This window comes from Streptomyces sp. NPDC006339 (genome assembly GCF_040612775.1).
Lineage (GTDB): Bacteria > Actinomycetota > Actinomycetes > Streptomycetales > Streptomycetaceae > Streptomyces.
Genome location: NZ_JBEXQW010000002.1, coordinates 111,365 through 167,050 on the forward strand (window position 1 = coordinate 111,365; position 55,686 = coordinate 167,050).

56 protein-coding genes, 4 tRNA genes and 1 pseudogene (2 of these 61 only partly in view) are annotated in these 55,686 nt (G+C 70.0%); 30 read left to right on the plus strand and 31 right to left on the minus strand.

Annotation, left to right across the window (positions count from 1 at the left end):
• Window positions 1-132, plus strand: partial view of a zinc metalloprotease HtpX gene (gene htpX / locus ABZ135_RS01985; protein WP_356690823.1) — the 3' end only. 732 nt of this gene lie to the left of the window's left edge; only the last 132 of its 864 coding nucleotides appear in the window; its start codon lies off the left edge, out of view; the stop codon is at window positions 130-132.
• Complete coding sequence (locus tag ABZ135_RS01990; protein ID WP_356690825.1) at window positions 129-572, plus strand: YccF domain-containing protein; 444 nt, start codon at window positions 129-131, stop codon at window positions 570-572. Before htpX ends, ABZ135_RS01990 begins: the two co-directional genes overlap by 4 nt.
• A 159-nt stretch (window positions 573-731) precedes the next feature.
• Here ABZ135_RS01990 and ABZ135_RS01995 read toward each other — a convergent pair whose 3' ends face one another.
• Window positions 732-1,964, minus strand: coding sequence for an amino acid permease (locus ABZ135_RS01995; RefSeq protein ID WP_356690827.1), 1,233 nt, complete (start codon window positions 1,962-1,964; stop codon window positions 732-734).
• Between the two features lie 57 nt (window positions 1,965-2,021).
• On the opposite strand from ABZ135_RS01995, the gene ABZ135_RS02000 reads away from it, so the two are divergent.
• A complete protein-coding gene (locus ABZ135_RS02000) occupies window positions 2,022-2,291 on the plus strand; it encodes a GlsB/YeaQ/YmgE family stress response membrane protein (RefSeq protein WP_356690829.1) in 270 nt (89 codons plus the stop codon).
• 19 nt (window positions 2,292-2,310) lie between these two features.
• Here the strand turns inward: ABZ135_RS02000 and ABZ135_RS02005 are convergent, their stop codons facing one another.
• The 3 genes from ABZ135_RS02005 to ABZ135_RS02015 form a co-directional block, all read right to left on the minus strand.
• Complete coding sequence (locus tag ABZ135_RS02005) at window positions 2,311-2,940, minus strand: alpha-ketoglutarate-dependent dioxygenase AlkB (protein WP_356691092.1); 630 nt, start codon at window positions 2,938-2,940, stop codon at window positions 2,311-2,313.
• A complete protein-coding gene (locus ABZ135_RS02010) occupies window positions 2,937-3,455 on the minus strand; it encodes a methylated-DNA--[protein]-cysteine S-methyltransferase (protein ID WP_356690831.1) in 519 nt (172 codons plus the stop codon). Before ABZ135_RS02010 ends, ABZ135_RS02005 begins: the two co-directional genes overlap by 4 nt.
• A gap of 79 nt (window positions 3,456-3,534) precedes the next feature.
• On the minus strand, window positions 3,535-4,026 hold the full coding sequence (locus tag ABZ135_RS02015; protein ID WP_356690832.1) for a YajQ family cyclic di-GMP-binding protein: 492 nt from the start codon (window positions 4,024-4,026) through the stop codon (window positions 3,535-3,537).
• Window positions 4,027-4,196: 170 nt separating this feature from the next.
• On the opposite strand from ABZ135_RS02015, the gene ABZ135_RS02020 reads away from it, so the two are divergent.
• A tRNA-Tyr gene (locus ABZ135_RS02020) sits at window positions 4,197-4,278 on the plus strand.
• An 82-nt stretch (window positions 4,279-4,360) separates the two neighbouring features.
• On the opposite strand, the gene ABZ135_RS02025 is transcribed toward ABZ135_RS02020, so the two are convergent.
• A complete protein-coding gene (locus tag ABZ135_RS02025) occupies window positions 4,361-5,017 on the minus strand; it encodes an SDR family oxidoreductase (RefSeq protein ID WP_356690834.1) in 657 nt (218 codons plus the stop codon).
• 2 nt (window positions 5,018-5,019) lie between these two features.
• Entirely contained in the window at window positions 5,020-6,309 is a 1,290-nt protein-coding gene (locus ABZ135_RS02030; protein ID WP_356690836.1) for an amidohydrolase family protein, read from the minus strand.
• A gap of 217 nt (window positions 6,310-6,526) precedes the next feature.
• Between ABZ135_RS02030 and ABZ135_RS02035 the strand changes: the two genes are divergently transcribed.
• From ABZ135_RS02035 to ABZ135_RS02060, 6 genes are all read left to right on the plus strand, one after another.
• A tRNA-Thr gene (locus ABZ135_RS02035) sits at window positions 6,527-6,599 on the plus strand.
• A gap of 42 nt (window positions 6,600-6,641) precedes the next feature.
• Window positions 6,642-6,714, plus strand: a tRNA-Met gene (locus ABZ135_RS02040).
• Window positions 6,715-6,802: 88 nt separating this feature from the next.
• Window positions 6,803-6,967: a 50S ribosomal protein L33 gene (gene rpmG / locus ABZ135_RS02045; RefSeq protein ID WP_003956487.1), complete on the plus strand. Its 165-nt coding sequence runs from the start codon at window positions 6,803-6,805 to the stop codon at window positions 6,965-6,967.
• 113 nt (window positions 6,968-7,080) lie between these two features.
• The gene (locus ABZ135_RS02050; protein WP_356690838.1) at window positions 7,081-7,533 is read left to right on the plus strand and encodes a MaoC family dehydratase N-terminal domain-containing protein; all 453 of its coding nucleotides are present in this window, start codon (window positions 7,081-7,083) and stop codon (window positions 7,531-7,533) included.
• Between the two features lie 2 nt (window positions 7,534-7,535).
• Complete coding sequence (locus ABZ135_RS02055) at window positions 7,536-7,964, plus strand: MaoC family dehydratase (protein ID WP_356690840.1); 429 nt, start codon at window positions 7,536-7,538, stop codon at window positions 7,962-7,964.
• Between the two features lie 45 nt (window positions 7,965-8,009).
• Window positions 8,010-9,107, plus strand: a complete 1,098-nt coding sequence (locus tag ABZ135_RS02060; protein WP_356691094.1) for a UDP-N-acetylmuramate dehydrogenase — start codon at window positions 8,010-8,012, stop codon at window positions 9,105-9,107.
• 65 nt (window positions 9,108-9,172) lie between these two features.
• On the opposite strand, the gene ABZ135_RS02065 is transcribed toward ABZ135_RS02060, so the two are convergent.
• Window positions 9,173-10,213, minus strand: a complete 1,041-nt coding sequence (locus ABZ135_RS02065; RefSeq protein ID WP_356690842.1) for an adenosine deaminase — start codon at window positions 10,211-10,213, stop codon at window positions 9,173-9,175.
• 132 nt (window positions 10,214-10,345) lie between these two features.
• Window positions 10,346-11,572: a pyridoxal phosphate-dependent aminotransferase gene (locus tag ABZ135_RS02070; RefSeq protein ID WP_356690844.1), complete on the minus strand. Its 1,227-nt coding sequence runs from the start codon at window positions 11,570-11,572 to the stop codon at window positions 10,346-10,348.
• 237 nt (window positions 11,573-11,809) lie between these two features.
• Between ABZ135_RS02070 and ABZ135_RS02075 the strand changes: the two genes are divergently transcribed.
• The 10 genes from ABZ135_RS02075 to ABZ135_RS02120 all read left to right on the plus strand — a co-directional run bounded on the left by ABZ135_RS02075 (window position 11,810) and on the right by ABZ135_RS02120 (window position 25,046).
• A tRNA-Trp gene (locus ABZ135_RS02075) sits at window positions 11,810-11,882 on the plus strand.
• A gap of 106 nt (window positions 11,883-11,988) precedes the next feature.
• The gene (secE, locus tag ABZ135_RS02080; RefSeq protein WP_356690846.1) at window positions 11,989-12,276 is read left to right on the plus strand and encodes a preprotein translocase subunit SecE; all 288 of its coding nucleotides are present in this window, start codon (window positions 11,989-11,991) and stop codon (window positions 12,274-12,276) included.
• 44 nt (window positions 12,277-12,320) lie between these two features.
• The gene (nusG, locus tag ABZ135_RS02085) at window positions 12,321-13,223 is read left to right on the plus strand and encodes a transcription termination/antitermination protein NusG (RefSeq protein WP_356690848.1); all 903 of its coding nucleotides are present in this window, start codon (window positions 12,321-12,323) and stop codon (window positions 13,221-13,223) included.
• Window positions 13,224-13,382: 159 nt separating this feature from the next.
• The gene (gene rplK / locus ABZ135_RS02090; protein WP_345486284.1) at window positions 13,383-13,817 is read left to right on the plus strand and encodes a 50S ribosomal protein L11; all 435 of its coding nucleotides are present in this window, start codon (window positions 13,383-13,385) and stop codon (window positions 13,815-13,817) included.
• Between the two features lie 83 nt (window positions 13,818-13,900).
• Window positions 13,901-14,629: a 50S ribosomal protein L1 gene (gene rplA / locus ABZ135_RS02095; RefSeq protein WP_356690850.1), complete on the plus strand. Its 729-nt coding sequence runs from the start codon at window positions 13,901-13,903 to the stop codon at window positions 14,627-14,629.
• A 164-nt stretch (window positions 14,630-14,793) separates the two neighbouring features.
• Window positions 14,794-15,714, plus strand: coding sequence for a hypothetical protein (locus ABZ135_RS02100; RefSeq protein ID WP_356690852.1), 921 nt, complete (start codon window positions 14,794-14,796; stop codon window positions 15,712-15,714).
• Window positions 15,715-15,966: 252 nt separating this feature from the next.
• On the plus strand, window positions 15,967-16,497 hold the full coding sequence (gene rplJ, locus ABZ135_RS02105) for a 50S ribosomal protein L10 (protein WP_356690854.1): 531 nt from the start codon (window positions 15,967-15,969) through the stop codon (window positions 16,495-16,497).
• Between the two features lie 122 nt (window positions 16,498-16,619).
• Window positions 16,620-17,009 carry a 50S ribosomal protein L7/L12 gene (gene rplL / locus ABZ135_RS02110; RefSeq protein WP_356690856.1) on the plus strand — a complete coding sequence of 130 codons (390 nt, stop codon included), beginning with the start codon at window positions 16,620-16,622 and terminating at the stop codon, window positions 17,007-17,009.
• Window positions 17,010-17,556: 547 nt separating this feature from the next.
• A complete protein-coding gene (gene rpoB / locus ABZ135_RS02115) occupies window positions 17,557-21,039 on the plus strand; it encodes a DNA-directed RNA polymerase subunit beta (protein WP_356690858.1) in 3,483 nt (1,160 codons plus the stop codon).
• Between the two features lie 107 nt (window positions 21,040-21,146).
• Window positions 21,147-25,046, plus strand: coding sequence for a DNA-directed RNA polymerase subunit beta' (locus ABZ135_RS02120; protein WP_356690860.1), 3,900 nt, complete (start codon window positions 21,147-21,149; stop codon window positions 25,044-25,046).
• Window positions 25,047-25,116: 70 nt separating this feature from the next.
• Here the strand turns inward: ABZ135_RS02120 and ABZ135_RS02125 are convergent, their stop codons facing one another.
• The 14 genes from ABZ135_RS02125 to ABZ135_RS02190 form a co-directional block, all read right to left on the minus strand.
• Window positions 25,117-25,380: a hypothetical protein gene (locus ABZ135_RS02125; RefSeq protein ID WP_356690862.1), complete on the minus strand. Its 264-nt coding sequence runs from the start codon at window positions 25,378-25,380 to the stop codon at window positions 25,117-25,119.
• Window positions 25,367-25,603: a hypothetical protein gene (locus tag ABZ135_RS02130; protein WP_356690864.1), complete on the minus strand. Its 237-nt coding sequence runs from the start codon at window positions 25,601-25,603 to the stop codon at window positions 25,367-25,369. Before ABZ135_RS02130 ends, ABZ135_RS02125 begins: the two co-directional genes overlap by 14 nt.
• 69 nt (window positions 25,604-25,672) lie before the next feature.
• Window positions 25,673-26,584 carry a peptidoglycan-binding protein gene (locus ABZ135_RS02135; RefSeq protein ID WP_356690866.1) on the minus strand — a complete coding sequence of 304 codons (912 nt, stop codon included), beginning with the start codon at window positions 26,582-26,584 and terminating at the stop codon, window positions 25,673-25,675.
• 109 nt (window positions 26,585-26,693) lie between these two features.
• A complete protein-coding gene (locus ABZ135_RS02140) occupies window positions 26,694-27,083 on the minus strand; it encodes an ATP-binding protein (protein ID WP_356690868.1) in 390 nt (129 codons plus the stop codon).
• 32 nt (window positions 27,084-27,115) lie between these two features.
• A complete protein-coding gene (locus ABZ135_RS02145; protein WP_356690870.1) occupies window positions 27,116-27,688 on the minus strand; it encodes a hypothetical protein in 573 nt (190 codons plus the stop codon).
• Window positions 27,688-28,824 carry a hypothetical protein gene (locus ABZ135_RS02150; protein ID WP_356690872.1) on the minus strand — a complete coding sequence of 379 codons (1,137 nt, stop codon included), beginning with the start codon at window positions 28,822-28,824 and terminating at the stop codon, window positions 27,688-27,690. Before ABZ135_RS02150 ends, ABZ135_RS02145 begins: the two co-directional genes overlap by 1 nt.
• A gap of 14 nt (window positions 28,825-28,838) precedes the next feature.
• Entirely contained in the window at window positions 28,839-29,972 is a 1,134-nt protein-coding gene (locus ABZ135_RS02155; RefSeq protein ID WP_356690874.1) for a hypothetical protein, read from the minus strand.
• 44 nt (window positions 29,973-30,016) lie between these two features.
• The gene (locus ABZ135_RS02160) at window positions 30,017-31,237 is read right to left on the minus strand and encodes a hypothetical protein (protein ID WP_356690876.1); all 1,221 of its coding nucleotides are present in this window, start codon (window positions 31,235-31,237) and stop codon (window positions 30,017-30,019) included.
• 31 nt (window positions 31,238-31,268) lie between these two features.
• Window positions 31,269-32,471, minus strand: coding sequence for a hypothetical protein (locus ABZ135_RS02165; protein ID WP_356690878.1), 1,203 nt, complete (start codon window positions 32,469-32,471; stop codon window positions 31,269-31,271).
• A gap of 40 nt (window positions 32,472-32,511) precedes the next feature.
• Entirely contained in the window at window positions 32,512-33,435 is a 924-nt protein-coding gene (locus ABZ135_RS02170; RefSeq protein ID WP_356690880.1) for a phage tail protein, read from the minus strand.
• 41 nt (window positions 33,436-33,476) lie between these two features.
• A complete protein-coding gene (locus ABZ135_RS02175; RefSeq protein ID WP_356690882.1) occupies window positions 33,477-34,724 on the minus strand; it encodes a tape-measure protein in 1,248 nt (415 codons plus the stop codon).
• Complete coding sequence (locus ABZ135_RS02180) at window positions 34,721-35,923, minus strand: phage tail protein (RefSeq protein ID WP_356690884.1); 1,203 nt, start codon at window positions 35,921-35,923, stop codon at window positions 34,721-34,723. The genes ABZ135_RS02175 and ABZ135_RS02180 overlap by 4 nt, the downstream gene beginning before the upstream one ends.
• A 29-nt stretch (window positions 35,924-35,952) precedes the next feature.
• The gene (locus ABZ135_RS02185; RefSeq protein ID WP_356690886.1) at window positions 35,953-37,017 is read right to left on the minus strand and encodes a hypothetical protein; all 1,065 of its coding nucleotides are present in this window, start codon (window positions 37,015-37,017) and stop codon (window positions 35,953-35,955) included.
• Window positions 37,018-37,112: 95 nt separating this feature from the next.
• The gene (locus ABZ135_RS02190) at window positions 37,113-37,325 is read right to left on the minus strand and encodes a hypothetical protein (RefSeq protein WP_356690888.1); all 213 of its coding nucleotides are present in this window, start codon (window positions 37,323-37,325) and stop codon (window positions 37,113-37,115) included.
• Between the two features lie 302 nt (window positions 37,326-37,627).
• Between ABZ135_RS02190 and ABZ135_RS02195 the strand changes: the two genes are divergently transcribed.
• Window positions 37,628-38,491, plus strand: coding sequence for a hypothetical protein (locus ABZ135_RS02195; protein ID WP_356690890.1), 864 nt, complete (start codon window positions 37,628-37,630; stop codon window positions 38,489-38,491).
• A gap of 48 nt (window positions 38,492-38,539) precedes the next feature.
• Here the strand turns inward: ABZ135_RS02195 and ABZ135_RS02200 are convergent, their stop codons facing one another.
• From ABZ135_RS02200 to ABZ135_RS02215, 4 genes are all read right to left on the minus strand, one after another.
• Entirely contained in the window at window positions 38,540-38,839 is a 300-nt protein-coding gene (locus ABZ135_RS02200) for a hypothetical protein (protein WP_356690892.1), read from the minus strand.
• Between the two features lie 113 nt (window positions 38,840-38,952).
• The gene (locus ABZ135_RS02205; RefSeq protein ID WP_356690894.1) at window positions 38,953-39,243 is read right to left on the minus strand and encodes a hypothetical protein; all 291 of its coding nucleotides are present in this window, start codon (window positions 39,241-39,243) and stop codon (window positions 38,953-38,955) included.
• Between the two features lie 98 nt (window positions 39,244-39,341).
• Window positions 39,342-39,941, minus strand: coding sequence for a phage tail protein (locus ABZ135_RS02210; protein WP_356690896.1), 600 nt, complete (start codon window positions 39,939-39,941; stop codon window positions 39,342-39,344).
• 167 nt (window positions 39,942-40,108) lie between these two features.
• On the minus strand, window positions 40,109-40,516 hold the full coding sequence (locus ABZ135_RS02215; RefSeq protein WP_356690898.1) for a hypothetical protein: 408 nt from the start codon (window positions 40,514-40,516) through the stop codon (window positions 40,109-40,111).
• A gap of 304 nt (window positions 40,517-40,820) precedes the next feature.
• On the opposite strand from ABZ135_RS02215, the gene ABZ135_RS02220 reads away from it, so the two are divergent.
• Entirely contained in the window at window positions 40,821-41,168 is a 348-nt protein-coding gene (locus ABZ135_RS02220) for a hypothetical protein (protein WP_356690900.1), read from the plus strand.
• A 109-nt stretch (window positions 41,169-41,277) separates the two neighbouring features.
• Entirely contained in the window at window positions 41,278-42,105 is an 828-nt protein-coding gene (locus tag ABZ135_RS02225) for a hypothetical protein (RefSeq protein ID WP_356690902.1), read from the plus strand.
• Between the two features lie 70 nt (window positions 42,106-42,175).
• Here the strand turns inward: ABZ135_RS02225 and ABZ135_RS02230 are convergent, their stop codons facing one another.
• The 3 genes from ABZ135_RS02230 to ABZ135_RS02240 are packed head-to-tail and all read right to left on the minus strand — an operon-like array spanning window position 42,176 to window position 43,561.
• Window positions 42,176-42,391, minus strand: coding sequence for a hypothetical protein (locus tag ABZ135_RS02230; protein ID WP_356690904.1), 216 nt, complete (start codon window positions 42,389-42,391; stop codon window positions 42,176-42,178).
• On the minus strand, window positions 42,385-43,167 hold the full coding sequence (locus tag ABZ135_RS02235; protein ID WP_356690906.1) for a hypothetical protein: 783 nt from the start codon (window positions 43,165-43,167) through the stop codon (window positions 42,385-42,387). Before ABZ135_RS02235 ends, ABZ135_RS02230 begins: the two co-directional genes overlap by 7 nt.
• Window positions 43,160-43,561: a WhiB family transcriptional regulator gene (locus ABZ135_RS02240; RefSeq protein WP_356690908.1), complete on the minus strand. Its 402-nt coding sequence runs from the start codon at window positions 43,559-43,561 to the stop codon at window positions 43,160-43,162. Before ABZ135_RS02240 ends, ABZ135_RS02235 begins: the two co-directional genes overlap by 8 nt.
• A 255-nt stretch (window positions 43,562-43,816) precedes the next feature.
• On the opposite strand from ABZ135_RS02240, the gene ABZ135_RS02245 reads away from it, so the two are divergent.
• From ABZ135_RS02245 to ABZ135_RS02270, 6 genes are all read left to right on the plus strand, one after another.
• On the plus strand, window positions 43,817-44,266 hold the full coding sequence (locus ABZ135_RS02245) for a helix-turn-helix transcriptional regulator (protein ID WP_356690910.1): 450 nt from the start codon (window positions 43,817-43,819) through the stop codon (window positions 44,264-44,266).
• A gap of 735 nt (window positions 44,267-45,001) precedes the next feature.
• Window positions 45,002-45,373 (plus strand): 30S ribosomal protein S12, encoded by a 372-nt coding sequence (gene rpsL, locus ABZ135_RS02250; RefSeq protein ID WP_003948652.1) that lies wholly within the window; start codon window positions 45,002-45,004, stop codon window positions 45,371-45,373.
• A 2-nt stretch (window positions 45,374-45,375) separates the two neighbouring features.
• On the plus strand, window positions 45,376-45,846 hold the full coding sequence (rpsG, locus tag ABZ135_RS02255) for a 30S ribosomal protein S7 (RefSeq protein ID WP_345486254.1): 471 nt from the start codon (window positions 45,376-45,378) through the stop codon (window positions 45,844-45,846).
• 39 nt (window positions 45,847-45,885) lie between these two features.
• Window positions 45,886-48,012, plus strand: coding sequence for an elongation factor G (fusA, locus tag ABZ135_RS02260; RefSeq protein WP_352079970.1), 2,127 nt, complete (start codon window positions 45,886-45,888; stop codon window positions 48,010-48,012).
• Between the two features lie 149 nt (window positions 48,013-48,161).
• Window positions 48,162-49,355, plus strand: a complete 1,194-nt coding sequence (gene tuf / locus ABZ135_RS02265) for an elongation factor Tu (RefSeq protein ID WP_356690913.1) — start codon at window positions 48,162-48,164, stop codon at window positions 49,353-49,355.
• 175 nt (window positions 49,356-49,530) lie between these two features.
• Window positions 49,531-52,206, plus strand: coding sequence for an N-acetylmuramoyl-L-alanine amidase (locus ABZ135_RS02270; RefSeq protein WP_356690915.1), 2,676 nt, complete (start codon window positions 49,531-49,533; stop codon window positions 52,204-52,206).
• 79 nt (window positions 52,207-52,285) lie between these two features.
• On the opposite strand, the gene ABZ135_RS02275 is transcribed toward ABZ135_RS02270, so the two are convergent.
• Complete coding sequence (locus ABZ135_RS02275; RefSeq protein ID WP_356691096.1) at window positions 52,286-54,274, minus strand: PIG-L family deacetylase; 1,989 nt, start codon at window positions 54,272-54,274, stop codon at window positions 52,286-52,288.
• A gap of 138 nt (window positions 54,275-54,412) precedes the next feature.
• Window positions 54,413-55,186, minus strand: a pseudogene (locus ABZ135_RS02280) (RNA repair domain-containing protein); the annotation flags it as partial.
• Between the two features lie 120 nt (window positions 55,187-55,306).
• On the opposite strand from ABZ135_RS02280, the gene ABZ135_RS02285 reads away from it, so the two are divergent.
• Window positions 55,307-55,686 carry the 5' portion of a hypothetical protein gene (locus ABZ135_RS02285; protein ID WP_356690917.1) on the plus strand. Its footprint extends 802 nt past the window's final position, so only the first 380 of its 1,182 coding nucleotides appear in the window; its start codon is at window positions 55,307-55,309; its stop codon lies beyond the right edge, outside the window.

The following is a 55,686-nucleotide window of genomic DNA, read 5'->3' on the forward strand; positions in this document are numbered from 1 at the left end:
GAGACCGCGAGCCACATGATGATCGCGAACCCCTTCCGTCCCGGACAGGGGCTCTCCAAGATGTTCTCCACCCACCCGCCGATGGCCGAACGCATCGCGCGGCTCGAGCAGATGGCAGGTCGCCGCCCGTGAAGACGATCCTCAACGTCATATGGCTGATCCTCTGCGGATTCTGGATGTTCCTCGGCTATCTGGCCGCCGGCGTCCTGCTCTGCGTCACGATCATCGGCATCCCCTTCGGGCTCGCCGCCTTCCGCATCGGCCTCTACGCCCTGTGGCCCTTCGGCCAGACGGTCGTCGACCGCCGCGACGCGGGCGCCCCGTCCTGCGTCGGCAACGTGCTGTGGCTGATCCTCGCCGGCTGGTGGCTGGCGCTCGGCCACATCACCACCGGCATCGCCCTCTGCGTCACGATCATCGGCATCCCGCTCGGCATCGCGAACTTCAAGATGATCCCGGTCTCGTTGCTGCCGCTGGGCAAGGAGATCGTCCCCACGGACCAGACGGACGGCGCCTACGGCGCGTACGGCGGGCAGGGCGGGCCCGGCGGGCAGACCGGCTACAGAGGGTAGGACGGCTCCAGAGGGCAGGGCGGCCACGGCGCGTACGGCCGCCAGCCGCGCCAGGCCGGCCCCCGTGGACGCGCCGAAGGTACGCGCTGCTCTCCGGCGCCTCTCCGGCGCCTCCGTGGCGCCTCTGTGGGGCGGCCTTCTGCGAGGACGCCGACGCCCTCAGGGACGCGGGGACGCGGGTCGTCCGCGACTGACCGCGTACGCCACCACACCGACCGCCAGGACCCCGACGCCGGCGAGCACGGCGGTCGGCGGCAGCGCGAAGGCCAGCGCGCCGCAGCCGGCGAGCCCCAGGGCGGCCAGGGGCCGCTCGCGGCGGCCCAGGGTCCAGGCGGAGGCGTTGGCGATGCCGTAGTAGACCAGCACGCCGAACGACGAGAAGCCGATCGCGCCCCGCACGTCCGCCGTCGCCGCCACCGCGGCCACCACCGCGCCCACCGCCAGCTCGGCGTGGTGCGGCACCCGGAAGCGGGGGTGCACGGCCGCGAGCGTGACCGGCAGATGGCCGTCCCTGGCCATGGCGAGGGTCGTCCTCGACACCCCGAGGATCAGCGAGAGCAGCGCGCCGAGCGCGGCGACCGCCGCGCCCACGGTGACCACCGGCACCAGCCAGGCCGCGTCCGCCGCCCGCGCCGCGTCCGCGAGCGGGGCGGGCGAGGCGGCGAGCCCCGCCGGGCCGAGGACGGCCAGCACGCAGACGGCGACGGCCGCGTAGACGGCGAGCGCGATGCCGAGGGTGAGCGGCACGGCCCGGGGAATGGTCCGCTCCGGGTCGCGCACCTCCTCGCCGAGGGTCGCGATCCGCGCGTACCCGGCGAACGCGAAGAACAGCAGGCCGGCGGCCTGGAGCACCCCGCCCGCCGGAACGTCCCCGTCCAGCCCGAGCCGCCCGGCCCGCCCCGCCCCGGCGCTCACCGTGACGACGGCGGCGAGGACGGCCAGGACGGTCGCCACGATCACCCGGTTGAGCAGCGCCGACCTCTGCGCGCCCCGGTAGTTCACGGCCGTCAGCGCGACGACGGCGGCGACCGCCACCGCGTGCGCGTGCTCCGGCCACACGTACGCCCCGACGGTCAGCGCCATCGCCGCGCAGGAGGCCGTCTTGCCGACGACGAACGCCCAGCCCGCCAGATAGCCCCAGAACGGCCCCAGGCGCTCGCGCCCGTACACATAGGTGCCGCCGGAGGCCGGATAGCGGGCGGCGAGCCGGGCCGAGGCCATGGCGTTGCAGTACGCGACGACGGCGGCGACCCCGAGGGCCGGGAGCAGTCCCGCGCCCGCCGCCTCGGCCGCCGGCCCGAGCGCCACGAAGATCCCGGCACCCACCATCGCGCCGAGCCCGACGACGACGGCGTCGAAGACGCCGAGCGTACGGCGCAGTTCTGCTGTCATGACCCGCACACTAGGGGGTCCGGCAACCGGCCGGGACCGGAGGGCGTCCTCCAGGGCATGAGCATCGTTAGCTGGATAGTCCTCGGCCTGCTCGCCGGTGTCATCGCGAAGGTCCTGCTGCCGGGCCGCGACCCCGGCGGCCTGATCGGCACCACGGTCATCGGCATCGTCGGCGCCTTCCTCGGCGGCTGGCTGTCGGCCCGTTTCCTGGACCGCCCGATCAGCGCGGACTTCTACGACGGCGCCACCTGGCTGTCGGCGATCGGGGGCTCTCTGGTGCTGCTGATCGCGTACCGGATCCTTTTCGGCCACTCGCGCGCGCGTTGAGGGCGTCGTCGAAGCCGGCTCAGAGCCCGGTCTCGCGCAGGGTGATGTTCAGCCGCCCGGCGAGGCCCAGAGCCGGATCGGCGGTCCCCGCGTACACCTTCGGCACACCGTGGTACGCGAAGCGGGACGGCCCGCCGAAGACGAAGAGGTCCCCGGACGTCAACTCCACGTCGGTGTAGGGCCGCCCGCGGTCCTCGGTGTTCCCGAGCCGGAAGACACAGGTGTCGCCGAGGCTCAGCGACACCACGGGAGCGCCGGACCGCTCCTCCTTGTCCTGGTGCATGCCCATCCGGGCGCCGTCCCCGTAGAAGTTGACGAGCGCGGTGTCCGGCTGGAAACCGCCGTGCGCGCCGTACGCCTCGACCAGCGCCGCGCGGCCCATTTCGGCCAGCCAGTCCGGCAGTTCGACGAGGTTCCGCTCGGGTCCGAGGTAGCGGTACGGCTCCCAGCGCCGCCCGAGGCAGAGCGAGCGCACCGTCATCACCCCGCCGCCGGGCAGCACGGTCGCCTCGTACCGGACCGGGCCGCGCCCGAACTCCCGGCAGGCCGTCACCAGTTCCCGCTGCCGCTCGAACGGCAGCCAGCCGGGCACGTGCACAGCCCCGGGCGCGGGCTCGGTCCGCTCGCGCGGGAAGAGGCCCTCCATCAGCGGGCGGGGGCCGCCAGGGCGCCCTCGAGCCCGAGCAGCCGCTCCTTGCGCTCCAGGCCGGCCGCGTAGCCGCGCAGGGACCCGTCGGCCCCGATCACCCGGTGGCAGGGCCGCACCACGAGCAGCGGATTGCGCCCGATCGCGGTGCCCACGGCCCGTACCCCGGCGCCCGTCACCCCGACCCGCCGGGCGATCTCCCCGTACGAGACGGTCGTCCCGTACGGGATCTCCTCCAGGGCCCGCCAGACGCGCCGCTGGAACTCCGTCCCGCCCTGCGCGCAGGGGAGGTCGAAGCGGTCCCGGCGCCCGTCGAAGTACGCGGCGAGCTGCCCGGCGACCTCCTCGAACGCCTCCGGGGCGTGCGTCCAGTCGTCCTGCACGACGGCGCCGCCCTTCTGCCCCTCCAGGGACAGCGACCGCAGCACGAACCGACCCCCGTCGGCCAGGTGCCCCACCAGGAGCATCGGGCCGAGGGGGCCGTCGACGTGGGTGTGGAGCGTGCTCATCGTCGTCATGGGTCCAGTGTGCGAGCCGCCGAAGACGCCGGCTGGCGGTTTTCGGACACGACCCTGGGGGCCGGCCCGCGGCGAGGTCCTACCGGTAGTTCACGAACTGGATCGCGAAGTCGAGGTCCTTGCCCTTGAGGAGCTGCTGCACGGCCTGGAGGTCGTCCCGGCTCTTCGAGCTGACCCGCAGCTCGTCGCCCTGCACCTGCGCCTTGACGCCCTTGGGGCCCTCGTCGCGGATGATCTTGGAGACCTTCTTGGCGTTCTCCTGGGAGATGCCCTCCTGGATGGAGGCGAAGAGCTTGTACTCCTTGCCGGACAACTGCGGCTCGCCCTCCACGTCCAGCGACTTCAGCGAGATCCCCCGCTTGATCAGCTTGGACTGGAAGATGTCGAGGATCGCCTTGACCCGCTCCTCGCCGTTCGCCTGCATGAGGATCTTCTCGCCCGACCAGGAGATCGTCGCGTTGGTGCCCTTGAAGTCGTAGCGCTGCGAGATCTCCTTCGCGGCCTGGTTGAGGGCGTTGTCGACCTCCTGCCGCTCGACCTTGGAGACGATGTCGAAACTGGAGTCGGCCATGAGGTGAGGCTCCTTGCTCGGATGCGTTCGGGTACGGCACAAAGCGTAGCCACCCGTACCGCCCCGGAGCCGTGATCAATCCGGTGGCGAAGCACCCCCGGGCATCAGGTATTGTTTACGTCGTTGCCAGGGAGCACCGCCGAAAAGCGGCTTCGAGGCAGCGATCCCATGGCGGTGTGCCCGAGTGGCCAATGGGAGCGGACTGTAAATCCGTCGGCTTAGCCTACCCAGGTTCGAATCCTGGCGCCGCCACGCGATGCAGAAGGTCCCCGGTGTTCGCACCGGGGACCTTCTCGCTTTTCCGGACCGGGGCCCGGGTCGGGGTCCGGGGCGGTCAGTTGCCGGCGACGTCGCGGACGGCGACCGCCACCGGGGTCGAACCGGAGATCAGTTCCAGGGTCAGGCCCGCCGTCGCCGGGGTGTCGAGGAGTTCGGCGAGGACGGCGGCCACGTCGTCGCGGGGGATCGGGCCGCGGCCGGTGTGGGCCTCCAGGCGGACCAGGCCGGTGCCGGCGTCGTCGGTGAGCATGCCGGGGCGCAGGATCGTCCAGTCCAGGCCCGGGCGGGCGCGGATGTCGTCGTCCGCGGCGCCCTTGGCGCGCAGATAGGCGTCGAAGACCGCGTCCCCCTCGTGCCCCGCCTGGGCGCCCATCGAGGAGACCACCAGGAAACGGCGTACGCCCGCGCGCTCCGCCGCGTCGGCGAGCAGGACGCACGCCCCTCGGTCCACCGTCTCCTTGCGGGCGGCGTCGCTGCCCGGGCCCGCGCCGGCCGCGAAGACGGCCGCGTCGGCGCCCTGCAGGATCGCCGCGACCTCCTCCACCGAGGCCGACTCCAGGTCCATCAGGGCCGGTTCGGCACCCGCCTCCCGCAGGTCGTCGGCCTGATCGGGGCTGCGGATGATTCCCACCGGCTCGTGTCCGCCCGCGGTGAGCAGCCGCTCGAGCCGCCGGGCGATCTTTCCGTGTCCTCCAGCGATGACTACGCGCATACTCACGACCGTACGGCCCCGGGCCCGCCCGGGCCTCCCGGCCCGCCCGGCCCTCCCGCGTCCGGCCGCGCCTGCCGGGGCAGATCCAGGGCCGCCGCCGAGTCGCAGTACTCCCGCACAGCGCTGGTCCGCGCCACCACCCGCCCCCGATGGACCACGATCCGGCTGTACGCGAGGGAGAGCACGCCCGCGAGCCGCTCGCCCCGCACCGCCAGCAGCTCTGCCGGGAAGCCCGCCTCCACCCGTACCTCCGGAAGGCCCATCGCCGCCCGCGCGCCCGTGCTCACCGCCCCGTACGCCTCCTGGGGCGGCAGCCCGCCCAGCGACGCCAGCAGGTAGGCGGCCTCCAGCGGATCGCCGCGCCCCACCGGATTGGAGACGTCGCGCAGCGCCCCGCCGCCCGCCGCGACCCGCACCCCGGCGGCCCGCAGCAGCCGCACCGGGGCCGCGCCGCGCAGCTCGGTGCCCCCGCAGCCGCCCTGGGGCAGGCACACCACGGTCACCCCGGCCGCCGCCAGCCGGTCCGCCGCCCGCCGTGCCTGGTCGGCGGGCAGCCGGCCGAGCCCGGCGCAGGGCCCGACGGTCACCCCGGGCCGCAGCCCGCCCGCCATCGCCGCCAGCCGGGCGAGCCGGGCCGGGTCGTCGCCGTCGAGGTGCAGGTCCACCGGGCAGCCGTGCTCGGCGGCCACGTCCAGGACCGCCTCCACGTAACCCGTCGGGTCCGGGTCCAGGTCCGGGCAGCCCCCGACCACCCCGGCGCCCATCTTCACCGCGTCCCGGAGCATCGCCAGCCCGTCGGCGCCGGCCGCGCCGGTGAGCAGCCGGGGCACCGCCACGGCGGTCAGGTCGGCGAGGCCGCGCAGCGAGCGCCGGGCCTGCAGGACGGCCTCCAGCGGCCCGAGGCCGTGCACGTCGCCGATCCGCACCTGGGCGCGCAGCGCGGTCGCGCCGTGCCCGAGCTGGAGCAGCGCCGCCTCGGTGGCCCGGCGCTGGACTTCCTCGGCGGTGTACGAGACGGGGCCGGGGGAGTCGGCGGTGAGCGCGGTGTCGGCGTGCGCGTGGGGCTCGGCGGGGGCGGGCAGCAGCAGATAGCCGGCGAGGTCGACGCGGGCGCCGACGGTGGAGAGGCTGCCCGCGGTGCCGACGGCCTCGATCCGGCCGCCGACGAGCCGCACGTCGACGGTGCGCCCGTCGGTGAGCCGCGCGTTGGAGAGCAGCAGCGAGGAGGCGTCGGCGGTGGCCGCGGCCCGGTCGTCGGGCGGCGGCTGGGGCTGCTTGCTGTCGGCTGACATCGGGCTCCTCACGGGCTCGCCAAGATCAAGATCACGCAGCGTGGGCCCGAGCCTAGGGGCGGCCGCACCCGCCTTCGAGGAGGAGCGCAATAGTCGTACTGATGAGTGCACGAGTGGCCTAGGAGGCGGTGGGGACGCGCGCGCGGGAGGGGCCGCGGGCGGCCGCGGAAACGGATTTGGGCGATGGGCCGGGGACCGTGTAATGTCTTCCCTGCTCGCCCCAATAGCTCAGTCGGCAGAGCGTCTCCATGGTAAGGAGAAGGTCTACGGTTCGATTCCGTATTGGGGCTCTGGTGAGAAGGACCCGCCTTCGGGCGGGACCGGATCATCAAAGCGGTGTAGCTCAGTCGGTAGAGCAAGCGGCTCATAATCGCTGTGTCACCGGTTCAAGTCCGGTCACCGCTACCCTCAGTAGCCGATTGTGGGGTCGGTCCTACGATCGGCTACTCTTTTCTGCGTTCATCCGTCCACCCGTCCGTCAAGGAGCACTCACGTGGCTGCCACCGACGTCCGCCCGAAGATCACGCTGGCCTGCGTGGAGTGCAAGGAGCGGAACTACATCACCAAGAAGAACCGGCGTAACAACCCGGACCGTCTTGAGATGAAGAAGCACTGCCCTCGCTGCAACTCGCACACCGCGCACCGCGAGACGCGCTAAACAGGCTCGTACACGAGGCCGTCCCCAGCCGGGGGCGGCCTCGTGTCGTTTGCCGCAGCAGAATTTCGCACCACGCACCACATCCAGCAGGACCAGCAGGAGGTATCGAGTCCATGGCGCTCGACCAGTCCTTCGTGGGCCGGACCTATCCGCCCACCGCGCCCTACGAGGTCGGCCGCGAGAAGATCCGCGAATTCGCCGAGGCGATCGGTGACGCGAATCCCGCGTACACCGACCAGGAGGCCGCCAAGGCCCTCGGCCACCCCGACGTCGTCGCCCCGCCGACCTTCGTCTTCGCGATCACCTTCAAGGCCGCGGGCCAGGTCATCGAGGACCCCCAGCTCGGCCTGGACTACAGCCGCGTCGTCCACGGCGACCAGAAGTTCGCCTACACGCGCCCCGTACGCGCCGGCGACCGCCTCTCCGTCACCAGCACCATCGAGGCCATCAAGTCGCTCGCCGGCAACGACATCCTGGACATCCGCGGCGAGGTCCACGACGAGAGCGGCGAGCACGTCGTGACCGCCTGGACCAAGCTCGTGTCCCGCGCCCCCGAGGAGGTCTGACCGTGACCGCGAAGATCGCCTACGACGAGGTCGAGGTCGGCACCGAGCTGCCCGCCCAGAGCTTCCCCGTGACCCGCGCCACGCTCGTCCGGTACGCGGGTGCCTCCGGTGACTTCAACCCGATCCACTGGAACGAGCGGTTCGCCCGCGAGGTCGGCCTGCCCGACGTCATCGCCCACGGCATGTTCACCATGGCCGAGGCGATCCGCGTCGTGACGGACTGGACCGGCGACCCGGCCGCCGTCGTCGAGTACGGCGTCCGCTTCACCAAGCCGGTCGTCGTCCCGGACGACGACCAGGGCGCCGTGATCGAGGTCTCCGCGAAGGTGGCGGCCAAGCTCGACGACCGGCGGGTGCGGGTCGACCTCACGGCGACCAGCGCCGGGCAGAAGGTGCTGGGGATGAGCCGGGCCGTGGTCGAGCTCGCCTGAGCGACATCCGCGAGGCCCCCGGCGCACTGCGCCGGGGGCCTCGGCATTTCTGCTGTCCCGGCTGAAGCCCGTACCTTGGTGCCCGTGCAGCTCCTCCACGACGCCCCCCTCGCCCCCCTGACCACCTTCCGGCTCGGCGGGCCCGCCGCCCGGCTCGTCACCGCCACCACGGACGACGAGGTGATCGCCGCGGTCCGCGAGGCCGATGCCGCCGGGACGCCGCTGCTGGTCGTCGGCGGCGGTTCCAACCTGGTCATCGGCGACAAGGGCTTCGACGGCACCGCCCTGCACATCGCCACCCGCGGCTTCGTCCTCGACGGGACCCGCCTGGAGCTCGCCGCCGGCGAGGTCTGGACGGACGCCGTCGCGCGGACCGTCGAGGCCGGGCTCGCCGGGATCGAGTGCCTGGCCGGCATCCCCGGCTCGGCCGGCGCCACCCCCATCCAGAACGTCGGCGCCTACGGCCAGGACGTCTCCGCCACCATCACCGAGGTCGTCGCCTACGACCGCCGGGCCGAGGAGACGGTCGTCCTCACGAACGCCGAGTGCGCCTTCTCGTACCGGCACAGCCGCTTCAAGCAGGACCCCGACCGCTATGTCGTCCTCCGGGTCCGCTTCGAGCTGGAGGACGCCGACGGGCTGTCCGCGCCCCTCGCGTACGCGGAGACCGCCCGCGCCCTCGGAGTCGAGGTGGGCGAGCGGGTGCCACTGGAGCGGGCGCGGGAGACCGTGCTGAAGCTGCGGGCCGGCAAGGGCATGGTCCTCGACCCGGAGGACCACGACACGTGGTCGGCGGGGTCGTTCTTCACCAACCCGATCCTGACGGCGGAGCGGTACGCCGCCTTCCGCGCGCGCGTCGCCGACCGGCTCGGCCCCGAGGTCGCCCCGCCCGCCTATCCGGTGGGCGAGGACGGCTCGGTCAAGACCTCGGCGGCCTGGCTGATCGACAAGGCCGGCTTCGTGAAGGGGTACGGCTCCGGGCCCGCCCGGATCTCCACCAAGCACACCCTCGCCCTCACCAACCGGGGCGAGGCGACCACCGAGGACCTGCTCGCGCTCGCCCGCGAGGTCGTCGCCGGGGTCGAGGACGCCTTCGGGATCACCCTCGTCAACGAACCCGTGATGGTCGGCGTCCGGCTCTGAGCCCGCGAGGGACCTCGACGACTCCGCGCCCGCGGGCTCGCCCGCTCCCTCGTGCGCGGACTCGGCTAGCGGGCGCCGCCCGCCGGCAGGGCCAGCCAGTCGTCGATCCCCGCCAGCAGCTTCCGCCGCACGTCCTCCGGGGCCGCCGACCCGCGCACGGACTGCCGGGCCAGCTCCGCGAGCTCCGCGTCCGTGAAGCCGTGGTGCTCGCGGGCGATCTCGTACTGCGCCGCCAGCCGCGAGCCGAAGAGCAGCGGGTCGTCCGCGCCGAGCGCCATCGGCACCCCCGCGTCGAAGAGCGTCCGCAGCGGCACGTCCTCCGGCTTCTCGTACACCCCGAGCGCCACGTTGGACGCCGGGCACACCTCGCAGGTGACCCCGCGCTCCGCGAGCCTGCGCAGCAGCCGCGGGTCCTCCGCCGCCCGCACCCCGTGCCCCACCCGGGCCGCCCGCAGGTCGTCCAGGCAGTCCCGCACCGAGAACGGGCCGGTCAGCTCGCCGCCGTGCGGCGCCGCGAGCAGCCCGCCGTCACGGGCGATGGCGAAGGCCCGGTCGAAGTCACGGGCCAGGCCGCGCCGCTCGTCGTTGGACAGCCCGAAGCCGACCACGCCCCGGTCCGCGTAGCGCACCGCGAGCCGGGCCAGGGTGCGCGCCTCCAGGGGATGCTTCATCCGGTTCGCCGCCACCACCACCCGCATCCCGAGCCCGGTCTCGCGGGAGGCGGCGTCCACCGCGTCCAGGATGACCTCCATGGCGGGGATCAGACCGCCGAGCAGCGGCGCGTACGAGGTCGGGTCGACCTGGATCTCCAGCCAGCCGGACCCGTCCCTGACGTCCTCCTCCGCCGCCTCCCGTACCAGCCGCCGGATGTCCTCGGGCTCGCGCAGGCAGGACCGGGCGATGTCGTAGAGCCGCTGGAAGCGGAACCAGCCGCGCTCGTCGGTGGCCCGCAGCTTCGGCGGTGTACCGCCCTTGAGCGCCTCGGGGAGGTGCACCCCGTACTTGTCGGCCAGTTCGAGCAGGGTGGAGGGCCGCATCGAGCCGGTGAAGTGCAGGTGCAGATGGGCCTTGGGGAGGGCGGCGAGGTCGCGGTGAACGTGCTCCATCGGCTGATACTGCCGCACCCGGATGGACGAGAACAGTCCGTTTCCCCGATCGGGACCCCGCTAGAACGCAGAAACGGGCCCCCGGTTCCGGAGAACCAGGGGCCCGCTGCACATACTGAATTCAGTACGTGGTCAGTCGCGCGCCTCGGCGAGCAGCTTCTGGATCCGGGACACGCCCTCCACCAGGTCCTCGTCGCCCAACGCGTACGAAAGGCGCAGGTAGCCCGGCGTGCCGAACGCCTCGCCCGGGACGACCGCGACCTCGGCCTCGTCCAGGATCAGCGCGGCGAGCTCGACCGAGTCCTGCGGGCGCCGGCCGCGGATCTCCTTGCCGAGCAGGCCCTTCACCGACGGGTACGCGTAGAACGCGCCCTCCGGCGTCGGGCAGTACACGCCCTCGATCTCGTTGAGCATCCGCACGATCGTCTGGCGGCGGCGGTCGAAGGCGCCGCGCATCTCGGCGACCGCGTCCAGGTTCCCGGAGACGGCGGCGAGCGCGGCGACCTGCGCCACGTTGCTGACGTTGGAGGTGGCGTGCGACTGCAGGTTGGTCGCGGCCTTCACGACGTCCTTCGGGCCGACGATCCAGCCCACGCGCCAGCCCGTCATCGCGTACGTCTTGGCGACACCGTTGACCACGACGCACTTGTCGCGCAGCTCGGGCACGAGCGCCGGCAGCGAGGTGAACTTCGCGTCCCCGTAGACAAGGTGCTCATAGATCTCGTCGGTCAGCACCCACAGGCCGTGCTCGACGGCCCAGCGGCCGATCGCCTCGGCGTCGGCCTCGCTGTAGACCGCGCCGGTCGGGTTCGAGGGGGAGACGAAGAGGACGACCTTGGTCCGCTCCGTGCGCGCCGCCTCGAGCTGCTCCACCGACACCCGGTAGCCGGTCGTCTCGTCGGCCACGACCTCCACCGGCACACCGCCCGCCAGGCGGATCGACTCCGGGTACGTGGTCCAGTACGGGGCCGGGACGATGACCTCGTCGCCCGGGTCGAGGATCGCGGCGAACGCCTCGTAGATGGCCTGCTTGCCGCCGTTGGTCACCAGTACCTGGGAGGCGTCGACCTCGTAGCCGGAGTCGCGCAGCGTCTTGGCGGCGATGGCCTCCTTGAGCTCGGGCAGGCCGCCGGCCGGCGTGTAGCGGTGGTACTTCGGGTTCTTGCATGCCTCGACGGCCGCCTCGACGATGTAGTCCGGCGTCGGGAAGTCGGGCTCACCCGCGCCGAAGCCGATGACCGGGCGCCCGGCGGCCTTGAGGGCCTTGGCCTTGGCGTCGACGGCGAGGGTGGCGGACTCGGAGATCGCACCGATCCGGGCGGAGACCCGGCGCTCGGTGGGAGGGGTAGCAGCGCTCATGCGGCCCATCGTCCCAGACCCCGTCCGGGCCCGGCACACAGGTTTCACGGAGCGGACAGGACCGGTCATTCCCGGTCGTACGCGCGCCCGGGAGGGGTCCGGGACCCGCCCGGGACTCGCCCGGGACCAGGTCGGAGCCGTTTCTGTTCGACGTGAGGGCCCATGACCACGTACACTCACTGCTCGTTGGCCCGCACCGACCACATCTCACGATGCGGTAGGTTGGGGGAACCACAAAGGGTCGTAGCTCAATTGGTAGAGCACCGGTCTCCAAAACCGGCGGTTGGGGGTTCAAGTCCCTCCGGCCCTGCTACACACACCGCCAGGTTGTGTGCGCATGTACGTACTTCATTGCACCGCCGTGCGGCTCCACCCCGGGCGCGGCACGGCCACGACCCGGAATCAGGTGAGAGATCGTGACGGACGCCGTAGGCTCCATCGACATGCCTGATGCCGAAGACGCTGCTCAGGACTCCAAGAAGAAGTCCCGTAAGGGCGGCAAGCGCGGTAAGAAGGGCCCCCTCGGCCGTCTCGCGCTGTTCTACCGCCAGGTCGTCGCGGAGCTCCGCAAGGTCGTCTGGCCCACGCGAGGCCAGTTGACGACGTACACCACTGTGGTGATTGTCTTCGTTGTCATCATGATCGGCCTCGTGACCGTGATTGACTATGGCTTCCAGGAAGCAGTCAAGTACGTCTTCGGCTGACTTTTTGTTCCACCCCATCTGTATCGCAGGAAGAAGCAGCCACCGTGTCTGACGCGAACCTGAACGACGCCTTCGAGTCCGAGTCCGTCGAGGACGAGCTCGACATCGTCGAGGCGGCCGACGAGGACCGGGCCGAGGCTGCGGACGTCGAGACCGACGAGGTCGACGAGGCCGAGGTCGACGAGGTCGAGGCTGAGGACACCGCGGAGACCGAGGGCGACGGCACCGAGAACGCCGACGTCGAGGCCGCCGAGGAAGAGGCCGCGGAGGCCGTGGAGGCGTCCGAGGAGACCGAGGAAGCGGAGGAGGCCGTCGAGCCCGCCGCTCCGGTCGACCCCGTCGCCGCGCTCCGCGAGGAGCTGCGCGGCCTGCCCGGCGAGTGGTACGTGATCCACACCTACGCGGGCTACGAGAAGCGCGTGAAGGCCAACCTGGAGCAGCGTGCCGTCTCGCTGAACGTCGAGGACTTCATCTACCAGGCCGAGGTCCCCGAGGAAGAGATCGTCCAGATCAAGAACGGCGAGCGCAAGAACGTCCGGCAGAACAAGCTGCCCGGTTACGTGCTCGTCCGCATGGACCTGACGAACGAGTCCTGGGGCGTCGTCCGCAACACGCCGGGCGTCACCGGCTTCGTGGGCAACGCCTACGACCCGTACCCGCTGACCCTGGACGAGATCGTCAAGATGCTCGCCCCCGAGGCCGAGGAGAAGGCCGCCCGCGAGGCCGCCGAGGCCGAGGGCAAGCCGGCTCCGGCCCGCAAGGTCGAGGTCCAGGTCCTCGACTTCGAGGTCGGCGACTCGGTCACCGTCACGGACGGCCCCTTCGCCACCCTCCAGGCCACGATCAACGAGATCAACGCCGACTCGAAGAAGGTCAAGGGCCTCGTCGAGATCTTCGGTCGCGAGACCCCGGTCGAGCTCAGCTTCGACCAGATCCAGAAGAACTGACGCATCAGGTTTCCGGACAGGTCAGAGTGGCTCTCAGAGCCGCTCTGACCTGCTCGGTTTTTGGCCGCGCAGCTATACCCGTTATCGTTGTGCGGTATGCCTCCATCCGGATGACCGGATGGACCGGCTGAAAACTCTCACTAGGACCCGGAGAGAGCTATGCCTCCCAAGAAGAAGAAGGTCACGGGGCTTATCAAGCTCCAGATCAACGCCGGTGCGGCCAACCCGGCCCCGCCGGTCGGCCCCGCGCTGGGTCAGCACGGCGTCAACATCATGGAGTTCTGCAAGGCCTACAACGCCGCGACCGAGTCGCAGCGTGGCATGGTCGTGCCGGTGGAGATCACGGTCTACGAGGACCGTTCCTTCACCTTCATCACCAAGACTCCGCCGGCCGCCAAGCTGATCCTCAAGGCCGCGGGTGTGGACAAGGGCTCCGGCGAGCCGCACAAGACCAAGGTCGCGAAGCTCACGAGCGCCCAGGTCCGCGAGATCGCGTCGGTCAAGCTGCCCGACCTGAACGCCAACGACCTGGACGCCGCCGAGAAGATCATCGCCGGCACCGCCCGTTCCATGGGCATCACGGTCGAGGGCTGATCAGCTCCCCGTAAGACCTCAGTGGCAGGGCCAGCGCTGGCCCGTACCACGACTCCACACCTGAAACGAACACAGGAGCAGAAGTGAAGCGCAGCAAGTCTCTCCGCGCTGCCGACGCGAAGATCGACCGGGAGAAGCTCTACGCCCCGCTCGAGGCCGTGCGTCTGGCCAAGGAGACCTCCACCACGAAGTTCGACGGCACCGTCGAGGTCGCCTTCCGCCTGGGTGTCGACCCGCGCAAGGCCGACCAGATGGTCCGTGGCACCGTGAACCTTCCGCACGGCACCGGTAAGACCGCCCGGGTCCTGGTCTTCGCGACCGGTGACCGTGCCGAGGCCGCGATCGCCGCGGGCGCCGACATCGTCGGCTCCGACGAGCTCATCGACGAGATCTCCAAGGGCAACCGCCTGAACGAGTTCGACGCCGTGGTGGCCACCCCGGACCTCATGGGCAAGGTCGGCCGCCTCGGCCGCGTCCTCGGCCCGCGTGGTCTCATGCCGAACCCGAAGACCGGCACCGTCACCCCCGATGTCGCCAAGGCTGTCAACGACATCAAGGGCGGCAAGATCGAGTTCCGCGTCGACAAGCACTCGAACCTGCACTTCATCATCGGCAAGGTGTCCTTCGACGACACCAAGCTGGTGGAGAACTACGGCGCCGCGCTGGAGGAGATCCTCCGTCTGAAGCCGTCCGCCGCCAAGGGTCGCTACATCAAGAAGGCCGCCATCGCCACCACGATGGGCCCCGGCATTCCGGTCGACCCGAACCGCACCCGCAACCTCCTCGTCGAGGAGGACCCGGCCGCGGTCTGAGCCCCCTGAAGGCTCAGGAGCCCCTCACGGCTCCAGCGTCCTGAAACCGCCCCCTACGCCTCCGGAGAGGCGTAGGGGGCGGTTTTATTTCGTGCGCGGCTGTCGGTGCCCCGGGATACGGTGCCCCGGGGCATTCGAACGGAAGAGCACAAGGGGTGGGACTCATGGGCATGTCCGCATGGAAGCGCGCGGGTGTCGCGCTGACCGCGACCGCCGTCGTCACGGGGGTGGCAGGCTGCCAGGACGGCGGCGACGCCGAGAAGGCCGCGGAGGCGCCCGTGAAGGCGGGGGCGATGGGGCTCGGCGAGGTGACGAAGGCGCTCACGGCGGCGTTCCGGAAGACGTCCGAGGCCAAGTCGGCCAAGGTGACCATGCGGATCGTCATCGCGACGCCGCAGGGCGGCGAGGGCTCCGGGGCCGGCACGGTGAGCGGGGTCGTGGGCTGGAACCCCTCGGTCGCGGACCTCACGGTGTCCGACTCGACCCTCCTGGCGGCCGATCCGGCCGGTCCCCAGACGTCGCGCATGCTGATGCTCGGCGGCGCGATGTACATGGACATGGGTGCCGAGCGGGCCGCCCAGATGGACGGCAAGCGCTGGATGAAGATCGACCTCAAGGCGGCCGCAGAGGCGAGCGGGGACAAGGCCCTGCAGAAGCAGATGACCGCCGGCCTGGACAACATGAACCAGGACCCGTCCCAGCAGCTCGCCCTGCTCGTCGAGTCGCCGAACGTGAAGCACCTCGGCGAGGAGAAGATCAACGGCGTCACGGTCCAGCACTACAAGGGCGAGCTGACCGTCGAGGAGATGGTGGCCACCAACAAGAACTCCCCGCTGACCGCCGAGCAGCGCAAGAGCGTCATCGCCGCCGCTGAGAAGGCGGGGATCAGCGGCTACGACACCGAGCTGTGGGTCGACAAGGACAACTACCCGGTCCGGATGACCGTCAAGATGCAGGCCGCCGAGGCCCTGACCACCATCACGGCCGACTACAGCGACTACGGCGCCGAGGCCGCCGTCCAGGCGCCGCCGGCGGAGGACACCGTCGACCTGTTCGCGCTGCTGAAGCAGGCCGAGCAGGGCTGATTTGCTCCTGGACGACACCGTCGCGTACTCTTCCACAGAAGCCAAAGACCGCTGGTCGTCGCCGTGCCTGTGAGGGTGCGGAGGCCGAAGGATTCGCTGAGAGATGCGAGCGACCCGCGCAGGTGACAGTGGATGAGTTCCCGGATCGTTCTCGATGCGGTCGAGCTGAGCCCCGTGCGCCTGCGCCCGGGGCGTTTTGTTTTGTTCAGTCCCTTCCGCGCGGTCCCATCACCCGGAAGGAGGCCGACGCTTATGGCAAGGCCCGACAAGGCTGCCTCGGTGGCCGAGCTGGAGGACCAGTTCCGCAGCTCGAACGCCGCTGTGCTGACCGAGTACCGGGGTCTCACCGTGGCGCAGCTCAAGACGCTGCGTCGTTCGCTCGGTGAGAACGCCCAGTACGCCGTGGTGAAGAACACGCTGACCAAGATTGCGGCCAACCAGGCCGGGATCACCGCGCTGGACGACCAGTTCACTGGTCCGACCGCGGTCGCCTTCGTCACCGGTGACCCGGTGGAGTCGGCGAAGGCGCTGCGTGACTTCGCCAAGGACAACCCGAACCTCATCATCAAGGGCGGTGTCCTTGAGGGTAAGGCGCTGTCCGCCGATGAGATCAAGAAGCTTGCGGACCTCGAGTCCCGCGAGGTTCTGCTCAGCAAGCTGGCCGGCGCGTTCAAGGGCAAGCAGTCCCAGGCTGCTCAGCTCTTCCAGGCGCTGCCGTCGAAGCTCGTCCGCACCGTGGACGCGCTCCGTGCCAAGCAGGCCGAGCAGGGCGGTGCCGAGTAATTCGGCTCGCGCAATGATCCGGGCCGCCGCCTAGCCGGCGGAGCGGGTCGCAGCGGGCCGAACGTACGCCCGCCTCACATGTACATCCGGCACCTGCCGATTTAGTGGAAGGATCGCCCATCATGGCGAAGCTCTCTCAGGAAGACCTGCTCGCGCAGTTCGAGGAGATGACCCTCATCGAGCTCTCCGAGTTCGTGAAGGCGTTCGAGGAGAAGTTCGACGTCACCGCCGCCGCGGCCGTCGCCGTTGCCGCCCCGGGTGCCGGTGCGGGCGCCGGTGGCGCCGAGGCCGTCGAGGAGAAGGACGAGTTCGACGTCATCCTCACCGGCGCCGGCGACAAGAAGATCCAGGTCATCAAGGTCGTGCGTGAGCTGACCTCCCTGGGTCTGAAGGAGGCCAAGGACCTCGTCGACGGCACCCCGAAGCCGGTCCTCGAGAAGGTCAACAAGGAAGCCGCTGACAAGGCCAAGGAGGCCCTCGAGGGCGCCGGCGCCTCCGTCGAGGTCAAGTAAGACCGCGTCGCGTCTCGCGACTCCTCTGAGCGTCCTGTAACGCTCTGAGCCCGAAGGGCGATCATCCATCTGGGTGGTCGCCCTTCGGCGTTCCCGGGGACTCGCGTGGCGGCGGTCGTACGGGCCCGGGGAAGCGGAGTATGGTGATCTTCGCCGTGCGCCGCGCAGAGGCAGGGGCCTTGACGAACCGCACGCAGCGCGCAATTCTCAGGACGCGTCGTCACAACGATCCGTTTCCGAGGCATGGATCGACGACCGAACGGGCAGTATCGAGGTGCGCCGCACGGCGCGAGGTAGCGCGGAGTTGAGAACAACGAGGGTTGCGATTTACTCGCCCTGGACATCAGTGGGCCAAGTGGCTACACTGACCCTTTGCGCTGCCTGTTAGCTGCCCCCTGCCCGTCACCAGGGGCATCCCCTCGCATCTGCATCCTGGGCCCACCGCCCCTGACCTGGCCTTCCAGCCGTTTCAGGGTCATCCGCCCAGGGGGCTCCGCTAGGGACCGGTACGCGCGTAGTGAGTCCGAGCCCTCGGAAGGACCCCCTCTTGGCCGCCTCGCGCAACGCCTCGACCAATACGAACAACGGCGCCAGCACCGCCCCGCTGCGCATCTCCTTTGCAAAGATCAAGGAGCCCCTCGAGGTTCCGAACCTCCTCGCGCTCCAGACCGAGAGCTTCGACTGGCTGCTCGGCAACGCCGCGTGGAAGGCTCGCGTCGAGGCCGCCCTTGAGTCGGGACAGGACGTCCCCACGAAGTCCGGCCTGGAGGAGATCTTCGAGGAGATCTCCCCGATCGAGGACTTCTCCGGGTCGATGTCGCTGACCTTCCGCGACCACCGCTTCGAGCCGCCGAAGAACTCGATCGACGAGTGCAAGGACCGTGACTTCACCTACGGTGCCCCGCTCTTCGTGACCGCCGAGTTCACGAACAACGAGACCGGCGAGATCAAGTCCCAGACGGTCTTCATGGGCGACTTCCCGCTGATGACCAACAAGGGCACCTTCGTCATCAACGGCACCGAGCGTGTCGTCGTGTCGCAGCTCGTCCGTTCCCCCGGTGTCTACTTCGACTCCTCCATCGACAAGACGTCCGACAAGGACATCTTCTCCGCCAAGATCATCCCGTCCCGGGGTGCCTGGCTGGAGATGGAGATCGACAAGCGCGACATGGTCGGCGTCCGCATCGACCGCAAGCGCAAGCAGTCCGTCACCGTCCTCCTCAAGGCGCTCGGCTGGACCACCGAGCAGATCCTGCAGGAGTTCGGCGAGTACGAGTCCATGCGCGCCACCCTGGAGAAGGACCACACCCAGGGCCAGGACGACGCGCTGCTCGACATCTACCGCAAGCTCCGTCCGGGCGAGCCGCCGACGCGCGAGGCCGCCCAGACGCTGCTCGAGAACCTGTACTTCAACCCGAAGCGCTACGACCTCGCGAAGGTCGGCCGCTACAAGGTCAACAAGAAGCTCGGGGCCGACGAGCCGCTGGACGCGGGTGTCCTCACCACCGACGACATCATCGCGACCATCAAGTACCTGGTGAAGCTGCACGCCGGCGAGACCGAGACGGTCGGCGAGAACGGCAACACGATCGTCGTCGAGACCGACGACATCGACCACTTCGGCAACCGTCGTCTGCGCAACGTCGGCGAGCTGATCCAGAACCAGGTCCGCACGGGTCTGGCTCGTATGGAGCGCGTCGTCCGCGAGCGGATGACCACCCAGGACGTCGAGGCGATCACGCCGCAGACCCTGATCAACATCCGGCCGGTCGTCGCCTCCATCAAGGAGTTCTTCGGCACCAGCCAGCTCTCGCAGTTCATGGACCAGAACAACCCGCTGTCGGGTCTCACCCACAAGCGCCGTCTGTCGGCGCTGGGCCCGGGTGGTCTGTCCCGTGAGCGGGCCGGCTTCGAGGTCCGAGACGTGCACCCGTCCCACTACGGACGCATGTGCCCGATCGAGACCCCCGAAGGCCCGAACATCGGTCTGATCGGTTCGCTCGCCTCGTACGGCCGCGTCAACGCGTTCGGCTTCGTCGAGACGCCGTACCGCAAGGTCGTCGACGGCCAGGTCACCGACGAGGTCGACTACCTGACCGCCGACGAGGAGGACCGCTTCGTCATCGCCCAGGCGAACGCGACCCTGAACGACGAGCTTCAGTTCACCGAGGCCCGCGTCCTGGTCCGCCGCCGTGGTGGCGAGGTCGACTACGTCCCGCCGGCCGACGTCGACTACATGGACGTCTCGCCGCGCCAGATGGTGTCGGTCGCGACCGCCATGATCCCGTTCCTCGAGCACGACGACGCCAACCGTGCCCTCATGGGCGCGAACATGATGCGTCAGGCCGTCCCGCTGATTAAGTCGGAGGCCCCGCTCGTCGGCACCGGCATGGAGTACCGCTGCGCCACCGACGCCGGCGACGTGCTCAAGGCCGAGAAGGACGGTGTCATCCAGGAGCTGTCCGCGGACTACATCACCGTGGCCAACGACGACGGCACCTACATCACGTACCGCCTGGCCAAGTTCTCCCGCTCGAACCAGGGCACCTCGGTCAACCAGAAGGTCGTCGTCTCCGAGGGCGACCGCGTGATCGAGGGCCAGGTCCTCGCCGACGGCCCCGCCACCGAGAACGGTGAGATGGCGCTCGGCAAGAACCTGCTCGTCGCGTTCATGCCGTGGGAGGGTCACAACTACGAGGACGCGATCATCCTGTCGCAGCGCCTCGTGCAGGACGACGTCCTCTCCTCGATCCACATCGAGGAGCACGAGGTCGACGCCCGTGACACCAAGCTCGGCCCCGAGGAGATCACCCGGGACATCCCGAACGTCTCCGAGGAGGTCCTCGCCGACCTCGACGAGCGCGGCATCATCCGCATCGGTGCCGAGGTCGTCGCCGGCGACATCCTGGTCGGCAAGGTCACGCCCAAGGGTGAGACCGAGCTGACCCCGGAGGAGCGCCTGCTCCGCGCGATCTTCGGTGAGAAGGCCCGTGAGGTCCGTGACACCTCGCTGAAGGTCCCGCACGGCGAGACCGGCAAGGTCATCGGCGTCCGCGTCTTCGACCGCGAGGAGGGCGACGAGCTTCCCCCGGGCGTGAACCAGTTGGTCCGCGTCTACGTCGCCCAGAAGCGCAAGATCACCGACGGTGACAAGCTCGCCGGCCGTCACGGCAACAAGGGTGTCATCTCCAAGATCCTCCCGATCGAGGACATGCCCTTCCTCGAGGACGGCACCCCGGTCGACATCATCCTCAACCCGCTCGGCGTCCCGTCCCGAATGAACCCGGGACAGGTCCTGGAGATCCACCTCGGCTGGCTCGCCAGCCGCGGCTGGGACGTCTCCGGCCTCGCCGACGAGTGGGCGCAGCGCCTCCAGGCCATCGGTGCCGACAAGGTCGCCCCCGGCACCAACGTCGCCACCCCGGTCTTCGACGGTGCGCGTGAGGACGAGCTCGCGGGTCTGCTCCAGCACACCATCCCGAACCGCGACGGCGAGCGCATGGTGCTCCCCTCCGGCAAGGCGCGCCTGTTCGACGGCCGCTCCGGCGAGCCGTTCCCGGACCCGATCTCGGTCGGGTACATGTACATCCTCAAGCTCCACCACCTGGTCGACGACAAGCTGCACGCCCGTTCGACCGGCCCGTACTCGATGATCACCCAGCAGCCGCTGGGTGGTAAGGCCCAGTTCGGTGGCCAGCGCTTCGGTGAGATGGAGGTGTGGGCGCTGGAGGCTTACGGCGCCGCGTACGCCCTCCAGGAGCTGCTGACGATCAAGTCCGACGACGTGACCGGCCGCGTGAAGGTCTACGAGGCCATCGTCAAGGGCGAGAACATCCCTGAGCCCGGCATCCCCGAGTCCTTCAAGGTGCTCATCAAGGAGATGCAGTCCCTGTGCCTCAACGTGGAGGTGCTGTCCTCGGACGGCATGTCCATCGAGATGCGCGACACCGACGAGGACGTCTTCCGCGCAGCGGAGGAGCTCGGTATCGACCTGTCCCGGCGCGAGCCGAGCAGCGTCGAAGAGGTCTGACGGGAGTCCGGTACGGGGACTCGGTGAGCTTCACTGAGTCCCCGGCCGGCCCCAGGACCCCCGTATCAGACCCACAGCCTTACAACCCTGAGAGGGATTGACGCATAGTGCTCGACGTCAACTTCTTCGACGAGCTCCGGATCGGTCTGGCCACCGCTGACGACATCCGTCAGTGGAGCCACGGCGAGGTCAAGAAGCCGGAGACCATCAACTACCGCACGCTCAAGCCCGAGAAGGACGGACTCTTCTGCGAGAAGATCTTCGGTCCGACCCGGGACTGGGAGTGCTACTGCGGCAAGTACAAGCGCGTCCGCTTCAAGGGCATCATCTGTGAGCGGTGTGGCGTCGAGGTCACCCGCGCCAAGGTGCGCCGTGAGCGGATGGGCCACATCGAGCTCGCCGCTCCCGTCACCCACATCTGGTACTTCAAGGGCGTTCCGTCGCGTCTGGGCTACCTGCTCGACCTCGCCCCGAAGGACCTGGAGAAGGTCATCTACTTCGCGGCGTACATGATCACGTACGTCGACGACGAGCGCCGCACGCGTGACCTGCCGTCGCTGGAGGCCCACGTCTCCGTCGAGCGCCAGCAGATCGAGAACCGCCGCGACGCCGACCTCGAGGCCCGCGCCAAGAAGCTCGAGACCGACCTGGCCGAGCTGGAGGCCGAGGGCGCCAAGGCCGACGTGCGCCGCAAGGTGCGCGAGGGCGCCGAGCGTGAGATGAAGCAGCTCCGCGACCGTGCGCAGCGCGAGATCGACCGCCTCGACGAGGTCTGGAACCGCTTCAAGAACCTCAAGGTCCAGGACCTGGAGGGCGACGAGCTCCTCTACCGCGAGCTGCGTGACCGCTTCGGCACGTACTTCGACGGCTCGATGGGTGCCGCGGCGCTGCAGAAGCGCCTCGAGTCCTTCGACCTGGAGGAGGAGGCGGAGAAGCTCCGCGAGATCATCCGTACCGGCAAGGGCCAGAAGAAGACCCGTGCGCTCAAGCGCCTCAAGGTCGTCTCCGCGTTCCTGCAGACCGCGAACAGCCCCAAGGGCATGGTTCTCGACTGCGTGCCGGTGATCCCGCCGGACCTGCGTCCGATGGTGCAGCTCGACGGTGGCCGCTTCGCGACCTCCGACCTCAACGACCTGTACCGCCGTGTGATCAACCGCAACAACCGTCTGAAGCGTCTGCTCGACCTCGGTGCCCCCGAGATCATCGTGAACAACGAGAAGCGGATGCTCCAGGAGGCGGTCGACGCCCTCTTCGACAACGGCCGTCGCGGTCGCCCGGTCACGGGCCCCGGCAACCGTCCGCTGAAGTCCCTCAGCGACATGCTGAAGGGCAAGCAGGGTCGATTCCGTCAGAACCTGCTCGGCAAGCGTGTGGACTACTCCGCGCGTTCCGTCATCGTCGTCGGCCCGCAGCTCAAGCTGCACCAGTGCGGTCTGCCGAAGGCCATGGCGCTCGAGCTCTTCAAGCCGTTCGTGATGAAGCGCCTGGTCGACCTGAACCACGCGCAGAACATCAAGTCGGCCAAGCGGATGGTCGAGCGCGGCCGCACGGTCGTCTACGACGTCCTCGAAGAGGTCATCGCCGAGCACCCGGTTCTGCTGAACCGTGCGCCCACGCTGCACCGCCTCGGCATCCAGGCATTCGAGCCGCAGCTCGTCGAGGGCAAGGCCATCCAGATCCACCCGCTCGTCTGCACCGCGTTCAACGCGGACTTCGACGGTGACCAGATGGCCGTCCACCTGCCGCTCTCCGCGGAGGCGCAGGCCGAGGCCCGCATCCTGATGCTGTCCTCGAACAACATCCTCAAGCCCGCCGACGGCCGTCCGGTGACGATGCCGACCCAGGACATGGTCCTCGGTCTGTTCTTCCTCACCACCGACGGCGAGCTGCGTGACGTCAAGGGCGAGGGCCGCGCGTTCGGCTCCACGGCCGAGGCGATCATGGCCTTCGACGCCGGCGAGCTGTCGCTGCAGTCGCAGATCGACATCCGCTTCCCGATCGGCACCGTCCCGCCGCGCGGCTGGGTTCCCCCGGTCGCGGAGGAGGGCGAGCCGGAGTGGCAGCAGGGTGACTCGTTCCGCCTGCGGACGACCCTGGGCCGCGCGCTCTTCAACGAGCTGCTGCCCGAGGACTACCCGTTCGTCGACTACTCCGTCGGCAAGAAGCAGCTCTCCGAGATCGTCAACGACCTCGCCGAGCGCTACCCCAAGGTCATCGTGGCGGCGACGCTCGACAACCTGAAGGCGGCGGGCTTCTACTGGGCGACCCGTTCCGGTGTCACCGTGGCCATCTCCGACGTCGTCGTCCCCGAGGCGAAGAAGGCGATCGTCGCCGGCTACGAGGCGCAGGACGAGAAGGTCCAGAAGCAGTACGAGCGCGGTCTGATCACCAAGGAAGAGCGCACTCAGGAGCTCATCGCGATCTGGACCAAGGCGACCAACGAGGTTGCCGAGGCCATGAACGAGAACTTCCCCAAGACGAACCCCATCTTCATGATGGTTGACTCGGGTGCCCGAGGAAACATGATGCAGATGCGGCAGATCGCCGGTATGCGTGGTCTGGTGTCGAACGCCAAGAACGAGACGATCCCGCGTCCCATCAAGGCGTCCTTCCGCGAGGGCCTGTCCGTGCTCGAGTACTTCATCTCGACCCACGGTGCCCGTAAGGGTCTCGCCGACACCGCCCTGCGTACCGCCGACTCGGGTTACCTGACCCGTCGTCTGGTGGACGTCTCGCAGGACGTGATCATCCGCGAGGAGGACTGTGGCACCGACCGCGGTCTGAAGCTGCGGATCGCCTCCAAGGACGAGACCGGCGTGCTGCGCAAGGCCGAGGACGTCGAGACCAGCGTGTACGCGCGCTGCCTCGCCGAGGACGTCGTCGTCGACGGCAAGGTGCTGGCCCCGGCCGGTGTCGACCTCGGTGACGTGCTCATCGAGCAGCTCGTCAACGCGGGCGTCGAGGAGGTCAAGACCCGCTCGGTCCTGACCTGTGAGTCCGCCGTCGGCACCTGCGCCATGTGCTACGGCCGCTCGCTGGCCACCGGCAAGCTGGTCGACATCGGTGAGGCGGTCGGCATCATCGCCGCCCAGTCCATCGGTGAGCCCGGTACCCAGCTCACGATGCGTACCTTCCACACCGGTGGTGTGGCCGGTGACGACATCACCCAGGGTCTGCCGCGTGTCGTCGAGCTCTTCGAGGCCCGTCAGCCCAAGGGTGTCGCCCCGATCTCCGAGGCGGCCGGTCGCGTCCGCATCGAGGAGACCGAGAAGACCAAGAAGATCGTCGTCACCCCGGACGACGGCAGCGACGAGACCGCTTACCCGATCTCGAAGCGTGCCCGTCTGCTGGTGGGCGAGGGCGACCACGTCGAGGTGGGCCAGAAGCTCACCGTGGGTGCCACCAACCCGCACGACGTGCTGCGCATCCTCGGCCAGCGCGCGGTCCAGGTCCACCTGGTCGGCGAGGTCCAGAAGGTCTACAACTCGCAGGGTGTGTCGATCCACGACAAGCACATCGAGATCATCATCCGGCAGATGCTGCGCCGTGTGACGATCATCGAGTCCGGCGACGCGGAGCTGCTGCCGGGCGAGCTCGTGGAGCGCTCGCGCTTCGAGCAGGAGAACCGTCGTGTGGTCCAGGAAGGCGGCCACCCGGCCTCCGGCCGACCGCAGCTCATGGGTATCACCAAGGCATCGCTCGCCACCGAGTCGTGGCTGTCGGCGGCGTCCTTCCAGGAGACGACCAGGGTCCTGACCGACGCGGCGATCAACGCCAAGTCGGACTCCCTGATCGGCCTCAAGGAGAACGTCATCATCGGTAAGCTCATCCCGGCCGGTACGGGTCTGTCCCGCTACCGCAACATCCGGGTCGAGCCGACCGAGGAGGCCAAGGCCGCGATGTACTCGGCCGTCGGCTACGACGACATCGACTACTCGCCGTTCGGCACCGGCTCCGGCCAGGCCGTTCCGCTGGAGGACTACGACTACGGTCCGTACAACCAGTAAGTAGTGCGGTAAAAGCGAAGAAGGGCGGCACCCCGCGAGGGGTGCCGCCCTTCGGCGCGTCCGGGGACCGTCAGCGGCCGGCCAGCTCCCACAGGGCGAGCCCGAGGCCGGCGGTGGCCGTCAGCGCGGCGACCGAGGCGATCGGCCAGCGCGCCCGTTCCAGGGCGTCGAGCCGGGCCTCGTGGTCGGCGAGCTGCTTGTCGGTCTGGTCGCTGCGCTGGACGAGCAGCGCGAGGGAGCCGTCGACGCGGGCGAAGCCGGCCTCCAGGGTGCCGCGCAGCCGCTCCAGTTCGAGGGCGACGGCGACCGGGTCGTTCGGGTCAGGCTCGATCATCTGCTCCGGCCTCCGGGGTGGTGCGCAGCCAGGACGGCAGCAGGGCCTGGAGGGCCGGGACGGCCATGACCCGGGTGAGGGCGCCGGCGACGGCGAGTGCCCCGGCGACCCAGGGGAGGGTGGCGGGGATCCCGGAGGCGTCGACCAGCGCCGGCAGCACGACGGCGATGCCGACGGCGGTCTGCACGATCGTCCGGATCGTGCGCTTGGCGGCTTCGGACATGGGTGGTTCTCCTTGCGTGGGGGAGCTGGTGCGAGGTGGGGGGCAGGGGGCCGTCGCACGGGGGCGGGGCTACTGCACGTACGGGACCTTGAGCGCGTTCCAGGAGGTGCGGCCCGGCCAGCCGTCGGCGTCGGAACCGGAGAAGCCGAGCTTGCGCTGCCAGGCGGCGTACGACCGGCGGTCGGCCTCGGACCAGCGCGGGCCGGGCCCGACCTGGTAGCGGCCGCAGCCCTCGGCGACCAGCCGGCGGCCCATCGCGGTGACGACGGGGGAGCTCGGGGTGGTCTTGAAGAACGCGGTGCCGGGGAAGGGCTGGTAGCGCGGGGCGGCCGGCTTGGCGGGGGCGGTCGGCTTCGGCGCCGGGGCCTTGCCGAGCCGCTTCTGGACCCGGTCGCGCATGCCCGGCATGCCGAAGCCGCGCGGGTCGCTCTTCCAGTCGGACCACTCGGAGTGGCCGATGACGGACTTGGCGCCCCAGTCGTGGGCCCGGCAGAGCGCCGCCGACACGCGCTCGATGGCGTCGAGCTGCGCGGCCGGCCACGGGTCGGAGCCGTTGCCGAGGTTGATGCACTCGAAGCCGTAGAAGCGGGAGTTGCCGTCGACGGCGCCCCGGCTGCCCTGGTGCTCGCGCGGGACGGGCGGCCGCACCCCGTACGTTTCGCTGATCACGGCCTGGAGGACGGACGGGTCGCCGCCGCCCGCGTGGTTGGCGCGGCCGTTGCCGACGAGGTGGACGGTGCCGTCCTTGGCGATGACGCCGTGGCACAGCGGGCCGGGCAGACCCTCGTAGCCGTTGTAGCAGAGCTCGACGGTGTGCGCGGTGCCGCTGGAGACGGTGTGGTGGATCATCACACCGACCACGGGCCCCCAGGAGCCGGTCTGGTTGCGGTGATGGGTGCGCCATCCGTCGTGCTCGACGACGGTGACGCCTTCGGCGCGGAGCGCGGCCACGAGCCGGTCCGCGGAGAGGGGGGCTGCCATGTGTCCTCCGGGGCATGGATTCCGGGCATGAGAAAACCCCGGCCGGTGGGCGGCTCGGGGTGGGCGTGCGGGTGTGCGGGCGTGCGGGGTGGGGCGGGTGGGGCCGGTGCTACGGGGTGGGCTCGGCGGGCGACTCCGGGGACGGCGCCCAGCTCGCGCAGAGCGCGGCGTAGGCGGCGCGGCGGCTCTCGAAGTCGGCGAGCGCGGCCTCGACGGCGCGCTGGACGGCGGTCGGGTCGGGGACGACGGGAACGCCGTCCTTGGCGGCCACCGTCACCATGCCGGAGCCGCGCAGGGACGCGTCGCCGACCCCCTTCTCGGAGAACTCGGCGGTGACGTACACCGAGGGGTACTGCCCGGTGACCGGGTCGCGGTCCAGGGCGTAGCCGAGGCTGTTGTCGTAGACGCGGATGTTGAGGACGTGGCCGTCCTCGGTGACGGTGGCGCGCCCCGCGTAGTCGATGGCCACGCCCCAGGGCTGGGTGGGGTCGATGTGCATGCTGTGCTCCTCGTACGGCTCGGGTGCGCGGATCAGGTCTGGGTGCCGTAGATCAGTACGGGCTGGGCGTAGACGGTGCCGCCGGTGGCCTTGGCCTGGATCTCGATCTGCATGATCTGGCCGAACCTGCTGTTCATGTCACCGGGGAGCAGGCCGGTGTGGTTGAAGGTGGAGCCCGCGGTGACGGTGGGGCCGAACTGCTGGCCGTCGACGAGGATCTTCACCTCGCCGGTGGCGTTGGTGGACACCGCCGTTTCCACGGACAGCCGCAGCTTCGGCTGCCAGATGGGGTTGAAGGACCTGGCGATGGTGGTGAAGGTGGTGCTGGCGGTGGACGGCCAGTTGGTCTTGTCGACGGTCTGCGGCGGCAGCAGCGCCAGCCAGGGCCGGGCGAGGCCGCCGGTCATGATGTCGTCGGCGAAGATCTCGTGGCTGTAGCCGTCGAAGATCCGGAACAGCGGCCGGTTGATGGTGACGCTGCCGGTCTGCGCCGGCGGGCGGATCTCGCTGACCGCCGGCCGGGTGTTGACGGCCGTGGACAGCGCCTTGATCCGGCGTTCCATCTTGTTCAGCCGGTCGATGATGTCCTCGGGCAACTGGGGCATCAGGCCTCCTCAAGGTAGAGCTCGGCGGTGTCGGGGCGGCCGCGCTCCGGGGGAGTGACCTTGACGCCGATGATGCGGTAGCGGGCGTCCAGGCCCTGGGAGTACCACTCGTCCGTGATGCGGATGCGGGCGACGCGGCCGATGAGCGCCGGCGGGACGAGGCCGCCGAGATGGATGCTGATCGCGGGGATGACGACGGCCCCGCGGGCCTCGTCGAGTTCCCGCTTGGCCAGCGCGCTGAGCGTGGTCGGGTCGGTGACCTCGTTGTGGTCCGAGGACAGGTCGATCAGCGGCCAACCGTCCGTGAGCAGGTCGCTGGCGAACTGCTCGCTGGAGTAGAGCGGCCGGGACTCGGTGCCCGCGTTGGAGTTCGTGGAGGCGCCGCGGGCCAGGGCCGTGGTGCCGCCCCGGGTCGCGTCGTACGGGAAGGAGTACGACAGGATGACGCCGGGCCGGTCGAAGATCAGGTCCGTCGCACCGTTGACGATCTTGGGCCAGCCCAGTCGGAGCTGACGGATCCGCTTGCCACTGACCGGGTCGCGGTAGACCAGGATCTGGTGCTCGAAGCCGTTCTCCATCGCGGCGAGCTGGTCCAGCGCCTCCAGGTAGACGGTCTCGTCGCCCTTGCGCCACGAGGCGGTCCGGAGGACCTCGGACTTCTCCTCGCCGAAGGTGATGCCGAGGGTGCGGGGCTCCTGTCCCTCCACCGGAGGGACGGTGGGGTCCTCCTGCCGGTTCAGTTCCTTCCACAGCCTGCGCGCGATCTCGAGCTGGTCGGTCGCGGTCGTGAAGGAGATGTCGGTCCGGATGCGGCGCCGGGCGGCGTACGAGTCGAAGGTCGCGGCCTGGATGCCGAGGGTCAGCACCCCGCGGCCGCTGGACTGCAGGGTGGTGGTCCAGATGATGCCGCCCCACCACAGGTCGCCGCCGCGCTCCAGGTAGACCGCGGTGCGGCCCTCGCGGACCTTCTTGACGCGGTCGGCGATGTCCTTGTTGGGGATGGGGATGGTGCCGGAGAGCGAGCCGGCCTTGCCGATGTAGTCGTCGAAGGAGACGTCCCGCAGGGGCAGGATGTCGAGGGTCTGGTCGGTGATCAGATCGCAGAAGATCGCCCGGTAGGGCGTGTCGAGTGCCATGGCGGGGGCCTCCCTTACAGGACGAAGGTGGCGGTGATGCGAATGGGGCGGGTGGTCAGGACCCCGTTGGGCGTCCAGGTGCGCAGCACGATGTCGCCGGTGTTGAGCAGGGCGGCGCTGCCCGCGCCGACGCCGTCGGAGGCCAAGGTCTCCAGATTGATCGGGGAGCGCCAGCCGACGGGCAGCGTGCAGACGGTTTCGTCGGTGATGTTGCCGTTGGCGGGGGCGGTGATGTCGGCGCCGGAACGGGTGACGTTGACGTTGAGGGTGGCGATGCCCCGGGTCCGGCGGGCGTAGAAGTACGAGACGGTCCAGTTGGCCGCCGCTGTCGCGCCGGTGGTGGTGGTCTCCACCTCCACCGGCGGCTGGTAGTTCACCCAGGCACTGCCGTTCCAACGCTGCAGGACCCCGGCGTTCTCGCGGAACTGCCCGGTGTAGCTGCCCGTGGACAGCGTCCCACTGGGCGCGACGCCGCCGATCTCCTTGGGGTAGGCGACCCACGAGGTGCCGTCCCAGCGCTGGAGGTAGTGGGCGTTGTCGTTGTCCTGGTACTGGCCCGGATAGGCGCCGGACACACCGGCGTTGTTGTAGACGGGCAGGATGCCGCCCGTCGCCACCGTCGTGGTGCGCAGATCGGTGGAGGCGCCGCCGGCCCAGTCGATGCCGCCGGTGCCCGCCGAGGCGCCGGCCTTCACCTTGACGCTGAACAGCACCAGGGAGCGGGCCGGCGCGGGGGGCGCGACCGGTGCCGCCTTCGGCTCGCCCTTGACGATCTCCACGACGGCCTCGTACCTGCCCTGGAGGTCGATGTCGTTGTCGTACACGCGCAGGACGACGAGGTCGATGCGCGGGTTCAGCGCGTCGCCGTCGGTGAAGGTGATCGTCATGTCCTGGTCGAGGGCCACCGGGTAGGCGCCGTCGGAGTTGCCGCCCTGGATGACGGCCTTGCCGGCGTAGACGGTGGCCGTCATCGGGCCGGTGGAGCTCATCCACAGGCCGCCGACCCGGTACTTGCCGTCGATGGTTCCGGGCAGGATGCCCGACCGCACGCCGAGCGGGTTGACGGGGGTGGTAGCGCCGATGTTGGTGATGCGGGTGTGCTGTCGGGACTGACCGGTGGGTGTCAGCCAGCCGGAGCGTACGGGCATGGGGTCTCCTGGAGGGAAGGACGGTCGGGCGGCGGCTTCGCGGGTCAGTACTGCGGCGTGACCTGGATGAAGGTGTTGTCGAACCAGGCCCGGATGTTGGCGTGGGAGGTCCGGTAGTACGCCGTGACGGTGTAGGTCGCGCCCGGGGTCAGGGTGTGCAGCCGCTGCGTCGTCGAGACCGCGATGGCGTTCACCGGGTCGGCGGACCGGGAGTTCACGACGCTGAGCTCGTCCTCCAGCTCCCGGTGGACGTTGGTGCCCTGCATGACGCGGATGCCCATGAAGCCCGTGCAGGAGGCGTTGGTGCCGGAGGCCAGGACCAGTTCGATCCGGGAGCCGAAGCTGACGAGTGCCTGGCGGGTCTCCGGGGCGACGAAGGTCACCGACAGCGGGTTCTCGGCGCGCTCGGTCAGCGTGTTCACGTACGTCGTCGAGACGGTGTAACCCGCGTCGAGCGAGTCGTTGAAGTACGGACCCGGGTACGCGGACACCCACGCCGAACCGGTCCACCGCTGGAGCGGGCCGGCGTTGGTGGCCCGGTACTGGCCGCTGTAGCTGCCCGGGGTCGACGCGCTCACGGAGGTCGGGACGACGCCGCCCAGCGCCTGCGGGTACGCCACCCACTTGCCGCCGTCCCAGCGCTGGAGCTGGCTGGCCGGCAGGTCCTGGTCCTGGTACTGGCCCGGGTAGGCGCCCGGCGCCACCACGCCCTCGACCGGCAGGATGCCGCCGGCGGAGACGACGGAGGTCCGCAGGTCCTTGAGGGCGGTGTTCCACGGGATGCCGCCGTTGCCCGCGCTGGCGCCGGCCGGCACGGTCACCTCGTACAGCGGCAGGCTACGGGGCGGAGCGGCCGGGGCCTTCGGCGTCGCACCGGCCTGGCCCTGGATGACCTCGACCACGGCCTCGTTGCGGGTGCCCTCGTAGAGCTTGTCGTAGATCCGCAGGACGACGAGGTCGATGCGACCGTACTGGGCGTCGCCCGCGGTGAAGGTGACCTGCTGGGAGAGCGGCAGGGCCACCGGGTAGACGCCCTGCGAGATGTCGCCCTGGATCACGGCGCGGCCCTCGGAGACGGTCGCCGCCATGGCGGAGGCGCCCGTCATCCAGAAGCCGGACAGCCGGTACTTGCCGTCGTAGGAGCCCGGCAGGATGCCGGAGCGGACCTGGACGGGGTTGAGCGCATTGGTCGCGCCGATCTGGGTGAGACGCGTGTCCTCGCGGGTCTGGCCGGTCTCGAGGACCCAGCTACTGCGCAGGTTCATGAGGTTCTCCAATCGGGAAGCGGTGGGAGGTTCAGGACTTGAGCCACTCGGCGGTCAGGACGCAGGCGTAGCCGGAGCCGCCGAGGGTCTTGATCGCCGCCGTGTGGTTGTGGAAGCCGGCAAGCTGGACCGTGGCGCCGGCGGCGAGCTTGAACAGGCCCTGCCCGCCCACGGAGATGGCCCCGTTGCCGGCGGGCGTGAGCCATGTCGCCCGGGACTGGCCGACGCCGCCGATCACGAGGCGGGCGCCGCGCATGCCGGTCGCGGAGTCGCCCTGCCAGGTGACGTGGCCGGCGATACGCCACCAGCCCGCACGCGGGATGGTGTAGGTGTTGCTGCCGTTCCAGCCGGCGGCGTCGTCGGCCTCCACCGTCGGCATGGTGATCGGCGTCCAGGTGTTGGCCGCGACGCTCTGCTGCTGGGAGGTCGTCCACTGGGTGGCGGCGAAGAGGATCTTCGCCGCGCCCTCGGCGTACTGCCAGGCGGAGCCGTCCCAGCGCTGGAGACCCGCCGAACTGTCGCGGTACTGGCCGGTGTAACCGCCGGAGGTCGTCCCGCTGGGTGCGATGCCGCCGAGTGCCTTCGGGTACGAGACCCAAGTGGCGCCGTCCCAACGCTGCAGGGCGCCGCCGGCGTCGCGGTACTGACCCGCGTAGGCCCCCTTGAAACCGCTGGTGGGCACGATGCCGCCGAGCGCGACGACCGGCCAGTGCTGGGTGGTCACGTGGCTGCCGGTCCCGGTCCAGACGATGCCGCCGGTACCGGCGGAGGTGCCCTTGGGCACCTTCACCGTGTAGAGCGGCTGTGTGCTGCCCGGGCCGCTCGCCGGGGCGACCGGGGCGGCCGCCGGGGTGCCCTTGACCAGGCGGATGACGGACTCGGTGACGCCGGTCTTGTCGTAGTCGTTGTCGACGACCGCCAGTTCGATGAGATCGATCCGGTCGTACTGCGCATCACCGTCGTCGATGGTGAGGGTTTCCGGCGAGATGGCGCTCACCAGGTAGGCGCCCTGACGGGTGTCCTTGCCCTGGATGATCGCCCGCCCGGTGCCGATGGTGCACTGCATGGGAGCCGTCCCGGTCAGGACGAAGCCACCCGGAACGATGCCCGGCCGGGAGCGCAGCGGGGTCTCCTCGGGAGTCTGGCCGGTGGGGGTGAGCAGGGCGGCCAGCGTGAGGCGGGTGTCCTCACGGGTCTGGCCGGTGGGCTGGAGCCAAGCGGCGCGAACGGACATGGTTCACCTCTCCTGAGCGGTCGGGGGCTGTGGACGGGGATCACCACTCGGCGCTGCGCCAGCGGACCGTCATCAGTGCCTCGGGGCTGTCGTCCGGCCGGAACGAGAGCTCCGCGCGGCCGGGTTCGAGCAGGAACAGTTCCTCGGGGCTGGAATCGGCCATGGCGGTGTGGCGGCGGGAGGCGGTGCCGTTCAGGGTGACCGTGCCGTTGGCGGTGTCGACGACGAGCTCGTCGCCGGTGGCCAGGTCGATCGCGTAGCGCAGCCGGCGCTTGCTGACCCGCTCGGTGACGGTCGGCATGGAGCACGGGCCGCGGAAGGTGATCACCGGGTGGGTGGCGGCGGAGCCGGTGTTCTCGGCGACGACGTCACCGGTGGAGGTGGCCTGGCCCCAGTCGAGCGGCCAGGTCAGCGGCCAGTTCAGCCCCAGCTCCGGCTGCGGGGCGACCGTGGAGACGGTCTGCTCGGTGACCGCGTAGCGGCGCGGGTCGGAGGCCAGCCACTGGATGGACATCTTGGAGCTGCCCTGGGTGGCGAAACCCTGGTCGGCCGGGACCACCCGCTGGGCGATCCGGGCGCGGACGGTCAGCATCTCGCCGTGCAGCCGTACGGTGAGCCAGCGCTCCTCGTCGAGCAGGGCGAGCGCCTGGCGCAGCGCGCGGATGGCCTCGGTGGCCCCGCCGTACTCCGGCATCAGGACGATCGTGCCGCCGATCTTGCGGGGCTTGGCGTAGCGGGAGCCGGGCCAGGCGCCGTGCGAGGTGGGGCGTTCGGCGTCGGAGGAGTCGTACTCCGGCAGGTCCTCCCAGCCGGAGAGGCCGGAGCGGTCGATAGCGAACGGCGTACCGGGGCCGATGAGAAGCCCGGCCCACTGGATCTGCCCGTCCTGGGTGATCAGTGAGCCGGGCGCGAGGTCGGCGGTGAAGCTGTTGCTTCCGGCGTATGCGGTTGTGGTCTCGGCCATGGGGCCGTCACCTCACTTCTGAGGGGGTGTCGGGTGGGCGTTCAGCAGTGGGCGGACGCGAGGAACAGCAGGTCCTCGGCGGTCGACCGGGGGCCGGCGCCCGGCTTCTCGTGGAACTCCCGGATGCGGTGGGGCGGTCGGGGCGCCTCGGTGACGGCCGGGACACGACGGTTCTCGAGCACGGTGAGCGGATCGATGCGCCAGCCCTCGGTGGAGCCGGGGAAGACGACACCGCCCTCGGCGAGCATCGGGATCTTGTCGATGTCGACGCCGAACTTCTTGCCGAGGAGTTCGAAGCTCAGCTCGTTGAGGCCGTCGATGATCCAGTTGGCGAAGGCGATGAGACCGTTGATGGGTCCCTTGACGACGCCGAGCACAGCGCTCAGGGCACCCTTGATGAGCTCGCCCATGCCGCGCAGGGCCTTGGCCACGGCGTCCTTGGCGTGCCGGAAGAAGCCGGGGATCTTGTCCGTGATGAAGGTCAGGATCGGCTTGACCGCGTTCTTGATCGCCCCCATGGTGCGGGAGGCGATCCCGCGCATGGCGTTGAGGGCGGAGCCGATCGCGCTGCCGATCCTCTTGATGCCGTCGATCGCGGCGCCGATGCCCTTGAGGGCGGCCTTGAAGAGGGTCAGATACGCCTTGACGTAGGTCCCGACGGCCTTGCCGATGAGCGTGATGATCGGCTGGAGGAACTTCCAGACCGACTGGAAGCCCTTCAACGCGGCCTGGAAGACCTGCTTCATGATCTTCTGGCCGGTCTTGCTCTGCATCGCGTACTCGATGAGCCAGGCGGCGACGGGTACGAGGATGCCGACCAGGAAGCCGATCGGGTTGGCGCGCATGGCGACGTTGATGCCGGTCATGGCAACGGCGGCAACGGTCATGACCGTGCCGTAGGTGCCCATCAGGCCGGTGATGATGTCGGTGACGGGGAGCAGCGGCGCAAGGATCGACAGGATGCCGCCGATCGCGGGCCCGAACTTGGCGGCGGCCGTACGGGCCTTGCCGGCGGCGGCGCCGAACTTCTTGACGCCGGCGCCGGCGTTGGACCGCTGGATCCTGCCGAGGGAGGTCGCGGTGCCGGAGGCGGTGGTGCCGAGGGTGCGGAGGGGCGTGCCGGCGGTGCGGAGGTCGGAGGCGAACCGGGAGACGCCGCCGGCCGCCTGCTGGACGTTGCTCTTGAGCCGCTTGAGCGAGTCGCCGGCCTGGCCGGCGCCCTGCCGCAGGGAGGACATCACCGGAGTCACCGCCCTGAAGCGCGGCATGGCGACTACGGCGGCACTCATCCGCGTGCCTTCGCCAGGTACATCAGCGCGTCCGCGGTGGACTGCGGGTCACTGCCACGGGCCGCGTGGTAGTGCTCGATGTGCAGTCCGACGCCCTTGCCCTGGCCGCCCGGGGCGTGCGCCGCCATGCGGGCGCGGCGGGCGGTGAGGGCGAGCAGCCGGTCCAGCTTGGACAGCGGCAGGACGGCCTCCGCCTCGCCGGCCTCGGCGAGGATCGCCGGGACACCGCCGGCGCGCGGCATGACGACACCACCGGTGGCGAGCATCGGGATGGTCGGGATGTTCACGCCGAAGGTCTTGCCGCCGACGATGGGCACCCAGCTCGGGACGCTGACCTTGACGCCGTTGACGGCGCTGATCATCCGGTTGATCAGGCCGATGACGGCGTTGATCGGGCCGGACACACCGCTCTTGATGCCCTCGAACGCCCGGGACGCGATGTCCTTGAGGCCGTTCCAGATGGAGGACATCTTCTCCTTGACGGCGCTGAACGCCTTGGGGATGGCCGTCTTGATCCAGTTCACCACCGGGGTGATGACGGCCTTGATGCCCTTCCAGACGGAGCTGACGACCGTCTTGATCGCCTTCATGACCGTGGTGATGACCGTCTTCCAGATCTTCACGTAGGTCTTGATGACGGTGGCGACGGCCTTGACGACGGTGGAGATGGCCTTCTTGATGCCGTTCCAGACCGTCTTGATCAGTTGGCCGGCCTTCTTCATGATCGGGCCGACGGCCTTCATGACCGAACTGATGACGGTCTTGATGGCGTCGAATGCCTTCTTGAGGACCTTCTGCATCGTCTTCGACTGCAGAGCCATGTCGACGATCTTCTCGATCAGCGGCATGAAGAGTTCGATGAGACGGGCGAGGAAATTGCCCTTCATCGACTTGTTGAGCTTGTCCTGGCCCTTGGCGGCCTTGCCGGCGCCGGACTCGTACTTGCCGAGCTTCTTCCCGGCGGTCTCGGCGGTCCTGCCCGCCTTGGACATGGCCTTTTCGGCGTTGTCCGAGGCGGTCTTGAGGTTCTTGAGCTGGGTGTTGGAGCCCTGGGCGTTGGTCTTGAGGGTCTTGAGCTGCCCGGACGCGGACTTGCCGGCGTCACCGACCTTCTTGACGGAAGTGCCGGCGCCGGAGGCGTGGGTCTTGAGGCCGCGAAGGGCGTCGGCCGCCCTCTTCGTGGAGTTGCTGAGAGACATGGGTTACCTCCTTTCGGGGTGAGGCGGGATCAGATGGCGGCGGCGGCCTGCTGAGCGGCCGTCTTGAGGCTGTCGAAAGCTCGGCCGACCTCCAGCCCTGCCTTGGCCAGCCGCTCGGCCGACTTGGCGGCGGAGGAGAGGGTGCGGGCCTTGGGGAGCTCCTGCCAGCGCTGCGGCTCGAGGTGCTGCTGGGCGCCGACGAGCTTGCCGATCACCCTGGCGAGTTCCCGGATGGTGGCGGGCTTGGACTTGTCGACGGCCTTGTTGAGCTTGTCGAGCTTGCGCGCGTCCGGCACCTTCGTCGGATCGAAGGAGTTGATCGCCTGGGCGACCTTGTCGATCTTCTCCGCGTTGGAGGCGGTGATGGCGTCGTTGATCTTGCTGACACCCTCCGCCGTCTTGGCCATCGTGCGAGGACTCGGGAACTTGGTGACGGCCTTGTTGAAGTTGATGATCCGTCGGTTGATGTCGCCGAGTGCCTGCTTGAGCTCGTTCAGACGCGCCGCATCCGGAGGGTCGGTGAGGACGACCGCGGCGCCTTGGAGTTCCCGGTCCTTGACGTTCTGAAGGGGTTGGCGCTGGATCCGGGTCTGGGTCTCGTTGAGGGCGTAGACGTCCCCCTTGAACATCTTGCTCTGGAGCCAGCGGAAGCCGTCGAGTATCAGTCTCCGGAAGACGATGACCAGACCGCCGATGATCAGCGGGACGACGATGCCGGAGAGCGCGGACCAGAAGTAGTTCCACCTGTTTTCGTGGTCCTCGTGGAACTTCTCGACCGCGGCGCCGACTCCGTCCAGCCCGAAGGCCTCGAGAAGCTCGGACGACTGTTCCTTCTGAAGCTCCTCGTACATCTCAGCGAATCGCTTGACGAAGTTGAACGGCAGCATGGCGTCTGTGACGATCTTGGGCGACTCGTCGATGAGGGTCGCCTTGAGCTTGGTGACGAGGAACGGTTCTTCCTTGGGCTGCTTTTTGGGGTCCTTTTCCTGGTGGTCTCCGTCGTATTTCGCCATGATGCGCGCCTCGTCGTAGAGGAGGAGCGCCTTAAGCTCGCTGATTTCCGCAGAGATATCCCAATTGCTTTTGTCTGTCATGTTTCGCTCCGCTTCCGGCCGATGAGGCCATGCGCCGAAAGCCCCTGCCGTGAGAATCCCGGCAGGGGCTCGTGCGTGTGGGGGCGTACGGGCGGCTAGGCGTCCTCGTCCCGGCGGGAGCCGCGGCGGACCGTTGCGAGGGCGTCGTTCCAGCCCGCCGCGTAGGCGGCCGCCTCGCGCTGGTTGACCTCGGCGTACAGCGTGCCGAGCAACGCTCTCTTGTCGAGGGCGGCGGGTCCGTTCAGGAGCTGGGCGAGGCGGTCCTCGAGAGGGATGTGCGGTCGCGATGCCTCGGCCTGCTGAGCCATGGACGCCTGCCTTCCGGTTGCTTGCCCGTGCGTGCGTGGCGGCGCCGCGGAGTGAGGCGGGGGCACCACGTTTTCGAACTACTGTGCGAACAGAGTGTGGAACATCTGTTCGAGGTTTGTCGAGCGGGAAACGCCTGACGGCGTGTCTTCAGGTCAACTGGCCACGTGCGTTGGACCACGCACGGTGCGTGTGTTCGACCGGGGTACTCTGGAGGACGCGTTCCCGGGCCTGACACAGTCGGGGGGCGAGGGGCGCGAGGGGCGCGTGGGGACCCCAGGGGGCTGGAAGGCAGTGCGGACGCATGGAATCGGAGCCGGGAGCTAACCGGCGGGAGCGAGTCATCGACTGGCTCGAGTCCCACCCGGACCTGCCCCATCTCTTCGCGCGACTCGCCGAGCTGGTCCACGTCCACGGATACGACCCCGAGGACCTGGTGGTCATGCCCCGTTCCGAGGTCGACCGCCGCGAGACGGCCGCCTTCACGGCCGGCTGGGCCGAGGCCGTTTCCGACGAATTGCCCCGTATCCGCCGCGAGTACGAGAAGCGCGTCGCCGACGCCTACGCTCAGGGTCAGGGTGACGCGCGTGGAATCCGGCGCCCCCAGCGGCGTATCGATGCGAACGCGAATCCGGAGGGCGCCCGGGTCATCCCGCTGCCCTTCGCCCGGCTGCTCGAACCGCCGGCCGTGGTCGTCCAGGCCGAGGAACGGGTGCGCCGGGAGCGCGAGTTGTTCGAGCAGCGCCCCGAGCCGGAGCCCGAGCCGGAGCCGGTGCACGAGTCCGGACCGGAACGCGGGCGCAAGCCCGATGCCGATCCCGATCGCGAGCCGGTCCGTGAGCCGGAGCCCGAGTCCGAGCCCGCCACCGACCCCGCGCCCGAACCCGAGGCCGACGTCCTGCTGACGGCGCAGGAGAGCCGCGCCCGCCGCAACGCCCAGCCGGTCCGCAAGGTCGCCCGCCGCAAGGGCGGCCGCCCCATCGTGCCCCCGCTCGCCGGCGTGCCCCATCAGGGCGGGGCCGGTTCCGAGCGGCGCGGCGGCGAGTCCGGCGAACCGGACGCGCGCGCGGGCGTGCGCGGGCGTCGGCTCTCCGAGCGGGCCAGGGCCCTGGAGGAGGACCTGACCGCCCAGCGAGCACAGGAAGAGCCCCCGGAGCCCGCTCCCTGACGGGAACGGGCTCCGAGGGCCGTGGGGGTGGCGCGGGGGGCCTGGTGGTCAGCCGAAGAAGCGGGCGAGAGCACCGGGGGTGACCGCCTCGGGGGCGGTTTCCTCCGTGGTGTCCCCGTCCGGCTCCTCGCCGTCCTCCTCCTTGACGCCGGGACGTGGCACAGGCTTCGGGAAGTCGGGCTGGTCACTGTCCTCGTCGGAGTTGACCATCTGGAACATCCAGTTCGAGACAGCCAGATGGTCCACCGTCGCGGCGAGCAGGTGGTCGGTGATCGACCACTCCGCCGCCTCCCCGTGGATCTGCCGCTGTACGGCCCCGTCCTGCGGAAGGTGCTTGATGAGCACCATCAGGCGCCGGCTGGAGAGGTCTCCCCGGTACCAGTCGAGGAGATCGGTGTCGTAATAGCGGAGGAGATCCGCCTCAAGGGCCTCGGCGTGTTCGTCGACGAACTCGACGAGGCTCAGTCTTCCCCCAGGCCGAGCCCGGTCTCCTTGCCGTATGCCTCGAGGATCGCGGCGATGTCCTGCATCGTGAGGTCGTGCTCCTCGAAGCGGGCGAACTGCTCCTCACCCATCAGGAGCGCGAGCAGACCGTCCACGTCGTTGTCGTCGAGCTTGCGCAGCGCCTTCGCGGTCTTGCGGGACAGCTCGGTGGGAAGCGTGAAGGACTCGCCGTCCAGCTCGAAGGACCAGGTGCGGCCGTGGGCCTCCAGTCGCTGGGCGCGAGCGGCGTTGACGTCGAAACGGGCCATGGTGTGCGTACTCCTTGTTCGCGTGGTTCGCGTGGATGACTGAGGAGAGGGGGCGGGGCGGGACGGCGGTGTGCCGTCCCGCCCCGGGTGGGACTGGATCAGACGGTCGCGCTGTACTGGTTGTCCTTCATCAGGAAGGTGGCCAGCGGCTTGCCCGCGCCGTTCGACATGGCGGAGAAGGTGATGCCCAGGGTCGACGCGGCCTTACGGGCCAGCTTGATGTCGTCGGACGCGGTGACCTGGCCGCGCGGGATGACGAAGCGGTACGTGACCGCGGTGCCACCGGCCTTGACGTCGGTGAACTCCAGGCCGAGGGCGCGCACGTCCGCGAACGGACGCTCGGCGATCTCGTACTTGAAGACCTCGGTCGAGGTGGCCGGCTCGGGAGCGACCTTGCCACCGCCCATGAAGAACGGAAGCGTGTCCTCGTTGAACTGGAGCATCGAGAACTTCAGCGAGAGGTCACGGGCCGAGTAGATGTAGTGGACCGGGGAGACCGACTGCCAGGCGTCGATGGCCTCCAGCTTGTCCTTCTTGGAGAAGGTGACACCGTCGCCGGTGGTGTAGCCGAGGTCGGTCCAGTCCTTCCAGTCCGCCGCGGCGTCGGTGCCGAAGGACGGGATGGCGGTGTCGGCCTTGGCGACGAAGAGCTTGCCTACGCCGGCGACGCGGATCTCGGCGGAGTTGTTTCCTGCCATGGTGGGTTTCTCCTTGGTGAGAGGGTGAGGGCACCGTCCCGGCCGGAGGGATTCCGGTTCCGGGTACGGCAAAGGCCCCGCCGGTGTGACGGGGCCTGGTCTGTGGGGGCGTCGTCCGAGGACGACGCCGGGGGAGCGCTCCTGGGCGTCCGGAAGATCCGGGAGATCTAGAAGACGTTCAGGGAGAGCTGGATGACGCAGAGGTAGCGGTTGGCGCCCCGGTAGAGGTAGTCGGGCAGCCAGCGGGGCCCGTCCTGCTCCTCGACGTCGCTGACGAAGTTCACGCCGATCGTCTTGCCGATGGTGGCGAGCAGCGCGCGCCGGGCGGCGTTGGCGGTGATGTGGGCCGCGTTCTTGGTCGGCCCGTACACCTCGAACTCGATCAGCGGCTTGTCGACGTGCAGGTCGCCGATCCAGGCGCCGCCGCGGCGGTTCACCAGGACGGCGTTCTGCGTGCCGTCGAAACCGGCCGGCGCCTGCACGGCGATCGTGACGCCGGCCAGGGCCGGGTCGGCCTTGAGGACGTCGACGACCAGCTTCTCGACGTCTGGGAAAGCACTCGGGGGAGTGGTCATGACGAGCTCCTCGGTGGAAGGGGAGGGCGGGACGGGTGGTGCGGGGGTGCTGCGTGAGGTGGTGCGGGGGCCGTCCGGGGCGCTCGACGCGGGCGAAGGGGGAAGGGGCGCGGAGCGCTCCCGGACGGCGAACGGCGGAGCCTGCGGCCCGTCTCGCGGGCACAGCTCCGCCGCTGCACCAACTGTGACAGAGAGCGTGCGCGCACGCAACTAGTTCGGTGAAATCATCTCTCGGTCGCCTCTGTCCGGGGCGATCCCCTGCTCTAGGTTGGGCTGCGTACAACGGAAGCGGAGGCGCGGGGACATGAGCTGGTACGTACTGGTGGAAGCCAACGAGTCGTACAGCGGCGACGACCGATGGGAACTGGTGGCCAAGGTCCCCGTCGACGGCGGGAGGGAAGCGGCCGTCGCCCACGCCGAGGAGATGAGCCAGACCTATACGCGGGGAACCGCCCCGGAGAGACAGGGCCGTCTCGTGTTCCGCACGTCGCCGACCAGTTGGCTCGTCGAGCTGAGCAGGTCGGTCTGGTACGACGGCTCAAGGACTCCCACCACGCTCACCCGGCACTTGCGCATCTCTGTCGCCGAACTGCTGCTCGCGCGGGAGCCGGTGCCCGCCGAGCCTCCCAAGAAGAGCCGACTACGCCGGTGACCGCCCGTCGGATGGTCAGAGAGCCATCCCGGCACCTGCGGAACACCCCGTCGGGGAGCAGTGCGCGGCCGGCCGATAGGTTGGGCTGACGTCGATCCAGGAGCCCTCCATGTCCGCCCCCCGAGCCCGTCTCCTCTATGTCACCGACCTCGCGTATCCGGCCCGCGGGCGGCGCTACTGCGACGAGGACATCGACCTCACCGCCCGGCTCCGCGCCGACTTCGACCTCGCCCTGTGCCACCCGCGCGACGCCGCCGCCCTCATGGACGGCTTCGACGCCGTCGTCGTCCGCAACAGCGGGCCCGTCCTGCACTACCAGGAGACGTACGACGCCTTCCGCGCCAAGGCGACCGCGCTCGGCACCCGCGTCTACAACCCGCTCCACGGCCGCGGCGACATGGCCGGCAAGCGCTACCTGCTCGACCTCACCGCCGCCGGCCACCCCGTCATCCCCACCGTCGACCGCGCCGCCGACCTCGGCCGCCTCCCCGAGGCGGCGGAGTACGTCGTGAAACCCACGGCCGGCGCCGACTCCATAGGGCTGGAGTTCGTGCCGGGCGAGCGCCTCGCGGGGCTCTCGTACGACGGGATCCTCGTCCAGCCGCGGATCGACTTCCGCTACGAGGTGTCCTTCTATTACGTCGACGACCGCTTCCAGTACGCGCTGTACGCCCCCGACCCGGAGCGCCGCTGGGTCCTGGAGCCGTACGACCCCACCGAGGCGGACCTCGCCTTCGCCCGCCGCTTCGTCGACTGGAACACCCTCGACCACGGCATCCAGCGCGTCGACGCCTGCCGCACCCCCGAGGGCGAACTGCTCCTGGTCGAGCTGGAGGACCTCAACCCGTACCTGTCCCTGGACCGGGTGGCCGAGGAGGTCCGGGACCGCTTCGCCGCCGAGATGACCCGCTCCCTGCACGACTTCCTGCGGGCATGACGGCAGGACGGCATGACGAAGCGCCCCGTGTCTCACGTGTGAGACACGGGGCGCTTCGTCAACGGGCTGTTCAGGCGATACGGGGCCTTCGCCGGGCCGCCCGTTCCGCCGCGAAGACGTCCTCCAGGCGGAACAACTGCGCCCGGCCCGCCTTGCCCGCGGCCCGCAGGTGGCCCAACTGCACCCACTTGCGGATGGTCGCCGGGGCGACTCCCGCCTCCTCGGCGGCGAGCGGGCCCGGGATCAGGGCCGGCAGGGACAGCGGCAGCGCGGTCGAGCTCAGCATGAGGTCTCCTTCGTGTCGTCCATCGCCGCTTCGATCTCCTCCGTACGCGCCCCCGACGCGGCCGCGAGCTCGGCCCACTCCTCCTCCGGCCACAGGTGCCGGTAGGACGGGTCGTCCTGGCAGCCGCACGCCGCGTCCGTGCACACGCACGCCGGATTCACGCACAGCACCGCGCGCCGGTCGGGGAAGGCCCGCAGCGACACCGAGTCGCACCAGGGGCAGCGCCCCGCCACCCGTACGACCGTCTCCGCCTCGCCCAGCGTCCGCGCACAGCGGCGCGCCATGCGGCGGATCTCGTCCCGCACGTGGCGGGCGAGCACGGCGTGCTCGGCGACCGCGTCGAGCAGGCCGACCACCCGGCGCAGCCGCTCCACCACCCCGGCCCGGCGGGGCCTCGGCAGCCCGAGCCGCGCGCAGACCGCCTCCTCCAGCTCCACCACGCCGTCGGTGATGTCACGGATGGCGTCGGAGATGTGCAGCCGGATCGGCGCGGCGCCGTGACCGGGCACGACCAGGCCGTGCCGCTGTTCCAGCAGCAGCGCCTCGCGCCGCTCGGTCCGGATCAGCTCGTCGCGCCCCGGGTGCGGCGCGGTCGGCGCACTTCCCGCCGGCGCCCGGCGCCCGGGTGCGAGCTCCTCGGCGAGCTCGGGGAACTGTCGTACGAGGGAGGCGGCCCAGAGCGTGATGTCCCGCAGGACCCGCTCATCGGCGGTGCCGGTTCCGGTGGCCGTGGCGGTTCCGGAGTGGTCGGCGGACTCCGGCATGCGCTCAGCCACGGGGGCCTCCTGCGGGGACGGCACCGGCGAGGGTGCGGAGAGGGGCCGACGTGCCGTCGGACAGGTCGCTCCGGCCGGTGGCCAGGGCCGCCGCGTCCAGCGCGGCCGCCAGTTCCGCGGCCTCGGCCGCTCGCGCGGCCTCCGCGGCCGCCTCGCCCGGGCGGCGGCGGGGCTTCACCGGGCGGCCGTTGCGCCACAGGCGGCCCGCGCAGACGCCGTCGAACCAGCTCTCGGCGGGGGCCACGGCCGCCTCGCACTCGCGGCTGACGGGGCAGACGGCGCAGGCCCGCAGGGCCGGGGCCGCCTCCTTGCCCCGTCGGGAGAAGACGACGTTCGGCGAAAGGCCGGCGCATGCGGCGGCGGCTTGCCATGGGGAGGTGTCGGACAGGTGCAAGGTGGGTCTCCACGTTCCGGGCCCCGGGACCCATGGGGCGTGTGGGGCCCTTGGGACTCAGGAGGCCGACGAGTGCGGCGAGCAGCACGATAGACATGTTGCGTGCGAGCTCGCAACTAGCTTCGGCTGCCATTGATGGAGACGCCTTCACCGATTCGACACGATTGCGTGCCCGAAAGCACGTAATTCCGTGTGCGCAAGCACGCTAAAGTAAGGGGCCCGATGGGTGGGGGAGTAAAAGGGAGCGGTACACACATGAGCACTCAAGGGCTCGACGAATTCGCGGGTTGGGTCGAAGGTCTGATGCGAGCCCGCGGCTACGACATCGACAGCCCCCGCGGCGGAGGAAAGTCCCGGATCGCGGACGAGGCCGGCGTCCATCGCGCGGCCGTGACCCGGCTGCTGCAGCGGCAGAGCATGCCCGACCTGGAGACCATGCGCAGGATCGCCCCGCTCCTCGGGGTGTCCGTCCGCGACATGCTGATCCGGTCGGGGCGCGTGACGCCGGAGGAACTGCCGCTCGCGGCGGACCTGCTGCCGCCGGGCGACTGGCAGCCGACCATGGAGGACTTCGCGCGCTGGCTCGGGGTCCCGGACGAGCGGATGGACGTCTTCGTCAAGGTCGTCACGCAGTTCCTGGAGCCCGAACCGGAGGGCGGCGACGCCCGGGCCACGGGCGAGTCCCGCCGCGCCGCGCAGGACTGAACGCGGTCCCGGATCCCTCCGGGACCGCACCGACCAACCCCGCACCCCGGCCCCGGGCCACGCCGGCGAGAGACCCCCAGGTCCCGCGCCGCCCGTGGCCCGACGGCCCCGACCCCACCGCGCCCGGCCGCCGCGACGACCCCGGCCACGGCCCCACCACGCCCACCGCCGCAGCGATCCCGGCCACGGCTCCACCGCGCCCCGACCACGCGCGGCCGCCGCGACGGTCCCGGCGGCCGTGACGCCCCCGCCCGCAGCGACGATCCCGGCCGCCGCGACGACCCCGGCCACGGCCCCACCGCGCGCCGCCGCGCTGACGACCCCCGCCGCCGCGACGGCCCCCGACCGACCCGACCGGCCTCCACCTCACCGTCGGCCGCGCGCCCCCTCCCGTACCGCCGCCGCGTACCATCGCCACCGCATCGCCGCCACCGCATCGCCGACCGCATCGCCCCGGCCCGTCGCGACGGCGTTCTCCCACGTCGACCGGGCGCCTTGCGCGTGGGCATTTGTTTTGACCGGAGTCCATGCGATAGGTACGCTCAAGCCTTGTGCCTGGGGTGTGCCCGGATTCGTGTGCGTGTCCTCAACCGCACGCGAAGCCCGAGACCGGCCGCCGCAATCCGCGCTTCTCTCCGCCCACGGCGGAGGTCCGCGCGATTCGACACACCCGACCGCGTGGGTCGGTGACGTTCCAGGTTAGTTTTACGACGGCACACAGAAACCGGAGAAGTAGTGCCTACGATCCAGCAGCTGGTCCGCAAGGGCCGGCAGGACAAGGTCGAGAAGAACAAGACGCCCGCACTCGAGGGTTCCCCTCAGCGTCGTGGCGTCTGCACGCGTGTGTTCACGACCACCCCGAAGAAGCCGAACTCGGCCCTCCGTAAGGTCGCGCGTGTGCGTCTGACCTCCGGCATCGAGGTCACGGCCTACATCCCGGGTGAGGGTCACAACCTGCAGGAGCACTCCATCGTGCTCGTGCGCGGTGGCCGTGTGAAGGACCTGCCGGGTGTTCGTTACAAGATCATCCGCGGTTCCCTCGACACGCAGGGCGTCAAGAACCGTAAGCAGGCTCGCAGCCGCTACGGCGCCAAGAAGGAGAAGTAAGAATGCCTCGTAAGGGCCCCGCCCCGAAGCGCCCGGTCATCATCGACCCGGTCTACAGCTCTCCTCTTGTCACCTCGCTGATCAACAAGATCCTGCTTGACGGCAAGCGTTCCACCGCCGAGCGCATCGTGTACGGCGCCATGGAGGGTCTTCGTGAGAAGACCGGCCAGGACCCGGTCATCACGCTGAAGCGCGCCCTCGAGAACGTGAAGCCGTCCCTCGAGGTCAAGTCCCGTCGTGTCGGTGGCGCCACCTACCAGGTGCCGATCGAGGTCAAGCCCGGTCGCGCCTCCACCCTCGCGCTGCGCTGGCTGGTCGGCTACTCCCGCGCCCGTCGCGAGAAGACCATGACCGAGCGCCTCATGAACGAGCTCCTGGACGCCTCGAACGGCCTCGGTGCTTCGGTCAAGAAGCGTGAGGACACGCACAAGATGGCCGAGTCCAACAAGGCCTTCGCGCACTACCGCTGGTAGTCGCAACCCACATCGAGACCGAGAGAAGACTGAAGCCTTATGGCTACCACTTCGCTTGACCTGGCCAAGGTGCGCAACATCGGCATCATGGCCCACATCGACGCGGGCAAGACGACCACCACCGAGCGGATCCTGTTCTACACCGGCGTTTCGTACAAGATCGGTGAGGTCCACGACGGCGCCGCCACGATGGACTGGATGGAGCAGGAGCAGGAGCGTGGCATCACGATCACCTCTGCTGCCACCACCTGCCACTGGCCGCTCGAGGACGTCGACCACACGATCAACATCATCGACACGCCGGGTCACGTCGACTTCACCGTCGAGGTGGAGCGTTCCCTGCGCGTGCTCGACGGTGCCGTGACCGTGTTCGACGGCGTGGCCGGCGTCGAGCCCCAGTCCGAGACCGTCTGGCGTCAGGCGGACCGCTACGGCGTTCCGCGTATCTGCTTCGTCAACAAGCTCGACCGCACGGGCGCGGAGTTCTTCCGCTGCGTCGGCATGATCGAGGACCGTCTGGGCGCTCAGCCGATCGTCATGCAGCTCCCGATCGGTGCCGAGGCCGACTTCCAGGGCGTCGTGGACCTCGTCCGCATGAAGGCTCTGGTCTGGTCCGCCGAGGCCACCAAGGGCGAGATGTACGACGTCGTCGACATCCCGGCCTCGCACACCGAGCTCGCCGAGGAGTACCGCGGCAAGCTGATCGAGGCCGTCGCCGAGAACGACGAAGCGATCATGGAGCTCTACCTCGAGGGCGAAGAGCCCACCGAGGAGCAGCTCTACGCGGCCGTCCGCCGCATCACGATCGCCTCCGGCAAGTCCAAGGACACCACGGTCACCCCGGTGTTCTGCGGTACCGCGTTCAAGAACAAGGGTGTTCAGCCCCTGCTCGACGCGGTCGTGCGCTACCTCCCCTCCCCGCTCGACGTCGAGGCCATCGAGGGCCACGCCGTGAACGACCCGGAGGAGGTCGTCAAGCGCAAGCCGTCCGACGACGAGCCGCTGTCGGCCCTCGCGTTCAAGATCATGAGCGACCCGCACCTCGGCAAGCTCACCTTCGTCCGCGTGTACTCCGGTCGCCTGGACTCCGGTTCTTCTGTCCTGAACTCCGTGAAGGGCAAGAAGGAGCGCATCGGCAAGATCTACCGCATGCACGCGAACAAGCGTGAGGAGATCGACTCGGTGGGCGCCGGCGACATCATCGCCGTGATGGGTCTCAAGCAGACCACCACCGGTGAGACGCTCTGTGACGACAAGGCCCCGGTCATCCTGGAGTCCATGGACTTCCCGGCCCCGGTCATCCAGGTCGCCATCGAGCCCAAGTCCAAGGGCGACCAGGAGAAGCTGGGTGTCGCCATCCAGCGTCTCGCGGAGGAGGACCCCTCCTTCCAGGTCCACTCGGACGAGGAGACCGGCCAGACCATCATCGGCGGTATGGGCGAGCTGCACCTCGAGGTGCTGGTCGACCGCATGCGCCGTGAGTTCAAGGTCGAGGCCAACGTCGGCAAGCCGCAGGTGGCCTACCGTGAGACGATCCGCAAGGCCGTCGAGCGCGTGGACTACACGCACAAGAAGCAGACCGGTGGTACGGGTCAGTTCGCCAAGGTCCAGATCGGCATCGAGCCGATCGAGGGCGGCGAGTCCTCGTACGAGTTCGTGAACAAGGTCACCGGTGGCCGCATCCCGAAGGAGTACATCCCTTCGGTCGACGCGGGTGCGCAGGAGGCCATGCAGTTCGGCATCCTCGCCGGCTACGAGATGACCGGCGTTCGCGTGATCCTGCACGACGGTGCGTACCACGAGGTCGACTCCTCGGAGCTCGCCTTCAAGATCGCCGGCTCGCAGGCCTTCAAGGAGGCCGCGCGCAAGGCTTCGCCCGTGCTGCTCGAGCCGATGATGGCCGTCGAGGTCACCACGCCCGAGGACTACATGGGCGAGGTCATCGGTGACATCAACTCCCGCCGTGGCCAGATCCAGGCCATGGAGGAGCGTCACGGTGCTCGCATCGTGAAGGGCCTCGTGCCCCTTTCGGAGATGTTCGGCTACGTCGGCGACCTCCGCAGCAAGACCTCGGGTCGCGCAAGCTACTCGATGCAGTTCGACTCCTACGCCGAGGTTCCGCGGAACGTCGCCGAGGAGATCATCGCGAAGGCCAAGGGCGAGTAACTCTCCCGAGTTCACGCTTTAGGCTTGACCCAGTCGCCGGGGCTCAGACCCCGTAACCCGAGGAACCGGGCCCCGGCTACTGGCTTCCCAGCAAAGATCACCTGGCGCCGATGAAGCAAGGCGTTCAGAACCACTCCAGGAGGACCCCCGTGGCGAAGGCGAAGTTCGAGCGGACTAAGCCGCACGTCAACATCGGCACCATCGGTCACATCGACCACGGTAAGACGACCCTCACGGCCGCCATTACCAAGGTGCTGCACGACGCGTACCCGGACCTGAACGAGGCCTCGGCCTTCGACCAGATCGACAAGGCTCCTGAGGAGCGCCAGCGCGGTATCACCATCTCCATCGCGCACGTCGAGTACCAGACCGAGTCGCGTCACTACGCCCACGTCGACTGCCCCGGTCACGCGGACTACATCAAGAACATGATCACGGGTGCGGCGCAGATGGACGGCGCCATCCTCGTGGTCGCCGCCACCGACGGCCCGATGCCGCAGACCAAGGAGCACGTGCTCCTGGCCCGCCAGGTCGGCGTTCCGTACATCGTCGTCGCCCTGAACAAGGCCGACATGGTGGACGACGAGGAGATCCTGGAGCTCGTCGAGCTCGAGGTCCGTGAGCTCCTCACCGAGTACGAGTTCCCGGGCGACGACCTGCCGGTCGTCCGCGTCTCGGCGCTCAAGGCGCTCGAGGGCGACAAGGAGTGGGGCGAGAAGCTCCTCGGCCTCATGAAGGCCGTGGACGAGGCCATCCCGCAGCCCGAGCGTGACGTCGACAAGCCGTTCCTGATGCCGATCGAGGACGTCTTCACGATCACCGGTCGTGGCACCGTCGTCACCGGCCGTATCGAGCGTGGTGTCCTCAAGGTCAACGAGACCGTGGACATCATCGGTATCAAGCAGGAGAAGACCACCACCACGGTCACCGGCATCGAGATGTTCCGCAAGCTGCTCGACGAGGGCCAGGCCGGTGAGAACGTCGGTCTGCTCCTCCGTGGCATCAAGCGCGAGGACGTCGAGCGCGGCCAGGTCATCATCAAGCCCGGTTCGGTCACGCCGCACACCGAGTTCGAGGCCCAGGCCTACATCCTGTCGAAGGACGAGGGTGGCCGTCACACCCCGTTCTTCAACAACTACCGCCCGCAGTTCTACTTCCGTACCACGGACGTGACCGGCGTCGTGACCCTCCCCGAGGGCACCGAGATGGTCATGCCGGGCGACAACACCTCCATGTCCGTCCAGCTCATTCAGCCGGTCGCCATGGAGGAGGGCCTCAAGTTCGCCATCCGTGAGGGTGGCCGGACCGTCGGCGCCGGCCAGGTCACCAAGATCGTCAAGTAAGTTCTCCCGAACTTCGACGGTTTGACCTGGTAGCTCGACAGAGCTCCCGCGAGGACCCCGCACCGCTTCGGCGGTGCGGGGTCCTCCGCTTTACCCCCCCGGTGGCAGACGCAAACCTGACGTCCCGTAGAGTGCGCCGGTCAGTTGTGTCATGACCATTAGGGGTGGAGACAACTTGAGATCGGGACGTCGAGCACGTCGCAAAACGGGTACGCGGGTACGTCGTACGGCGATAGGCGCCGCCCTCGCGGGCGTCACCGTCCTCGCCTTCCAGGCCGCGGCGAACGGTGCGGTCTTCGGGACCGAGGACGACAAGGGGCAGGGCGAGAAGCCCAGCCCGTACAGCGCCGAGGCCGGCCACGTCGGCTCGGTCAAGGACCAGCTCCACAAGGTCGCCCTCACCGACAAGGGCAAGGGCGAGGCCGTGCTGTCCCAGCGGGACACGGCCCCCTTCGGCCTGCTCGGCGTGACCTGGTCGGGGACGGACACGAAGATCAAGGGCACGATCGAGGTCCGCACCCGCAGCATGCAGTCCGGCGAGTGGTCCGACTGGATCGAGCTGGAGCCGACGCCGACCGGAATGGACGGCACCCGGAAGGCGACCGGCGGTTCGACGGCACCCGTCTGGGTCGGCGCCTCCGACGGTGCCGAGGTGCGTGTCAGCGACGGTGCCGCCGCGGGCGAGCTGCCCGACGGGCTCAAGCTCGTCATGGTGGACCCGCGCGGTGCGGGCGCCGACGCCGAGCGGGACGGCGACTTCGACGCGGAGCCCGCCGCCTTCGTCACCGGCACCACGCCTCCGAGCGTTCCCGGCCCGCCGTCGAAGGCGCCGCAGCCCCGGGTGGTCACCCGTGAGGAGTGGAAGGCCGACAGCGTGGTGGCCACGCCCGAGCCCTCGGACTACCTGGCCGGGGGCATCAAGGCCGCCTTCGTCCACCACACGGACACCGCTGCCGAGTACGACTGCTCCGAGTCCGTCTCCATCGTCCAGGGCATCCTGCTCTACCACGTGACGAACCCGGACGACCCGTGGCGGGACATCGGCTACAACTTCCTGGTCGACAAGTGCGGCACGATCTTCGAAGGCCGTGAGGGCGGCATCGACCAGCCCGTCCAGGGCGCCCACACCTACGGCTGGAACTCGCAGTCGACCGGCATCGCCGTCATCGGCAACTACATGGAGCAGTCCGCGTCGAACGCCGCGCTCGCCTCCGTCTCCAAGATCGCTGCCTACAAGCTCGGCCAGTACGGTGTCGACCCGGCAGGGAAGAGCATGCTGACCGCGGGCGCCACGCAGACGGTGGGCGGCAAGCAGTTCGTCAAGGACCAGACGTACAGCTTCAACACGATCTCCGGTCACCGCGACGGCTTCGCAACCGCCTGCCCCGGCACCATGCTCTACCCGCAGCTCCCGACCATCCGCTCCTACGCCACCGGCAGCGTCGCCAACCTCGCGATCAGCAGCCTCTCCGGGGGAGCCACCCAGGCCGGCACGGGGTACGAGACGACCGGTCCGGTCACCGTGAACTGGGGTACGACGACGCCGAACACCTTCATCCACAAGTTCGAGGTGCTCGTCGACGACCAGGTCGCCACCTGGAGCTGGGGCCACATGCGCTCCGCGTCGGTGAATGTCGGCGGCTACGGCGACCACACCGTCAAGGTCCGTGCCACGCACACCTCCGGCAAGGTGACCACCTCCCCGGCCGTCACCGTGACCGTGCCCGGGCCGAAGACCTTCAAGCCGGTCGCTCCGGCCCGGCTGATGGACACCCGTACCGGTCTCGGCGTCGCCAAGGCCAAGGTCGGACCCGCCGGTGAGGTCGTGCTCACGGTCGCCGGCAAGGCCGGGATCCCGACCACGGGTGTCGGTGCCGTCGTGCTCAACGTGACGGCGACCGGCCCGACGGCCACGGGTTACGTGTCGGTCTACCCCAACGGCACGGTCCGGACCAGCGCGTCGAACCTGAACTTCACGGCCGGAAAGACGATCGCCAACCTGGTGACCGTCCCGGTGATCGACGGCAAGGTGCGGTTCTACAACCACTCCGGATCCGTGGACCTGCTCGCCGACGTCACCGGCTACTACGCCAAGGACACCAGCGGCTCCACCTTCACCCACCTGGAGCCGAAGCGCCTGATGGACACCCGCAACGGGACCGGGGTGGCGCAGGCCAAGGTCGGAGCGGCCGGCACCGTCGACCTCCAGGTCGCCGGGGCGAACGGCATTCCGGCCGATGCCACCGCCGTGGTCCTGAACGTGACGGCGACCGGCCCGACGTCGGGCGGCTACGTCTCCGTGTTCCCGAGCGGCGGCACCCGGCCCGGCGTCTCGAACCTGAACTTCACCGCGGGCCAGACGATCCCGAACCTCGCCATCGTGCCCATCGGTGAGGCCGGGAAGGTCAGCTTCTACAACCACGCCGGCACGGTGGACCTGCTCGCCGACGTCACCGGCTACTTCTCGGCCGATGCGACGGGTGCGTCCCACATCAACATCGGCCCGAAGCGGCTGATGGACACCCGCTCCGGTCTCGGTGTCGCCAAGGGTCCGGTCGCGGCGAACAGCTCGGTCACGCTGAACGTCGCGGGCGTCCAGGGCGTGCCGGCCACCGGCGTCACCGCCGTGGTCCTGAACGTGACGGCGACCAACCCGACCTCGGGTGGCTTCGTGACGGTCTACCCGGCCGGTCCGACCGTCCCGACCGTGTCCAACCTGAACTTCACCGCCGGACTGACGATCCCGAACCTCGTGGTCGTGCCCGTCAGCGCGGACGGCAAGGTGAACTTCTACAACAGGGCCGGCAATGTCGACCTGCTCGCCGACATCACCGGTTACTTCACCAAGTAGTCAAGTGGCGTGATGTCAGGGCGAGTTCGGGCCCGCCTCCCCTCCCGGGAGGCGGGCCCTTCGCATGGCCCCGGCAGGCTCACGGCCGCCACACCCACGGCCGCGCGTCCGCCCCCATCCCGACCACCGCCGTCCCCCGGTGCAGCACCGGATCGCCCGCCGGGACGACGCCCGACGTACGGACGGACAGCTTGCCGCCGCGGTGCAACTGGACCCGGTGGCGCTCGTCGCGGCCGAGGAGGACCGGGCCTCGCGGGCCCGGGGCGGCGGTCAGGAGGCCGTAGCCGTCGAAGGCGGGGGCCTCGCCCGGGGTGGCGCGGAGCGCGGCGTCGGCCGGGGCGCGGGAGAAGACCTGGACGCCGGCCGGGCCCGGGGCCGGGATCGCCGCGACCGGGTCGCCGGCCAGGGGCAGCGGCTCCTCGGGGGCGCCGTCGGCCCAGTGCCGTACGGCCGTACGGCCCGCCGCGAGCACGTGCACCCGGCCGGCCGCGCCGACCAGGGCTGTCAGACCGTCCTGCACCTCGTCCCCCGAGCCGTCGCCGGGCAGCGCCCGCCACGGGCCCCAGGTGCCGTCGGCCGCCCGCACCCGCGTCGAGACGCCCTTGTCCGCGTTTCGTACGAAGAGGTGGACCCGGCCGTCCGGGTCGGTGACGGCCACCGGCGCGCCGATCCGCCGGCCGCGGTCGTCGCCGCGCTCGGGGTTGCCGAGGCCCCGCCAGGCCAGGAAGGGTCCGCCGGGGGAGCGCTGCTCCAGGAGGACGAGCTCGCGCCGGTTCGGGCCGCCGCGGCCGGAGAGGGCGGCGAAGCGCACGCCGAACAGCAGCACCCGGCCGTCGGCGAGGGACGCCGTGGCGAGCGCGGGCGCCAGCGGGCCGCCGCCGAGGTCCTCGGGCTCGGCGAACCGGCCCGAACCGGGGGAGAGCTCGCGCCAGCGGACCGCGCGCAGCCCGAGCACGCCGTACGCGGCGAGCCGCCCGTCCGGTTCCTCGGCGACGGCCGGGCCGGGGGCGGGCCAGCGGTAGTGGGTGGCGCGCACCCAGCCCTTCTTGTTGGTGAGCGGGCGGTCGCCGCCCACGCCGTAGTCGCCGCAGCCCGACGGGTTGCCGCAGTCCCAGGACGGGTCGCCGCCGTACGGGACGAGGTGGGCGGCCTTCTCCGCGAGCACCCGGGGCGGGAGGTTCTTCGGCCAGTGGCGGTTGTAGTAGCCGCGGAAGGCGGTCGTGGTGAAGGAGGGGACCGGCCCGCCGCCCGCGGTGGCGTCGGCGACCCAGCGCAGCAGCGCGGCCCAGGTGAAGCAGGCGACGGCGGTGTGGTCGCCGTGGTCGGAGTAGCCGGGCTGCTCGCTGTCCCGCTTGCGGGTGGCCTCGTCGCTGATCTGGATGTCCGGATCGGGGTCGAGCGTGTGCACCACGGTCGGCCGGTAGCGGGCGAGCAGCCCGGCCAGGACCTCGATCAGCCCGCCGTGGTCGTAGGTGACGGCGCGGGTGACCGGGGAGTCCGCGGACAGATGGGTGCGCAGCTCCAGGGCGCGGTCCTCCCACAGGGCGGGCAGGGCCATGTACCGGCGGATGGTGTGCATGGGCAGGTCCAGGAAGACCAGCTCGACCCGGCGCCCGCCGTGGACGAGGGTGTCGACCTCGCAGTGCCGCCCGCCGGCCAGGGAGACCACGCGCTTGTGCCAGGGCGTGAACCTCTCCGCGCCCAGCGCGTCCGCGTACGCCTGCCGCAGCCCCTGGTGCCGGGCCGAGGAGTACGCGGCCTTGTCGGGCGGGGTCTCCGGCATGCCCTTGATCCAGTTCTTGCCGGTGTGCTCGCCCGCGGTGACGTACACGGAGACGAGCGGCACCCCGGCGTCGAGCAGCCGCTGGGTGTCGGGGTTCATGAAGTACAGGTCGTCGTCCGGGTGCGCGGCGAACTGCATGAGCAGCGCCCGGCCGGCGCTGTGCGCTATGGGGCGGCCCGGAGCCGGGTCGGCGGTGGCCGCGCTGCTCGGTGGTGCGGGTACGGAGCAGCCGGCGACGGCCGCGGCGACGGCGGCCGCTCCGGCGAGGACGGTGCGCCGCGCCACTCTTCTGTTGTCCACCGGTCGTCGGTCCCCCGTGCGTCTGTGCAGGTGTGCGCGTGTCGTGTACGCGTGTCGTGTACGTGTGTGCGTCTGGCTAGACGGATTTTCCGTGACCGGGGTTCAGCGGTGTACGGAGGTGCCGCCGAGCGGCACCGTGGCCCTCACCCGCATGGGCTCGTCGCCGCGCCGGGCGAGCAGCACCAGCTCCTCGACGCGGACGCTCATCGTGCCGAGCAGCTCCTCGCACGCGGCCGCCAGGACGGCGGGCTCGCGGCTCCGGCCGAGCGACAGGTGCGGGGTGAAGCCGCGCTCGTCGACGCACAGCGGGAACCGCTCCTCCAGGGCCTCCCGCATCCGCTGCCACGGCTCAGGGCCCGCCGCCGCCGGGTCGAGCCAGACGGTGGCGTCCGTGCGGTGCCGGAACCAGCGCACGCCCCGGAGGCGGGCGCGGAACGGCGGGACGGTCCGCAGGGCGGCCGCGACGAGCGGGACGGCCCGCGGGAAGTCGGCCTCGGCCACGAACCCGTAGACGACGTTGACATGCGGCGGCCAGCGCCGGATCTGCCGGTCGTGGACGCGGCGGATGCTCTGGATCGGCTCCCACAGGCCGGGCGGCGGCAGCCACGCGAGGGCCGTCCGGTACGTGGGCGGGGTGGCGAGCACGTCGGCGTGGACCCGGCCGGCCGGGGACTCGCCGAGCCGGTCGAGCCCGGTCGTCCGGTCCCAGACGACCTCGCCGTCGGCCTCGAAGAAGAGTACGCGGTGCCAGGGGATGTCCCCGCCGGGCACGAAGTCCACGAGGTCGACCTGGGCCGGCCGGTCCGTCCCGCGCTCGGCGATGCCCATGACGAAGCGCGCGGCGTCGAGGCGCGGGTCCCACAGCACCCGGTGGTAGATCTCGTCGCTGGTGCGCATGTCCGGCGTCTGCCCGGGTCCCGCCGGTCACGAACTGATCAAGAGCCCTGACCTGCTCTTTCCGCCGGTCCGGCGGCATGAGAACGTCCGGATCGCACGGTACGCACAGGGGTGGGACACATGGAAGAGAAGCCGTCGGACAAGCCGTCGGTCTCCGACGCGGAATGGGCCGCGTTCGTGGAGGCCGCGCGCGAGCAGGGCCTCGGCACGGAGGCGCAGGAGCGCGCCCTGCGCAGGGCCAGGGTGCCGAAGCGGCCCAAGCCGCCCAAGCCGCCCAAGCCGCCCAAGGCGCCGAAGCGGCAGGAACCGGCGGGCTGGCGCACCGGCCCGGCCTGGCAGGAGATGAACGGCCGCGCGGCCCGCGGGCGCCGGGTCAAGGCGGTCCTCGGCGTCACCCTGGCGGCCGCGCTCGCGCTCGTCGCCGTACGTCCGCAGGCGGTGACGGGCGTGCTCCCGGAGAGCCTGGCCTCCGCCCTGCCGTCGAGCTGGACGGACCTGCC

Coding starts and splice junctions, on each gene's coding strand:
- ABZ135_RS02065 (WP_356690842.1), bottom strand. CDS start 10,213: ATGGAGCACGTTCACCGCGACCTCGCCGCCCTCCCCAAGGCCCATCTG.
- ABZ135_RS02210 (WP_356690896.1), bottom strand. CDS start 39,941: ATGGCAGGAAACAACTCCGCCGAGATCCGCGTCGCCGGCGTAGGCAAG.
- ABZ135_RS02205 (WP_356690894.1), bottom strand. CDS start 39,243: ATGGCCCGTTTCGACGTCAACGCCGCTCGCGCCCAGCGACTGGAGGCC.
- rplK (WP_345486284.1), top strand. CDS start 13,383: ATGCCTCCCAAGAAGAAGAAGGTCACGGGGCTTATCAAGCTCCAGATC.
- ABZ135_RS02070 (WP_356690844.1), bottom strand. CDS start 11,572: ATGAGCGCTGCTACCCCTCCCACCGAGCGCCGGGTCTCCGCCCGGATC.
- ABZ135_RS02140 (WP_356690868.1), bottom strand. CDS start 27,083: ATGCACATCGACCCCACCCAGCCCTGGGGCGTGGCCATCGACTACGCG.
- ABZ135_RS02185 (WP_356690886.1), bottom strand. CDS start 37,017: ATGACAGACAAAAGCAATTGGGATATCTCTGCGGAAATCAGCGAGCTT.
- ABZ135_RS02215 (WP_356690898.1), bottom strand. CDS start 40,516: ATGACCACTCCCCCGAGTGCTTTCCCAGACGTCGAGAAGCTGGTCGTC.
- ABZ135_RS02180 (WP_356690884.1), bottom strand. CDS start 35,923: ATGTCTCTCAGCAACTCCACGAAGAGGGCGGCCGACGCCCTTCGCGGC.
- ABZ135_RS02155 (WP_356690874.1), bottom strand. CDS start 29,972: ATGCCCGTACGCTCCGGCTGGCTGACACCCACCGGTCAGTCCCGACAG.
- ABZ135_RS02195 (WP_356690890.1), top strand. CDS start 37,628: ATGGAATCGGAGCCGGGAGCTAACCGGCGGGAGCGAGTCATCGACTGG.
- ABZ135_RS02220 (WP_356690900.1), top strand. CDS start 40,821: ATGAGCTGGTACGTACTGGTGGAAGCCAACGAGTCGTACAGCGGCGAC.
- ABZ135_RS01995 (WP_356690827.1), bottom strand. CDS start 1,964: ATGACAGCAGAACTGCGCCGTACGCTCGGCGTCTTCGACGCCGTCGTC.
- rplL (WP_356690856.1), top strand. CDS start 16,620: ATGGCGAAGCTCTCTCAGGAAGACCTGCTCGCGCAGTTCGAGGAGATG.
- rpsG (WP_345486254.1), top strand. CDS start 45,376: ATGCCTCGTAAGGGCCCCGCCCCGAAGCGCCCGGTCATCATCGACCCG.
- ABZ135_RS02245 (WP_356690910.1), top strand. CDS start 43,817: ATGAGCACTCAAGGGCTCGACGAATTCGCGGGTTGGGTCGAAGGTCTG.
- ABZ135_RS02200 (WP_356690892.1), bottom strand. CDS start 38,839: ATGGTGCTCATCAAGCACCTTCCGCAGGACGGGGCCGTACAGCGGCAG.
- ABZ135_RS02000 (WP_356690829.1), top strand. CDS start 2,022: ATGAGCATCGTTAGCTGGATAGTCCTCGGCCTGCTCGCCGGTGTCATC.
- fusA (WP_352079970.1), top strand. CDS start 45,886: ATGGCTACCACTTCGCTTGACCTGGCCAAGGTGCGCAACATCGGCATC.
- ABZ135_RS02225 (WP_356690902.1), top strand. CDS start 41,278: ATGTCCGCCCCCCGAGCCCGTCTCCTCTATGTCACCGACCTCGCGTAT.
- ABZ135_RS02125 (WP_356690862.1), bottom strand. CDS start 25,380: ATGATCGAGCCTGACCCGAACGACCCGGTCGCCGTCGCCCTCGAACTG.
- rplJ (WP_356690854.1), top strand. CDS start 15,967: ATGGCAAGGCCCGACAAGGCTGCCTCGGTGGCCGAGCTGGAGGACCAG.
- ABZ135_RS02050 (WP_356690838.1), top strand. CDS start 7,081: ATGGCGCTCGACCAGTCCTTCGTGGGCCGGACCTATCCGCCCACCGCG.
- ABZ135_RS02175 (WP_356690882.1), bottom strand. CDS start 34,724: ATGAGTGCCGCCGTAGTCGCCATGCCGCGCTTCAGGGCGGTGACTCCG.
- ABZ135_RS02135 (WP_356690866.1), bottom strand. CDS start 26,584: ATGGCAGCCCCCCTCTCCGCGGACCGGCTCGTGGCCGCGCTCCGCGCC.
- ABZ135_RS02030 (WP_356690836.1), bottom strand. CDS start 6,309: ATGTCAGCCGACAGCAAGCAGCCCCAGCCGCCGCCCGACGACCGGGCC.
- ABZ135_RS02130 (WP_356690864.1), bottom strand. CDS start 25,603: ATGTCCGAAGCCGCCAAGCGCACGATCCGGACGATCGTGCAGACCGCC.
- ABZ135_RS02170 (WP_356690880.1), bottom strand. CDS start 33,435: ATGGCCGAGACCACAACCGCATACGCCGGAAGCAACAGCTTCACCGCC.
- ABZ135_RS02190 (WP_356690888.1), bottom strand. CDS start 37,325: ATGGCTCAGCAGGCCGAGGCATCGCGACCGCACATCCCTCTCGAGGAC.
- ABZ135_RS02015 (WP_356690832.1), bottom strand. CDS start 4,026: ATGGCCGACTCCAGTTTCGACATCGTCTCCAAGGTCGAGCGGCAGGAG.
- ABZ135_RS02150 (WP_356690872.1), bottom strand. CDS start 28,824: ATGGCACTCGACACGCCCTACCGGGCGATCTTCTGCGATCTGATCACC.
- ABZ135_RS02230 (WP_356690904.1), bottom strand. CDS start 42,391: ATGCTGAGCTCGACCGCGCTGCCGCTGTCCCTGCCGGCCCTGATCCCG.
- ABZ135_RS02010 (WP_356690831.1), bottom strand. CDS start 3,455: ATGACGACGATGAGCACGCTCCACACCCACGTCGACGGCCCCCTCGGC.
- ABZ135_RS02165 (WP_356690878.1), bottom strand. CDS start 32,471: ATGTCCGTTCGCGCCGCTTGGCTCCAGCCCACCGGCCAGACCCGTGAG.
- ABZ135_RS02160 (WP_356690876.1), bottom strand. CDS start 31,237: ATGAACCTGCGCAGTAGCTGGGTCCTCGAGACCGGCCAGACCCGCGAG.
- ABZ135_RS02100 (WP_356690852.1), top strand. CDS start 14,794: ATGGGCATGTCCGCATGGAAGCGCGCGGGTGTCGCGCTGACCGCGACC.
- ABZ135_RS02145 (WP_356690870.1), bottom strand. CDS start 27,688: ATGCCCCAGTTGCCCGAGGACATCATCGACCGGCTGAACAAGATGGAA.
- ABZ135_RS02025 (WP_356690834.1), bottom strand. CDS start 5,017: ATGCGCGTAGTCATCGCTGGAGGACACGGAAAGATCGCCCGGCGGCTC.